The following is a 54,678-nucleotide window of genomic DNA, read 5'->3' on the forward strand; positions in this document are numbered from 1 at the left end:
ACCGTGGAAGCTCACGAGCACGTATCCGATCTTCCAGCGGGAGTCGAACACGAGTGGAAGCCTGGTTGCACCCGTCGACACGATTGAAGCTACCGGCACAACGGCGGTTCAGACACAGCGGATAACAGTTGGGGTCAACGCGACGATCAACGGCAGTCGCGTCGGTCCAGGATACCTCATCAACGTCTCAGATCCGAGTGATATCGCCGAACTCGAAGGCCAAACGGCTCTGACAGATCAGAATGGCACTGCGACGTTCACGTTCGCCGAACCGAACGTCGGGACATTCAAACCAGAGTTCGAAGCGGTGAGCGAGCCGAGTGTTACGGTGACCGCGACGGTGGAGGTAAAAGACGGAGCAGCACGGACCTATACCCGCGAAGACGGCACCGAGTTGACCGCGGTGTATCGCGGAAACGGGACGACCGACAGTCCCTACGAGGTTGACTCGCTGGCTGATCTCCAGGCGATTGACAACAGCACCGCGGCACACGGTGATCACTACGCGTTGATCACGAATATCGACGCGTCTAGCACCAGTGAGTCGTCGTGGAATGGTGGCAGCGGGTTTGAGTCGATTGCGGCTGACACTAACGAGGCATTCACTGGCACACTCGACGGCAACGGGCACACGATATCGAATCTCTCGGTTGACCGAAGCGGAGCGAACAGAGCAGGCCTCGTCGGCAATCTCGGTTCGGACGGATCGATTCAGAACCTGACGATTCAGAACGCCTCGATCACCGGGAACAACGGCGCCGGAGCCGCAGTCGGGACCAGCGCCGGTACTGTCGAGAACGTCACCACCTCGGGAACGGTCAACGGAAACGATCGGGTTGGTGGCCTCATCGGCGAAACTATTGCTGATGGTGTTATTACTGGCTCGACTGCATCCGTGAATACATCCGGAAACCAGGCTATCGGCGGACTGGTCGGACAGAGTAGCGGCGCGGTGAACAACGCCAGCGCGAGCGGGGAAGTCACTGCGACCAGCAAGTATGCTGGCGGACTCATCGGTGATCACCAGAGTACGACGCCGGTGACCGACGTGAACGCGTCCGGAACCGTTAGTGGCACTGGAAGTGTAGGTGGTCTAATTGGTCGGACAAACATATCTCTCAGGAACGCCACTGCCAGCGGCGACGTCAACGGTACTACCGCTGAAAATAAAGGTCAGATTGGTGGGCTAATAGGAGAGCTCCGTGTAGACCAGCCGACGACGATATCAGACACGACTGCCACCGGAGCGGTCTCTGCGGATAATAAGTATGTGGGCGGTCTGATTGGGAACGCAGTAGGCGGGGATACCGCCCCCATCAACATCTCGGGTGCCCGGGCGCGTGGGACAGTAACACAGACGGATTCGACGATTGGGAGTGTACGAGCTGGAGGCCTCGTTGGACGGCTCAGGTACGGTGGGAATGTCACCAATGTCTCTGCAACCGGCGATGTCACAAGCGAGGGCGGAAACCGTGTCGGTGGGCTGTTCGGTGAACTCAATCACAAATCTGCCTCGAGCACCGTAGCGAACGCCTCCGCAACCGGCGATGTCGACGCCACTACCGGGTCAAATGTCGGTGGACTGATTGGTGCATATATCGATGGAGGTACAATAAAAACCTCGTACGCACGAGGCAACGTCTCCACCTCCGGAGACAATGTCGGTGGCCTCGTCGGCGAAGCGAACGGAAATATAAAGCGCGTGTACGCCACCGGACGCGTCGAGGGCGATGGTACTGATATCGGCGGACTCGTCGGGATCAGTACCGGACAGCTCTCCGAGGCCTACTGGGACAAAGGCGCGACCGCCCAGACGGACGCGACCGGAAGCGGCACACCGGCTACAGTGACCGGCTACGGATTGGTCGGCGACACCACGCCGGCACCGCGGATGCAAGGCAGAGCAGCGACTGAGTTTATGTCCGGGCTGGACTACACGACCACTTGGAACACCACGCGAGGCTATCCAGTCTTGCAGGCACAAACGACCGGAACCAAACAGCTACCTCGCACGGTTGACAGGGTCGAGGCCACAAACGCGAGTGGGGTTCAGTCAGAGCAGTTCTCGATCGCTGTCACGGTAACGACGACTGGCACCAGCACGGCTGAGGGGCTCATCGTGGGCGTTCGGGACGCCGCCGGTCTCACCAGCCTCGATAACGCCACGGCCGTGACGAACGAGACGGGGACCGCGACGTTCACCATCACCGAATCGTCGCCGGACACGTACAGTCCGACATTTAGCGTAGTCGGCAATTCGACTGCAACGACAAACGCGACGATCACCGTGGACAATGGAGCGGTGCGAACCTACACCCGCGAAGACAACACGGAGTTGACGGCGGTGTACCGCGGGAACGGGACGCCCGACAGTCCGTACCTGATCGACACACTCGCCGATCTCCAGTCGATCAACATCGACTCCACAACGCGGGGCGAGCACTACCAACTGGCGGCCGACATTAACGCGTCCGCCACCAACGAGTCGTCGTGGAACGGTGGTCGTGGGTTCGAGCCGATTACAGACTTCACGGGCTCACTCGCCGGTGACAGGCACGTAATCTCAAACCTGTCGATCGATCGCGGAGATGAACCGAACGTCGGCCTGTTCGGCGACACCGACCCGGCCAGTAGCATTACCAACGTAACCCTTGCTAATCCTGCTGTCACAGGTCAAATGGGAACCGGACCGCTCGTCGGCACACATGGAGGGTCGATCAGCCGGACTGTGGTGATCGGTGGAATGGCGACAACGGGAGCGAGCGGTGAGGCACACCTCGGCGGACTGGCTGGCGTGCTCGTCGCCGGTTCGGAGATCACCCAGTCACAGACGTCTGCGATTGTCGATGCGAACGGACAAAACGAAGCGGGTGGCCTCGTTGGGGATATGGATTCTGACGCTCGTGTCGAGCAAGTGTCCGCGACTGGTGGCGTCAAGAATGGGGGGAGCGAGATCGGTGGGCTGGCTGGTGATGCAAACGACGGCTCCGAAATCGTTGGAGCGTTTGCCGCCGGAAACGTCTCGGGAACGAGTAATGTTGGTGGCCTCCTCGGTCGGCAAGACGGTGGTGCCGTAACCGTCGAACTGGCATACTGGGACGAACAGTCGACCGGCCAGAGCAGCAGTGCAGGTGACACCGAAACTGCCCTGTCGACCGCCAAGATGCAGGGTCGGGCGGCGACCGAGTTCATGACCGGGCTGGACTACGCGACCACGTGGAACACTACGCGGGGCTATCCCGTCTTGCAGGCCCAGCCAGTCGGAACCGAACAGCCACCTCGCACGGTCGACACGGTCACAGCTGTCAACGTGAGCGCGGTTCAGTCCGAGCAGGTCTCGATCCCGGTCACCGTGACGACGGCCGGCACCGAAACCGGCGAGGGATTCGTCATCGGTGTCCGAGACCACGACAAGCTCGGCGAGCTTGACGGCGCTACGGCCGTGACCGCCGAGAACGGGACCGCGACGTTCAGCTTTGCCGAATCGGTGAACGACAGTTACAATCTGACATTCGTCGTGTCCGGCGATCCGTCGGCCACGGCAAACGCGACGATACTCATCAAACAGGGAACGGTACGCACGTACACCCGCGAAGACGACACAGACTTGACCGCAGTGTATGCGGGGGCTGGGACACCCGAGAGCCCATATCTTATTGACTCGCTCGCAGACCTCCAGGCGATCGATAACAGCAGCGCGGCCCGTAACGACCACTATCGGCTGGACGCAAATATCGACGCATCGGCGACGAACGATTCCTCATGGAACGGTGGCAGCGGGTTCGAGCCGATCGCGAGCGCTTCCGGGGAGACGTTCGACGGCTCCATCGACGGCGACGGGCACACGGTCTCGGGCCTGTCGGTCGACCGGACGGATGCGAACGCGGTCGGACTGGTCGGCGAACTCGGCACGACCGGTGTGATGTCGAACCTGACCGTCGCGAACGCCTCGGTCGCCGGAAACGACGACGTCGGCGTGGCAGTCGGAACAAGCGCCGGCACGGTCCGGAACGTCATCGCTTCGGGAACGGTCAGCGGGAACGATCGGATCGGTGGCCTCGTTGGTAACGTCGACACCGACGGTGTCGTCACCGACGCGACCGCGGCGGCGACTGCGAACGGAAGCCAAGCCATCGGCGGACTGGTCGGGAAGAGCAGCGGATCAGTGAACAACGCCAGTGCGAGTGGGACCGTCACCGCGAGCGCGGCGTACGCTGGCGGGCTCATCGGGCGTCACGCGACTACGACTCCGGTGGCTGACGTAAGCGCGTCCGGATCTGTTAACGGGACGAACTACGCTGGCGGGCTCGTCGGGTTCACGACCGGCGATGTGGCTCGGGCGTACGCCAGCGGTCTGGTCGAAGGCGGCAACAATGTCGGCGGACTCGTTGGCTCCGGTGGCACACTCGCGGACGCCTACTGGGACAAGGGTGCGACTAACCAGACGGATGCCACCGGAAGCGGCACACCGGCTGGAGCCACCGGCTATGGGTCTGTTGGAGACACCACGCCGGCACCGAGAATGCGGGGGCAAGCGGCGACCGAGTTCATGTCCGGGCTGGACTACGCGACCACGTGGAACACTACGCGGGGCTATCCCGTCTTGCAGGCCCAGCCAGTCGGAACCGAACAACCGCCTCGAACGATTCAGACGGTTGCGGCGGCCAACGTGAGCGCGGTTCAATCCGAGCAAGTCCCGATCTCGGTCACCGTGACGACGGCCAGCGCCGAGACCGCCGAGGGACTCATCGTAGGCGTTCGAGACACAGACGGCCTCGGCGAACTCGATACCGCAACAGCCGTGACCGGCGCGAACGGCATCGCGACGTTCACCGTCACCAAATCGAACGCTGGAACATTCACACCGACGTTTGACGTGGCTGGGTACCCCTCGGTCGTGGCAAACACGACGCTCACCGTAGAAACCGGCGTAGTGCGAACCTTCACCCGCGAGGACGGTGAAAAACTGACGGCGGCCGCCCCCGGCAACGGCACCGCCGACAGTCCGTACTTGATCGACTCACTCGCGGATCTTCAGGCAATCGACAACAGCACCAAAGCGCGTGAAGACCACTACCGGCTGGTAGCCGACATCGACGCATCTGTGACGAACAACACCTCGTGGAACGGTGGTAGCGGCTTCGAGCCGATTGGCGGTGCCACCGGGACGTTCACCGGCACGCTTGACGGCAATGGCTACGCGATCTCAGGCCTGTCGGTCAACCGGAGTGACGCGAGCACGGCCGGGCTCGTCGGCGAACTCGGCACGGACGGTGTGGTGACGAATCTGACCCTGCAAAACAGCTCGGTCACCGGGAGCGACAACGTCGGATCGGTGGTCGGGACGAGTGCCGGCAGCGTTCAAAACACGACCGCCTCCGGAACAGTCAACGGAAACGGCCGAGTCGGCGGACTCGTCGGAAATGTCACGCCGGCTGGCGCTATCACCGATTCTTCGGCGGCGGTGACTACCTCCGGGACACAACGCGTTGGCGGGCTGGCGGGAGAGAGCAGCGGCAGGGTTACCAACGCTACCGCCAGCGGGGCGGTCACCGCAGCCGACGGATACGCTGGTGGCCTCGTCGGAGCCCTCAACGCTCAGTCGAACGAATCCATCACGAACGTCTCCGCGATAGGGACCGTCTCCGCGGGCGGGCAGTACGTGGGTGGTCTGATCGGAGCGGCCAACGCAAGCACTGATAATCATCTCACGATGTCTAACGCACGAGCCACCGGGGACGTCGACACCACGTTCAGTGGCGCCGAGGCGTACGTGGGTGGGCTCGTCGGCTCGCTCGTCGACGGCCGAGCCCTCACCGACGTGTCTGCGGCCGGCAACGTCACGAGTGCGAGCGGCAACAATGTCGGCGGACTAGCCGGCCGGGTGCGCCTCCAGAACGCTGCCAGTGTCGTGACCAACGCCTCGGCGACCGGCGATGTCACCACCACCGGGTCGAGGGTCGGCGGGCTGATCGGCTCCCAAGAGAATGGGAGGACGGTCACCGCTTCCGCACGAGGAAACGTTTCAACGGACGGTGACTCCGTGGGAGGGCTCGTTGGCAACGCGGCCATCAGTCAAATCAGCGACTCGTACGCCCGCGGAGACGTGACTACCTCGGGAACGGATGTCGGTGGCGTCGTTGGCACGCTAACTGGTAACGTCACACGCGCGTACGCCACCGGGAAGATTGAGGCAAGCGGTACCGCTGGTGGACTCGTTGGCTCCGGCGGACAGCTCTCTGAGGCCTACTGGGACAAAGGAGCGACCACACAGACCTCGGCAATCGGGAGCGGGGTCGACACCTCCGAGACGGTGCGCGGCTACGGGTCAGTCGGAGACACCGTGTCGGCGCCGGAAATGCAGGGACGCGCGCCAACTGGGTTCATGACAGCGTTGAACTACACATCAACGTGGGCACTCGTCGAGGGGTACCCCCGGCTTCGGTCTGAGACTGCCCCTACTCTCGCAGACGACACGACGCCACCAACGATCACGTCGGTGCGTCTTACAGATGCCACGACAATCGAGATGACACTCGACGGCGGCCCAAGTAGTATCGACACGTCATCGATAGTCGCAGACGACTTCACGGTACGTGGCAATTCGGTTCTGTCAGCCGAGCCCGTCGAGACCGGTGAGAGCGATACCAGGACCCACACAGTCCGCCTCACCCTCGACTCTACGGTCGGCGACGATGCTGTGACTGTGAACCTTACATCGCAAGCCGGTGGCATTCTAGACGGAGCCGGCAACCGCTTGACCGATGCAACGACGACGCTGCCGAAGCTCGACACGGTGTCGGTCACAGACGAAACGAACGACGACAACATCGTCTCAACGGGCGATCCTGTCCGCGTCACGGCGGCGACCACCAGCGACGTCCCGATATCGTCGGTGATTGTCAACGCCTCTGCATACGATGCTGAGCGGGTCACACTGAGCCCGGACGGCACCAACCCGGACACCGGCGCTCGCATACATACCGGCGTTATCAACATCGGAGCGAACGCGACAGACGGAACAGGCCAGTCTCTCACCCTGAATGTGACAGATATGGCCGGAAATGCGGCTATCCGATCGGTTGACGTGACCGCTGTCAGTGTCGACACGACAGCACCGGAGATCACCGCCGTCTCACGTGTGGGTAATGACAAGCTTGACGTTGCGATCAAGAGCGGGCCGAGCGGTATCGATAAGTCGTCGATTAGCGCGGCTGATTTTATCGTCGAGAACGGACAGATCGAAAACATCGATACGTCGGCCGTCACAGACGGGTCGAACGAGACGCAGTTCGTCCGGCTTCAGCTCGCCGGCCCCGTCACGAGCGCCACACCGAACGTAACGGTCAACCCATCGAGCGACGGCATCCTTGACAAGGTCGGGAACGGCCAGTACGACGACGGATCGTTAGACGACCCCACGACGGTCGAGGCGGTGTACAACGTGACCGTCGAGAACGGCGTCTTCGTCGTCGATGGCGTCCAGCAGGGCAATCTGACGCTCGAGCGCGGGTCGACGTACCGCTTCGTTGTCGATGCGACCGAACACCCGTTCCACATCGCGACGACGCCGGGCGGCGGGAACTTCGACAGCATCTACGCGAACGACGTCACCGTCACATCTCCCTCGACGTCGAACGCGAACGCCGTCGAGAAGGGGAACCTCACGTTTAGCGTTCCACTCGACGCGCCCGACGTGCTCTACTACGCCTGTGGGATTCACGGGGGAATGGGCGGGCGCATCGATATCGTCGACGCGAACACGACCGGAGAAGACGGCGATACAGGCACTCCGGGCGGGGAGGACTCGCCAGAAGAAGACGGCGACGACGGGGAACGTATCGATACGGGAACCGCTCCGGCGGTCGCAGTAACAACGAGCGACCTCGATTCCAGCACGCTGTCGACAATTGATGTGACCTACAACGCGACGGGCGAGGTCGGGTCGGTCGATGACCTCGAGATTCGACTGTACAACGACAGCGACTCGAGGAGAGAGCCGATCGCGACCCGTGCTGTCGGAAGTCTGGAAGGGCTCACGAGCCTCACCGTGCCGTCGTCGGCGATCGGCGGCGGGACGTTCACCGGCCGGGCGACACTAGTGAACGCCAGCGACGGCGGCGCGGAACTGGCTAACGAGAGCACACGAATTGTCGCATACGAGAACGTCTCAACCAGTGTCACAGCCGGGTCACTCGATGACGGGACGATCACTGTCGCGTACGACCTCGGCAGTCTTGACCCGACGAACGCGACGATCCGAGTCTCACCAATAACGATCGGGAGTACGTTTACAACAGAGACGGCGAGTCCAGGGCAAAAACGGGGGACGGTAACGATCGACGTGCCGAAACAGACCAACAGCCGGTTCAACGTCCAAACCGAGATTGAAGATACGTCGAGGTCCCGTCAGATTCAGTCATCGGTGGGGTACGGCTGTGTCGGCTCACAGAAGGACCCATGTCCAACAGTGAGCGAGAGTGGAACCACGGTCGTCGACGCGACGACTGAGGAGGCGGTTGGGATAGAGGTGAACGCCACAGTCGATCATAACCGCGGCGCAGTCGAGTGGTATCTTCACCCGACCGGCTCGCCGGAGCAGAAAGACATCAGCGTCGTCGACGGTGTCGACGCGAGCACGGAGCTCGAAGTGACGCTCTCGGTAAACGACTTCGACCCAGTGTTCGTGCTCGGAACCGGGAACGCCGACGGGTGGGAGAAGATGAGAGTCGACAAGGACACCAAAGAGATCAGCATCACGGTAACGCCTGCGGAGGCGTACGTTGAGCCTGACATCCAGAACCCCGATCCGAGAGAGTGGCCGTTAAGCGACCACACGGCCTCGAAACGATATGGTGCCATCGTCGATATGATGGCCGTCTCGATGGAGGGTCAAGTGAATCCGGGCTACCGAAACCGGCTTGATGGGGCGTTCATCGGTACCGACGCACAGGCGTTCAGCGTCCCGACGTCCAGCACCGGCGGGAGGAACTCCGCAGGATCGCTGTCGATCACCGTCGCGGCCCCACACTACGAGACCGACGGAGAAACCGTCAACGAGGGCTTTTACAGCGCCCGGATCCCGAAAAGCGTCCTCAAGGCGTGGGGGATCGCTCCCGGACAGGTGACGGCGACATATAAAGGCCAGTCCGTCTCGGAGTCTAGCCTGTCGATCGATGACAACGGGGGGTCCATACTCGTCTCGATGCCGGTTACGTACTCGGCGGGGACGGTCACCGTGGGCGGGACACAGGACTCCACAGACACGACGGCACCAACGCTTTCGAACGTGGCTCTTGGCTCTGACGGGGCCGGCAACCTCTCGTTTAGCTTCGACTCGGACGAACAGCTCGGGGCAGCGACGCCCGACCTGTCAGTGACGGTCGACGGGCCATTCAGGACCGACGTGTACACCTTCGACAGAGACGACATCGTCCAGAGTGGGTCGGGGCCGTACACGTACACGCTTGAGACCACACAAGCCTACGATAACGGTGAAGGGACGTACACGGCGACGGTTGACACCGCAATCGATGGCTCCGGCAACGACGGCGGGAGCGCCGACCTGACCGACTCACACGAACACGCTGTGGCCGGGTCGGGCCTTACCTTTGTGTCCTCTGAGACCGTCTCCATCCCTGAGAATACCCTAGGACCCAGCCTCGATGTCGATGCGACAGACGGCGCGGGGTCCCCGGCTGACGCCGGCGTGACGTACACGATCACCGGCGGCGCAGACAATAGCTCATTCACCATCGACAGCGATACCGGGGAGGTGTCGTTCGTCGACTCCGCGGACTTCGAGGAACCTGCCGACGCCGACGGTGACAACGCGTATGAGGTCAACGTAACCGCGGCACTCGACGGATCCATCGCCACGCAGTCGCTCATCGTCGCGGTAACTAATGTCGACGAACCCCCGACCGGGTCGATCGACCTGACCGGGGCAAGCGCCGGTGACCGGACAGCGTACATCGTCGGAACCACGAACAGTTACACGTTCGATGCCAGCGGCATCGGTGACCCCGAGGGCGCCGACGTCTCGTACACGTGGGACTTCGGCATCGGTGACACCGCCACGGGTGCGACGGTGACCCGATCCTACGACTCGATCGTGAGCGGGTACAGCGAGCAGGCCACCGTCTCACCGACGCTCATCGTCGACGACGGAACCCACGAGACCATCGTTGACGACATCAGCGTCACCTTCTACAGCGACACCGACGGCGATGGACTGGCCGATCTCGATGACGCAGTCGGTGTGCCAACAGACGATGACAACGACGGCGACGGGATTCCAAACGCCGAGGATCCGGAGCCAGCGGTCGCACAGATGAACTCACTCACCGGTACCATTACCCACGAAAACGGGTCACCGGCGACGAGCGGTACCGTGACCGTTATCAGCTCAGACGGCAGCCATCAGCAGTCGGTGTCGCTCGACGCGAACGGCGCTTACACCGCGATGGTGCCCGCCGGAAACTACCGGCTCGTCGTCGAGAACACCTCGGCACCGGTTCGATCACACGAGGACATCGACGTCGGACCGGAAACGTCGACGTCACAGGACCTCACACTCGACGACTCGGGAACGATCACCGGGACATTCAATAACCCAGACGGCAGTCCAGCCAGCAACATCCCCGTTCATATCTCTCGCCGCGACGGGACCGAAACCTACTACACGGCGACGAACAGCACCGGAGAGTACAACGCCACGGTGGCACCCGGCGAATACATTATCGCGCCACTCGGAACCGACGCCGGGAGCGGCTCTCAGGAAGTGAGCGTGGCGTCCGACGAGACAGTCAATCTGTCGGCGACCTTGGACCCACAGCCGGTCGAAACCTCCGCCTCACTCAGCATCGTCGACGGTCCGGGAAGCGTGACGGCTGGCGGTCACCGGATGGTGGTGATCCCTGAAGTCACCGACGGACTGTTGCAGATTCAAATCGCGAATGCGAGTGACTCGAACCGCGACACATCCGTCGTGCAAGACCCCTCGGAGTTGGAGGAATTCGGCGTGACGAACGAGACCACCTTCGAGATTCGGGTGACTGTCACGAACTACACGCCACACACGTTGTTCTGGGCGCTTCGCGACGCCGAATTCAGTGCGCAACCGAACGCAACGAACCCGGCAGCGACAGATATTATCATCACGGGTAGTCCGGTGTCGCTCGCGACGACGTCGAGTCAGAAAAAGCGGGTCGGACCGCTCGTCAGCGAGAATCCGTCGACGGTATCGTGGCCGAGTGGTGCAGCAGATACCGCCGACGCTCGGTACAACCAGACGGTGTACTTCTCGATTTTCGACCTCTCTACGAGGCCGGACTCGCTCCGGGAGCGCCTGACTGGGCTGGTCCTCTCGACGAACGCGCAGCGAATCTCACTGCCTGCGGTGTCGAACGACCGACTACGAACGTGGATCGCCGGGCCGCGGTACGCGACGGCCGACGGTACGGTATATGAGGGATTTTACCAGGCACAAATCCCGCAATCGCAGCTCGAAGAGTGGGGGGTTGCGGACCGTCCCGAGCACAAACTCTTTGGTGAGTACAAATCCAGCGACCGAGAACTGACGGTCGAATCCACGGACGACGGGATAAGCGTCGACGTCTCGAATATCTCGTACTCAGCATCATACGTGGATATCAAAGCCGACGCTGACGCACCGGTTCCGGATGAGCCTCAGGGAGGTGGCGAAGAGAGCGTCGAAGAAGAGTCACCGAGCGCCGAAGACGACACCGACTCTGCCGATGCCAGCGATGACGGAAGTGGTGACGAAGAGTCACCGAGCGTCGAAGACGACACCGAGTCTGCCGGTGCCAGCGATGACGGAAGTGGTGACGAAGAGTCACCGAGCGTCGAAGACGACACCGAGTCTGCTGATGCCAGCGGTGACGGAAGTGGTGACGAAGAGTCACAGTCAACCACTGGCGAAAGCGGCAGCAGTGCCGGTACAAGTAGCGGCGCTGGAGGCGCTGGTGGCGGTGCTGGCGGGAGCGGTGGTGGCGGCGGAGGCGGCGGTAGTAGTGGTGGCGGCGGAGGCGGCAGTGGCGGCGGAGGCGGCGCAGGTGGAGCCGTCGGCGTCCTGCTCGCTTCGATTACCGCTCCGGTACGGTGGTTCGGTTCGCTGTCTACCGCCGGAAAGGCAGCGGTTACCGTCACAGGCAGTGCTGGTGCGGCTGGAGCCGCCTACAGCTTCGGTGGCGACCGGATCCAAACGCCGATGAATATGGCCCGCCGCCGCCTCCAATCGTGGCTGCGACGGCGACTGCGCGGTTCGGCGCGCCAGCAGCTCACACGGCTCGTCACGAGCCTGCGAAAGCGGCTGGCGTGGTCGAACATCCGTGCGCGTCTGGCGGCGCTTCGCAAGTACTTCACCCGCTCGTACTGGCGTGAGTGGTTCGAGAGCCGCCGGGAACTGGCGACTCGTGAGGGACTGCAGACGTTCCTCGTCGAGACGTACCGGTCGTACCGGAAGCGCCAGTGGCGCGGCTGGCTGCGGAGCCGCCTTCGCGGTGGCGTCGATGCCACCTCTGGCGGGCTCGTTACCACGTTCACACCCAGCTGGCTCGCGCCCGTCTCTGGGCCTGTTGGAGCCGCACTGAGCGTCGTGGTCGCCGAGATACAGCGGTGGATCGAAGACATCGTAATGGGCAAATTCGACGCCCTCGGCAAGCGCTACTCGACGCTCATGCTCCGGTCGAGTGCACTGCTCACGGACACGACCGATCGGTTGTGGTACGCTGTCACCGGCGAGAACCCTCCGGCGAGTAATCTGTCGGTGTCGTCGATTGCAGGCGAGCACGCTGCGGCATTACGCGAGGTCGGCATCGAGTCGGTCGACCAGCTCGCAACGGCGGATCCCGATCACCTCGCGAACGCGGTTGCGGTTGGGCCCGCGGTTATCGACGAGTGGATCGAGCACGCGGACCGCCGGGGAACGAAGTCCGACCGTCCACCGATCGCGGAGACGGTGAACGGGAGGCGGGTCCGCCAGCGGGTTGGGCGGGTCGCCGAGCGAGTGGCCACGGGGGGGACGACCGTGGTAACGCGTCTTGCAAAGACGGCGGAACGGAGTGTACGGTCGCTTCGCACGCGGACGGCTGTCGCGCGGACGTGGCTGCACGAGGACGCACTTCCCCGCATTATCGCGCCGGCACGGCGAGCACGCACGGCGGGACGCCAGAAAACATCTGAGCGAGCAGTGCGGGTGCGATCAACTGTCTGTCAGCTCGCTGCTCGCATAAACGACGAGTTGGGGACGGCAGACAGCGGTCTACAATCGATAGACGGGATCGGCCCGGCGTACAGCGAGCGACTCAGCGAGGCGGGGCTCACGACCGTCGACGAGGTGGCACGTTCCGACCCCGAACGAGTGGCGGTGAGTATCGGCGTGTCGCCGAAACGCGTCTACCGATGGACTGCCCGAGCAAGGTCCGCAGAGTGGATCGGGCAGCGTCTCCGACGAGGGGTCGCGGTCCGGCTCGTGAAAACGGAGGTATCGGTCGCCGCGCTCCGCGACTCGAACCCCGTACCGCTTGACGATGCCGTCACAACCCGAGCGTGGGGGTTGTTAGACGCGCCGTCGGAAGCCGCAATGCGACGCCTGTCAGCGGTCGGTATCGAGTCCGTCTTCCAACTTGCCGCGGCAGACCCTGACCGTCTCGCGGCCGCAACGAACTTTGACACTGAGCGCACAGCGATGTGGATCAGGGCGGCCCGCATCTATCAAAAGCACATCATCGCACACTGAGTGATCATGAACTACACACAATTCCGATCGTTCACGTACGAGATATTTGCGCCACGATTAGGAGGAAGACTCGGGGCGGCGTTTGATTGGAGTATCATGGGGCTGATCGTGATCAATATCATCGCAGTGTTGCTCGAAACTGTGGACCCCGTCGTGACCGCGTACGGGCGTGAACTGTATCTGATCGAACTCATTTCGGTTACCGTCTTCACGATCGAGTACGTGGCTCACGTCTGGTCGATCACCGAGACGCGGTCGTACGCGAAACCGATCCGGGGACGCATCCGTTTTATTTGTTCACCGCTGATGATCGTTGACCTCCTTGCGATCCTTCCGTTCTACCTGGCAAGCATATTCGCCGTAGATACACGCTTTCTCCGGGCGGTGCGGCTTGTGCGGGTGATCCGACTGCTCAAGATCGCTCGCTACTCCGAATCGATCAGGTCATTAGGGACCGTCCTTCGGAATCAAAAAGAGAAACTGGTCGTTTCGGCGGCGATGAATATCATTCTGCTCGTCTTGGCTTCATCAGTTATGTACCAACTTGAACATGAAGCACAGCCCGAACTGTTCAGTTCAATCCCGGCGACGCTGTGGTGGGGAGCGATGACACTCACGACGGTCGGATACGGAGACATGTACCCGGTGACCAGAGGAGGACAGATTTTCGGTTCTCTTATCGCCGTGTTCGGGATTGGCTTGTTCGCTCTCCCAGCATCAATACTGGCTGCAGGCTTCATTGAGGATTCCCAATCAAACTCGGGAGATAACTGCCCACACTGTGGAGAGTCATTAGACGACCACTAATCACACCAGCAGGGACCTAGTATGTGTAGTGATACGTGAACCGCTCCGGGATTATCGTCTGAGGCAGTCGGATTATTTCGCTAGTAGGTGTCCCTACAAAATCCTCCAAGAATATCCATACATGTAGGGATTAAATCTGGCAATCCGATATTAGAGGGTAGAAGAGCTTTGACTATAGAATAAATGTATTCTGCATGGCCGAAAGCGCTCCGCACCGAGAGTCAGAACCTACGAGATGGAGTACAGATTCCCAAATGGTGCGTGAATTTGACAGACCTGTCCGTGTTTCGGAGGCGGTCATTGAGACACTTATGAAAGCAGTCGAAGACTGGCCGGAACTCAGTAGATCACCTCCGGTGTTCGAATTCGTTGATGCAGACAAATTAGATGGCTTGTTCAAAACGCGTACAGTCGAGGAGACCAGCTATATGCCCTCTGTGGAGTTTCTCTTTCAGGACGCACTTGTGACGGTTCTGTATGGATCGACAGTGCGTGTCATCGTCGAACGAGATGCGTGAGTGAGAACAGATGACCCATTCCAGTACCGTTCTGATCGTCGAAGACGAAGAGAATCTCGCTGACTTGTTTGGCATTTGGCTACAGGAGCAGTTTGAGGTTCATGTGGCCTATTCTGGGGAAGATGCACTAGAAATCTTCGCTGAGGAATCGATTGATATTGTCCTTTTAGATCGGCGAATGCCGGGCCTCTCTGGCACGGAGGTGCTACAATCAATTCGTGAAAGCGGCGATGCCCAGCAGGTGATTATGCTAACAGCTGTTCAGCCAACGGAAGATCTAGCGTCCATCGATGTGGATGACTATCTTCTCAAACCAATCGACCGGACAAAGCTTCTTCGAGCTGTGGAAGCTGCGGAGCTGGTTCTAACATACGAAGATTCACTCACAGGACTTCTCTCACTCACCGCGAGGAAAGCCACGTTAGGAGCGAACCTTGACAAAACAGAGCTGGAACAGGACGAGCGATACGGCGCCCTCATTCAGAGAATACGGGAGTTGAAAGAGGAAGCTGATACGACACTTCAGCGTCTCGAAACAGATTATCAGATCGATATGCTGGTCAGAGACCAGCGTATCGGGTCCGAACCTGTAGAGCAGTTCTGATATGGTGCGAGGAGCCGTGGCATTCACTAATTGTGCTACCAGCAGCAATATCGAAGTACTCGCAGAAAGTAAATATCCGCTGTTCATCGGATTGGTCTTCGTACGAGCTATAGATGCGAGTCTCACGTACTATGGGCTGAGCATCGGACTGCGAGAAGCCAATCCGATTGTCGTACTTATTATTGAAACTCTTGGAATCATCCCCGGCCTATTCTTTCTCTCGTCGGTGTCACTGGTGTTATTATTCTTTCTTGGTGAATACCTGCTTCCCGGAGTCGCACAATCGAGACATAATATCGATCTTTGGAGCAACGTGGCATACCTTTCAGTTTTGATCGTATGGAGCGCTGTGTCGCTTCATAATATGGTGCTCATTTGGATATGAGATTAATCGAGTTTGTCGGACGTGAACGGTGCTGAGAACATTCGGCAGAAAGTATCTCCGAGTTCACCGAATCTCTCGGTGAATAGGAGTAACGGCTGGTTGGCACAGCCATCGACGTACCTGTTCGATTCAGAGAGCGGATGCTTCGCACCGCGAGAACAGGCCACCTCGTAAACCACAATATCCTAACTGCGGTCGGGAATCCTCGCCCTTCAGGGCGGGGAGGATGTCAATCGTTCCCACCGGTCGCCGTCCCCCGACAGCTACAAACCGCCGGCGGCGAACAGTGAGCCAATGAGCGAGGAGCCACCCTTCGGTGAGGGTGAGGTGCGACTAGTCGGAACCGCCCACGTCTCTGCCGACAGCGTCGACGAGGTCGAACGCGTCGTCGGGACGGAGCGACCCGACGTGGTCGCCGTCGAACTCGACGACGGCCGCTACCGCCAGATGAAAGGCGGGACGCCCGAGGACCTCGACGCCTCGGACCTCCTCCGTGGCAACACCATCTTCCAGTTTCTCGCCTACTGGCTCCTCTCGTACGTCCAGGCACAGCTCGGCGACGAGTTCGACATCACGCCCGGTGCGGACATGCTCGCCGGCGTCGAGACCGCAGAACGGCTCGGTATCGACGTGGCGCTCGTCGACCGCGACATCCAGATGACCGTCCAGCGGTTCTGGGCGCGGCTGTCGAGCATCGAGAAGCTGAAGCTCGTCGGCTCGCTCGCGCTCGGGGCCGGCGACCCCGTCGCCGTCGGTCTCGGTCTCGGTGCGGCCATCGGCGGGGTGCTCGCGCTCCCAATCGTCGCCTTCGTCGGTCCGGTGGTCGTCCCGGCGGGAATCGCCGTCCCGACCATCTTCCTGCTCGTCGCCGACTTCCTGCTCGTCGCCGCCGTCGTCGGCGGCGCGGTCGGGCTATCGCTCGTCGCGCTGTTCGTCCTCACGGCTCCCGACGAGGACCAACTCGAGGAGTTCGACATGTCAGAGCTCACCGATACGGACGTGGTGTCGGCGATGATGGAGGAGTTCCGGCAGTTCTCTCCCGGTGGGGCCGAGGCGCTCATCGACGAGCGGGACGCCTACATCGCCCACCGGCTCGTCGCGCTCCGCGAGTCGGGCAAACGCGTCGTCGCCGTCGTCGGTGCCGGCCACCGCGCGGGCATCCAGTCGTATCTCGACGACCCCGAGACGCTCCCGCCACACGACTCGCTGGTCGGGACGCAGAAATCCGGCTTCTCCGTCTACAAGCTGTTCGGCTACCTGTTCACTCTCGGCTTTCTCGTCTTCTTCGCCCTGCTCGCGATTGCGACGATTACGGGCGTCGAAGGGGCGTCGGGGGCGTTTCTGCTCCGCGTCTTCGGCGCGTGGTTCCTCGTCAACGGAATCTTCGCCGCCGGGCTCGCGAAGCTTGCGGGCGCACACTGGAGTTCCGCGGCCACCGGCGGTGCGGTCGCGTGGCTCACCTCGATTAACCCCCTGCTCGCGCCCGGGTGGTTCGCCGGCTACGTCGAACTCCGGTATCTGGACGTAAACGTCGGAGACATCTCGACGCTGAACGAGTTGGCGAGCAACGAGGAGCTGCCGATTCGGACGCTGCTCGCCGAGATGCGACAGGTGCCGCTGTTCCGGCTCATCGCCGTCGTCGCCCTGACGAACGTCGGCTCCTTCGTCGGGACCATCGTGTTCGGCACCGTCTTCATCCGGTATCTGTTCGCCGATATCGGCGGTCCCGAGGAAGTGATACGGCTGATGGGACAGGCGGTCCAGAACAGCATCGACATCATCATCAATCTGGTATGAACGTCCAGTTTTACCCCGGCGAACGCCGAGATATCGTCGCCGCGTGGGGACTGTTGTCGATCGCGTTCACCTTCTTCATCATCCGCGCGAGCCCCTACACGCTCATCCCGCGGCCGACGGTGCCGCTGTCGTATCTGGCGACCGTGTTCGGCTCGACGCTGGCGACCGTCGGCGTCGGCTTCCTCGCCCACGAGCTCGCGCACAAGCTCACTGCGGTCCGATTCGGACAGGACGCCATCTTCCGCGCCGACTACACGATGCTCGGTCTCGCCGTCGTCGGCGGCCTGGCAGGCTTCCTGTTTGCCGCGCCCGGTGCCGTCCACCACCGCGGTTACATCACTCCCCGCGAGCACGGGCTCATCGCGGTGGCTGGCCCGGTGGTCAATCTCGCGCTCGTCGTGGGCTTTTTTCCCCTGCTGTTCGCTGGCGGGGTTCTCGGCGCGACGGGACAGTTGGGCGTCACGATCAACGGACTGCTCGCCGGCTTCAACATGATTCCGTTCGGTCCCCTCGACGGGGCGACCGTGCGCCGTCAGTGGGGGACGGCCGGCTTCGCGGCCGTTTTCATCGTTTGTGCCGGCACCGCGGTCGCGAGTCTGCTGTTCGTCGGCTTCCCCTTCTGACCGCGACCGCAACCACTTTGCGGTGGTCGTGACGACTGCCAGTATGACCGACGAGGAGGAACTCACGTACGCGGAGTCGGGGGTCGACATCGAGGCGAGCGAGGCGGCGACGGCCGCCTTGGTCGGCGCTGTCGGCGAGTTCGAAGGAGACTACGCGGGGATGGTCCCCATCGGCGAGGACCGGTATCTCGCGCTCGCGACCGACGGCGTCGGAACGAAGCTCCTCGTCGCCGAGGCGCTTGACGACTACTCGACGGTCGGTATCGACTGTATCGCGATGAACGTGAACGACCTCGCCGCCGCCGGGGTCACGCCCGTCGCGTTCGTCGATTATCTCGCCGTCTACGAACCCGATGAGCGGTTCGCCGAGCAGGTGGGCGAGGGACTCAGCGAGGGCGCACGCCGAGCCGACATGGCTCTCGTCGGCGGCGAGACGGCCGTCATGCCCGAGGTCGTGAAGGGACTCGACCTCGCCGGGACCTGTGCCGGGCTGGCGACCGAATCCGAGGTGTTCGACGGCGAGGCGCGGGCCGGAGACGCGCTCGTCGGCTGGGAGTCCTCGGGCATCCACTCCAACGGGCTGACGCTCGCGCGCGAAGCCGCGACCCGCGACGGCGGGAGCTACGACGACCCGTTTCCGTACGACGGCTACGACACCGTCGGCGAGGCGCTGCTCGAACCGACGCGCATCTACACCGACCTCCTGTCTGCGCTTCACGACGCCGAGACGCACGCCTGTGCCCACGTCACCGGAGGCGGCTGGAGTAACCTCTCGCGGATGGGCGAGTTCACCTACGACGTGACCGACGCGTTCGAGCCACAGCCCGTCTTCGAGTTCGTGCAAGCGCGGGGGAACGTGAGCGACGAGGAGATGCACCGCACGTTCAACATGGGGACGGGCTTCGTCGCGGCCCTGCCCGAGGCTGACGCCGAACGCGTCGCGGACGCGACCGACGGCCGCGTCATCGGCACCGTGCGCGGGGGTGACGGCGTCGAGGTTCGCGGGCTGTCGTTGTAGGGGAAATTTTGTGACGGGGGGCCGAACGGACGGTATGGCCATCGCCGACACGGCAGAGACAGAACACGAGCAGAATCTCTTCATCACGGTCTCGGGGACGCCGGGGTCGGGCGTGACCACGCTGTGTCGAGGACTCGCCGACGCCCTCGGCTGTGGCTACGTCTCCGGCGGAGAACTGTTCCGTGAGATCGCCGAGGAGCGCGGACTGAGCCTCTCACAGCTCACCGCACGCGCCGGGGAGTCGGAGGAGCTCGACCGCGCGCTCGACCGGCGACTCCGTACGATTGCGGAGACGTGGGGAACCGCGAACAAAGGGTTCATCCTCGAATCCCGGCTCGCGGGCTGGCTGGCCGGCAACCGCGCGGACCTGCGCATCTGGCTCGACGCGCCCGAGGAGGTGCGGCTCGAACGCACCGAGGACCGCGACGAGATGGCCGCCGAGATGCAGGTGCGTGAGGCAGTCGACGCCGCGCGCTACGAGTCGTACTACGACATCGACATCGAAGACCGGTCCATCTACGACCTCGCGTTAAACAGCGCGCGCTGGGGGGAGTCGGCGCTGTTGAGTCTCGTGCTCAATGCCGTGCGCGAGTACGACCCCGTGAGCGACGAAGGCGAGTTCGTCGTGCCGGAGTTCGAACCCTAAGAGAGCCGCGAGGCCACGTCCGCCTCGGTGATGATTCCGACCGCCTCGCCGTTTTCCGTCACCATCACTGCCTTGTAATACTCCAGCAGGTGCCGTACCTCGTCGATGCTGGCTTCGGCCGCGACCGTCGGGAACGACTCGCTCATGTGCTCGGAGACGGGCTGTTCGCGGGCGTCCTCTCCGAGACCGACGAGTTCGGACTCCGAAATCGAGCCGACGGGTCGTTCGTGTTCGAGGACCGGGAGCTGTGAGTAGGCGTCGGCGTCCATCACGCGGGCGGCCTCGCGAACCGAGTCGTCCGGCGAGACGCTGATAATCTCCTCGTGCATCAGGTCACGCGCCTTCAACACGTTTCCTTCTGCCTCTTCGAGTGCGGTGACGATACGCCGGAGCGTCGAGAGCCGCGGGTCCACGTCGCCGCCCTCGATGCGCGCGATGAGCGGCTGTGACACCTCTGCGCGGTCTGCCAGCTCGCTTTGGGTCAGCTCCAGCGACTTCCGCTTTTGACGGAGATCTGCGGGCGTCGGTAGCTCCATATCGCTAATGAGCGATAGTTATCCCTAAAACTACTGGTAATGCCGTTTCTTACTCGTCTTGCGGCTCCATCTCCATCGTGTCGATGATCTTCAGAGGGACATCACGGAGTGCGCCACCGACCTCCTTCTTGGCGACGCGCTGGCCGTGTTGTTCGGACTCGACATTGAACACCTTCATCTCCATCTGGATGCCGACGAGCGCGGTGTCTGCGGCGACGAAGACGGAGTCGAACGGCTCCCCACAGGCGGGACACGGGGTCGCACCGATACCGACCTCGACGTAGTCCATGTCCGCCTGATTGAGCCGCTTGCCGGCCTCGCTGACCGCGACGCCGATTGCATCGTCGACCTCCTGCACGTCCCGCACCAACCACGCGGCTTCCATCGCGACCAGATAATCTGTCATACCATCTCTCTCTCGCCGGCGAACTTGACAGTACGGAATCCGTCGCCGCGCACGTTCCCTCTTAGATTCTCATAAGTTATGGAAATCTCCCCACCAACGGCTGGTGAACCCACCGCCAGGCCGGCGCGCTCATTGCCCAGCCAACCGAACGCGTCTCGAATCTGGTAACCACACGACTGCGGCGCATTCGAGGCGTCTCTCGCGACGGTCGTCGGAAGAAGATTTATATACGATAATCACATCGCCATCGAGTATCCCACATGGGACGACTCACTCGCCTCCCGATGCTGTTCGCCTACCAACTGACCGTCGTCGCCGGGCTGGCGTTCATGCCCGTCGCACTGCTCGCCAAGCGACTCGGCCTGCCGACGCCGTCCGGTCGACTGTTCGAACGAATGAGCAAACGGCTCTCGTGAGCGACCGAAGGGTGGCGTTTATCAGTCCGCCCGCCAAATAGCAGGTAATGCGTAGCGAGGATTCTCTCGACGAACTCGACGAGCTCGATAGCCCGCGACACCTCGACACCGGCTTCGACCTCGACCCGGACTTCGACCCCTACGAGCCGGAAGTCGGTGAACTGCCCGAAAGCGACGTGACCGAGGCCGACCTCGACAACGTCAACAAGACCGGAACGACCACAATCGGCCTGACGACGCCCGACGGCGTCGTGATGGCGACGGACATGCGCGCCTCTCTCGGCGGCCGCTTCGTCTCCAACAAGGACGTCCAGAAGGTCGAGGAGGTCCATCCGACGGCGGCGCTCACGATGGCCGGCTCCGTCGGTGGTGCCCAGTCTTTCATCGACACCATCCGCGCGGAGGCGAGTCTCTACGAGACCCGCCGCGGCTCCGAGATGAGCATGCAGGCGCTCTCGACCCTCTGTGGTAACTTCCTGCGCGGGGGGCCGTTCTTCATGGTGTCGCCCATCCTCGGTGGCGTCGACTCCGAGGGGAGTCACGTCTTCTCGCTCGACCCCGCCGGCGGCGTCATGCGCGATGACTACACCGTCACCGGCTCCGGGATGCAACTCGCCTACGGTGTGCTCGAAGGCGAGTATGCGGACGACCTCACGCTCGATGAGGCCCGCACGGTCGCCGCCCGCGGTATCAAGTCGGCCGTCGAGCGCGACACTGGGTCGGGCAACGGAATCTACCTCGCCGAGATCACCGACGACGGCGTGGCCATCGAGGGCCACAAGCAGTTCGACGACCTCGTCTGAATGGTCCACCACGACGGCACGACGGTCCGCTGGCTCGGCTACGCCACGCTCCGGTTCGCGGGCGACGGTGTCGTCGTCTACTGTGACCCCGGCCGCTACGGCGTCCTCGACGGTATCGAACCACGGGACGGCGACGTAATCTGTATCACTCACGCCCACCACTACGACAGCGACGCAATCCGGCAGGTCGCAAGCGACGACGCCACGCTCGTCACCTTCGAGGGTATCGACACGAGCCGTATCGACCGCGACGTGGAACGGCCCGCCGACCTCCCCTGCGAGGTCCGATGGGTCGACAGCGAGACCGATATCGCCGTCGGTCCCGCGACCGGTAATCGACGGGACGGCCCTCGACCGGGCGAGGTGTTCGTCCGGACCGTGCCCGCGTACAACGATCGCGACGGCGACGTACCCCACCCGAAAGGCCGGGGCTGTGGGTATCATCTCACCCTCCCGAGCGTGTGGGACCGCGACGTGACCGCCTTCTGGCCGGGCGATACGGACGTACTCGACGGCCACGCCGCGCTCGACGTGTCGCTGTTTTGTCCACCGATCGGCGGCGGGCCGACGATGGACCGCCACGAGGCAGCGGCGCTCGCCGAGCGTCTCGACCCGAATCTCGTCCTTCCCATCCACTACGACACGTTGGACATGCTCGAAACGGACGCCGACGCCTTCGCTGCCGACGTAGCTGGGCGCGGAATACCAGTTGCTCTCGACGACCCGACGCGCTAATTACTCGACCTGTTCGCGTCGCAGTAGTTCCAGTTTCATCGCTGCGACTGCTAACTCCGCGACCCGTCCTCCCGTCGAGTCGAGGGCTCGCTGTGCACACCGCACCTCCCCCTGTGCTCGGAGAATCTGTGCGTTGAGGAGTGTCCCGCTCGCTTGTTTACCCGACTGTTCACGCTGGGGAGACACAGCTGGCCATAGCGTGAACAGTGGTATAAATTGGCGTTCGCGTTCTCGCCGGCTGAAACCGCCTGTCAGCGACGGGCCGGGTGGTCGTTTGGCAGTCGTGGGCCACCGTCGGTGACGCGCTCTCGGAGCGTGTCGCCTTCCGACGCGTCGAGCAGGCCGCGCTCGCGGAGTTCGGGGACGACGAAAGAGACGAAATCTTCGATCGAATCGGGGCGTGCGACCTCCTTCACGTTGAATCCAGCAATCGGCAACTCGCGATACCACGCTCCCAGTTCGTCGGCCACCTGCTCGGGCGTGCCGACGACGACCGGAGAGGTGGAGCCGAGCCCGGCAAAGCGGGCCATCTCCGCGACGGTCCAGTCGCGGTCGGGGTCGGCCTTCGTGAAGGCGTTGACGGCTCCCTGCATCGCCTCCGTCTCGATGTGTTCGACCCGCTGGTCGGGGTCGAGCGCCGACAGGTCCATGTCCATGAACCCGGATAGTAGGGCTAACACTGCTTCCACGTCGATTATGTCGCGGTAGTGGTCGTATTTCGCCTCGGCCAGTTCCTCGGTCTCGCCGACGATGGTGACCATGCCCGGATAGAACCCGACCGCGTCGGGGTCGCGACCGTGGCTCTCGGCGCGCTCGCGCATATCCTCGACGTAGTCGCGGACGCCTGCTCTCGTCGGGTACGAGCAGAAGACGGCTTCGGCGTTGCCGGCGGCGAACTCGCGCCCGCGGTCGGACGCGCCGGCCTGATAGAGGAACGGGGTGCGCTGTGGCGACGGCTCACAGCCGTGTGGTCCCTCGACGGTGAACCATTCGCCGTCGTGGTCGATGGTGTGGACGCCCTCTGGATTGGTGTAGGTGTCCGTGTCGGGGTCGCGTACGACCGCGTCGTCGTCCCACGACTCCTCCCAGAGCGCGTAACACACGTCCATGAACTCGTCTGCCCGGTCGTAGCGATCGTCGTGGTCGAGCCGTTGGCCGACGCCGAGGTTGCGCGCCGCGGAGTCGAGATACGAGGTGACGATGTTGAACGCGACGCGGCCGTCGGTGAGATGGTCGAGCGTGGAGAACTCCCGCGCGAGTTCGTACGGCTGATTGTACGTCGTCGAGCGAGTGACTGCGAAGCCGAGGTCGTCGGTGGCCTCGGCCATCGCCGGAATCAGGAATCGCGGGTCGTTCGAGGGGGTCTGGACGGCCCGCCGGATCGCCGGCTCGCGTGCGCCGTCGAACACGTCGTAGATGCCGCGCACGTCGGCGAAGAAGACGGCGTCGAAGCCACCGCGTTCGGCGGTGCGGGCCACGTCGGTCCAGTAGTCGCGGTCGGTGTAGTCGGCCGCGCGGTCGCCGGGCCGCCGCCACAGCCCCGGCGATACGTGCGTCACCGCGTTCATGGTGAAGAGATTCAGCTGCATAGCCCGACTTTGCCCGCCGCCGGCTAATGGCCCACGGTCACGACAATCAGCAGGCGCAGTAGTACTCGCGCTCGGCGAACTCCGTTTCGAGTAATGCGTACGCCGGCCCGGGGTCCGAGGGAAGATACACGCCAGTCGTCAATCCCTGTCCGGAGCGGAACTCGCCCGACAGCAGCGTCTCCCACTCGCTGGGCGCGAGCACGTCATCGAAGCTCGGGTCCTCGAAGTTGAGCCGGAGGTAGTCGGCCAGATACACCCACCGCGTGTCGAGCGGGCCGATGTGAACCGTCTCCGTGCCGACGGCGTCCGCGTAGGCTGCCATCGGGAGATTCGCCCCCGCTGCCACCGGCATCCCGATCCACTTCCACGGCCGGGTGTTGATATCGAGGAGGACGTACTCCTCGCGGTCTGTGTCGTAGACGAACTCCGATTCGGAGATACCGTAGTAGTCGGCATCCTCGAGCATGGTCGTCGCGCGCTCCTCGATGACCGGCTCGTCCACCCGGTCGACGACACACGACGTCCCGTAGCCGGTCGGATACCGGACTCGCGCGTTGCCGACGACGCCGAGCGTGTCGCCGTCGTCCGGGCGCACGTAGGACGCGAACGAGTGGTCCTCGCCCGCCGCCTTGGTCACCTTCTCCTGTGCCATGATGCGCATCCCCTCCTCGGCGGCGAGTTCGACGATGTCCATGAACTCGGCCTCGTCGGCCACTTCGAGCACGTTCGTCCCGACGGCTTCCTCGAACTCCCGCTTTCGAGCGGGCTTCACGACGAACGGGAACGAAAGCGCGTCGGCCGCGTCGGCCGGGGCCGTCTCGTCGAGGAAGTGCGTCTCCGGGTACGGCACGCCCAGCCGTTCGGCGCGCTCGTACAGCGCGTACTTGTCGAGCACACCGTCGATAATCTCGTAGTCGGCGAAAGGGAGCCTGACGCCCGCCGGCTCCTCCTCTGCAAACGCGAGCGCCCACTCATCCATGCAGCCGAAGGCGACCGGCTCGTGGTCGAGGGCGTCGGCCAATCGCTCCACATCCTCGCGGAAGCCGTCGCTGTCGTCGAGCGGGTACGTTACCTCGCCGGCGAGGGTGACCGCATCGGAGCGCGGGGCGACGCCGTCGCCGGAGCGGTCGAGCGCGATGACGGGAACATCGTGGGCTGCGAGCGCGCGCGCGACACCGAGCCCGGTGACGTGCGCGTTCGCGACGACGGCGGGCGGGCGGTCGAATCGGCGCTGCTCGACCGTTTCGAGCAGTTCGTCGAACGGCAGGAAAGCGTCTGTCATTCGCCCGTCGTTCGGCGTGTGCGGGTGAAAAACCACGGGATTGTCTCGCTTGATGAATTTGGTCTCGAGTAGTTCAGTGATCGCTCTGGTGCTGACAGCCCGAAAGCCCGCCCGACCGCACCGCCCACACGCCTCCCCAGCCGACTCGTTCGTTTCACTCACTCGTCCACTGTCAGAGCAAGACCTGACAAACCATCGCTCGGTGCCCTCGCGACGACCTCGCGCTGACTCTCGCGCACGGGGCGCGCTCGGACCACGCCACCGCACTGCGTTGCTTGATTATGCAACCGAGGCGGTGGCCTACCGCACCGCGCGCCAGCGCGTGTGTGGTCCGGGGGAGGGTTGGGGGAGCGGCCGGAGGCCGCGGGCCAGCGAGCGGGAGCGAAGCGACACGCGAGCGCGCAGTGCGGGTGCGGTGCTGGTCCCTAGGCCAAGCAACGAGAGCGGTCACGGTGCTGTCGAACGCACACGAGAAACGGCCACATTAGCAACCCAATCCCGAGCAGGAAAAACGAGACCCCCAGTTACAGAATGCCCATCTCGTCCAGTCGCGTGGGCAGATACTCGTCGGTCACGAAGTCCAAGCCCCGCGCCGCAAGCGCCTGCTGTTCGGACTTCTTCCCGATGTCGAGTTGGTGTTGGATCTGTTCTTCCCAGAAATCCGTCTGGAAACGCGGGTCCTCAAGCTCGGATTCGAGGGCGTTCGTATCCGAGTCCGCGAGCGGGTCAGAGGGCAGGTCGTACTCGGTGATATCCTGCGGGCGGATGCCGACGAACTGCGCCTCCGGGGTGGCGAGATACTCCGAGAGATGTGCCGACTTAATCGAACCGTAGGCGACGGAGCCGTAGATGCGGTACGACCACGGGTCGCCGTCAGTGAACACGGCCACCGGCAGACCGAGTTCGTCGTGGAGACGCTTGGTCAGCCGGCGAGTCGCGCGGGCCGGCTGGCCGCCGAGGTGGACGACAAGACAGTCGTAGTCGTCGTCGAAGCCGTTCTCGACGAGGCGGTCGCGCATCCCGCCCGTCTCGACACAGAGGATGAACTCCGCGTCGCAGTCGAGGAACTCGATGGTGTCGGGGTTGTTCGGAATCTGATAGCCGCCCTGTCCCACGTCGTCCTGACAGTGGATGTCGCGGTCGCCGCGGTTCGTCTGCTCGCGGATGTGGAGCGGCCCCATCACCTTCGCGCCCGACTCCTCCGGGCGCATGTGGAAGTCCTCACGCGTCACGCCGGAGACGAGTTCGAGGTCCTCGATGAGCTGATTCGACTCGTCTTGGTTGTCGAACTGGGCGTGTTCGTTGTCCCACGACTCGCTCAGGTAGTAGAGTTCACGCAGCGTCGACGAGCGGTTCTCCTCCAACTGCCGTTCGAGGAACTCGGTCGTGTAGATGGACTTGAGGAGCTTCTTCGCGCCTCGAACCGAGTTCGCCGAGCGAGTGGAGGTGCGGTCGCCGAGCACCCACACGCCTGACTCCTCGTCGAAGACGATGTTCGTCTTCGTCCGCGTCGGAATCTCCATCGACGGCACGTCGCCGCCCTCGAACTGGTCGTAGAACTTTTCGGCGAGTTCGATGAGTCGTTCCCGTGCTTTCTCGTCTTGGATGTCGTGGTCTGTCTGGCTCATGTTATGCGTTCACCGTGACTTTCTCCGTCTCAACGCCCTCAATCGAGATATCGAAGGCGGCGTCGTGGCTTACCTGATACGTGATACTCGTCTCCTCGCCGCCGGCCACGTCGACGGACCACTTCACGAACCACTCGCCGTCCATCTCCACGACCGTCGCGTCGTCCACGTCGCCGGGGTCCTCGCTCACGATGTCCGTCAGCTCGAAGGCCGCACTCGAACTGCCGTGATTCTGGACCGTCAACTCGACCGCCTCCTCCGTCACGGTGCGCTCGACGAGCACGTTGTTCATGATACGCGCCAGCGAGTCGTCGATGTTCAGCGGCTCGCGACCCGTCACCTCCGAGAGCTTCCGGGCCATCTCCGGGAGGATGTCGACGAGCACGTTCTGTTTGCGTCGGCGCTTTTCGAGGCTGCGCTGTTCGTTCAGATGGGATTTCAGCTCCCGTGCTGCCTCCCGGAGCGCGAGTTCGATCTCGTCTTCGATCTCGGGGACGTTCGCGACGGCGTCCTTCGACTCGCTCGTGAACGGGACGTTCGTCGAGGCGACGTGAATCATGATGACGGCCGGGCCGTTCGGCATCCCGGAGCCGCCGGGCTGGTCTAACCCGTAGTTGCGCCAGTTGATGCGTTTTACCACGCCCGTCGTGGAACACGCGCCCAGTCGGTAGACGAGGGGAACGCGGTTCGCGAACCGGAGCACCTCGGCGTTCCCCTCGGCGGGGACGTCACCGCCGTAGGCGATGCCGGCCTCGACGACGAACGGGTCGCCGCGGTGCACCTCGGCGTCGCGCGTCGCCGCGGCGTAGAAGTCGGCGTCGTACTCCTTGCGCAGCCCCTTCTCGACCAGCTCCGCCGTGATGGGGGCCAGACAGTCGGTCGGCGGCGAGAGGATGTCCGTCTCGCGCATCGCTTCGAGGAACTGCGCTGCGGCGTCGCGGTCCTCGACGACGGCGGACACCTTCGGCGGGTCGTCGGGGACGGTCACCATCGTCTCCCAGACAGCGTCGACGACGTTCTCGCGGGCCGTCTCGCCGAACGTCTCGTCGTCGTGTTCCTCGGTCATGTCGGCGGCGCGACCGACGTACTCCTCTAAGACGGCGTAGCTCGCCCGGTCGCGCGTGTCGTCCGCGTCGGCGAACTTCTCTGCGAGCCGGCGGGCCAACCCCTCGACTGCGGCGTCGTCCTTCCGCTTCGTCGTCGCCCCGTCGACGATGGGGTAGAGATTCGCCGTGCGCTCGCGGGTGCAGGCGTACCACGCGGCTGCGACGGCGTTCTCCCGGACGGCCTCGCCGAACGTCTTGCTGAACGTCTCGCCGGCCTCGTCGGCGGCGTCGGCGACGACGGAGACGATTTCGTGGTAAGCGATGCGATCGCGCTCGCGTATCGTCTCCGCGATGGTTGTCGCGAACGCCTCGGTCGCCTCGGCCCCCTTGTTCGAGGTGGCTTCCCGAACCTCGGCGGCGACGTCGGCCTCCTCGGTCGCGCTGGGCGGTCGCCACGTCATCTCCCGGCCGAAGTGCCGGTCGCGGAACGCGTCCAGCACCGAGGTGGCCGTCTTCGTCCCGACGCGGGTGAACTCCTCTTGCATGAACCCCGACAGCGAGTAGGATTCGGTCGCGGCGAGCATCTTCAGGAGCGTGCCGAGTTCGACCCCGTGGGGGTGGGGGCGAATCTCCTTCGTCTTGGCCGGCAGCTGGTCGGTCGCGCGCTCGTACTTCTCGTGGGCTTTCGGCTCCGTGAACTCCAGCCGGGCGTGGGGGTTGACGACCGCGGTGTACTTGATGTAGTCGTGGAGCTGGGTGCGAGCGCGCATGTTCGCCTCCATCTCTAACTCGATGCGGGTGCCGTGGGGCCGTTCCCAGGTCGTCTCCTCTGCAAGCTCCACGTCCGGTTCGTTCGAGTCGGTGTCGATGGTCAACTCGAACTGCTGGGCCGTCTGTCCCGAGCCGGTCTTGGAGGTGATACGCGCCGGCTTCCCCGAGGTGAGCTGCGAGTACAGCACCGCGGCGGAAATCCCGATACCCTGCTGGCCGCGGCTGTTTTTCACCGCAAGCGGCCCCTCGTTGACGACGACGAAGTTTTCGTCCGTCCCGTTCGGCCCAGGAACGGAGATGTCGTACACGTACTCCGGTGGTGTCGTCTCCTCGACAGCCGTGACTTCGAGCAGACACATGTCTGTTTCTGTCAGTCCCTGTAGCTCCTGTATCGTCTCCCACAGCCGTCTGAGCGTCGCTGTCGGCTGGTGGTTGTCGTCAAGTAGCTCCCACTCGATGAGATTGTGCACGTATCGGGGCTTCTCGACGTACTCGCCGTCGAGTGCATCCTCGATGAGTGACTGATACACTGCCGCGTGGCCGAGTCCCGACCCGACACCAGCGGCCAGTAACAGCCCCGGAATCGTATCCGGTACACGATTTGTCGGTGACTCTCCGACGCGAACCTCGTCCAACAGCGACGTAGGAATCCGCTTGTACTGCTGTGAGTTGGTCTCCGTGTCCGTCTCGAACACGTCGGCCAAGCGAACGTCTTCACCGTACACCTTCGTCCGGTACGCCGTTTTCCCACGCTCACCTGCGTATCCGTCCGGATTTTCGACTGCATCGCTACTCGCCACCACGCCCTGCATACTCCACAGAGTTGATAGCTGCCGTGCGAGAGTCTGGCTCGTCGTCGTATGCGACAGTTCGTTCCCCGGATATGCATCCGAGCCGTCCCCCTCGTACAGCGCGGCGATGAACTGCTGTTGTCGCGTCTCGTCCATCTCGAAGACGAAGCCCGGAACCCGTTTGGTGGCCGCACTGTCGCCACAGACGTTCTGCAAGAACAATGCAAGCGGCGAGCCGAACCCTTTGACCCGTGTCGAATTTCGCTCATGGGCGACGGTCGTCGCAGAGCCGGAGACTGTCTCGATGGTGTGTTCCGTTCGTTGGATCAGCTCTGTTTCGTGTGAGCCGAATGTAAGCCCAATCTGTCTCGCTCCGGCGTGACCTTCTGAGATGTAGTATCCAAGTAGCTGTAGGAACTGCTCGTTGAGTGGAACAGTGACCGGTACTGTCGTCGCTTCACCGCCAATGCGATACGTTTTTAGCTCGCAGTCGGACGCTTTCGCCTCCCAACCGAGTTCACGTACCGTCTCTGCCGGCAGATACCCCTTCTGGATGTAGTTCTGCTCGAAGCTATCGCGCAGAATTTCGACGCCGTCGTGGACGTAGTACGTCCGCCGTCTATCGCTTTCTGGAGATGGCTTTCGACGAACGGTCTCCTCGCTCCGTAGCTGTGAGAGTGTCTCCGTCTCGAACCCGTAGACGTAGATACGCCGCTCGTCGAGCTGTTCTGGGTGAATGTGTTCGAGGAGATTCACCGAATCGACTGTCTCTGCTGGTCGTGGAAGCTGCCGTGGCGTCAGTACCGCGTCTCCCGGTGTAAGTTCACCGGCTTTCAGTTCCGTCGTCTCCCCCGTCGGACTCACGCCGAACAGACTGTGGTTACCTGTCACCTCGACGCTCCTGCCTCGCTCGGTCGTCACCTCATACGTCTGTTCGTCGGTTCTGTGACGAATCGCATGTGTGACTGGCTCCCACGTTAGCTCGTGGCTCTCACGGTCGAAACACGGTGCCTCGATGTCGTCGGGAATCGGTGCTGTCCCACCGCCGTCGGCAGTGAGATACGCATCACACAACACACCAATCGGAATGAACTCGACACTCCCGTCACGTCTAACCAGGATTCGCTGGTCCGGCGTGAGTGACTGCTCACGGGCGTGGAACCGGCTCCCGTACAGTAGCTTTCCGAACACCTTCGGAACCTGCTCTTTCGTGATGCCGGGACCGTTGTCCTCGACGACGAGCCGGTAGTAGTCGCCGGCTTCCTCGATGGAGACGTAGATGTCCGGGAGGATGCCGGCCTCTTCCGTGGCGTCGAGCGCGTTGTCGACCGCCTCCTTGACGGCGGTGACGAGCGCCTTCCCGCCCGAGTCGAAGCCGAGCATCTGCTTGTTCTTCTCGAAGAACTCGGCGATAGAGATGGACCGCTGTGACTCCGCCAGCTCGTCGGCGACGGTCTCGCCGCCGCCGGTATCGAGCGTGGATTGCTTTGCAGTCATTGTCCGACCTTGCCCGCCGGGGGTAAAAACAGTCGCGGTAGCTTGGTGAAAGTGAAGCGATTGGCAGGAGCCAACGATACGCTCAGATGGGTTGGGCCGTTCACGCGCGAGCGGCGCGCGCGCACGAGTGGACTTATACGATGGGCGCACGTACATGTGACAACTACGTGTATGTCTAAGGAAGCAAACTACGGAGCCGACCAGATTCAGGTCCTCGAAGGTCTCGAGGCGGTCCAGAAACGACCCGCGATGTACATCGGGTCGACGGACGACCGCGGGCTCCACCATCTCGTCTACGAAGTCGTCGACAACTCCATCGACGAGGCGCTGGCCGGCCACTGTGACACCATCGAGGTGACCCTCCACGAGGACGGCTCCGTCTCCGTCACCGACGACGGCCGGGGAATTCCAATCGACACCCACAGCGAGTACGACCGGCCCGCCCTCGAAGTGATTATGACCGTCCTCCACGCGGGTGGGAAGTTCGACAACAAGTCGTATCAGGTCTCCGGTGGACTCCACGGCGTCGGCGTCAGCGTCGTGAACGCGCTCTCGAAGTGGCTCGAAGTCGAGGTGAAACGCGACGGCTACGTGTACCGACACGACTTCGACCACGGCGAGCCTCAAGAGGACCTCGAAGAGGTCCGCCCCATGGACGACGGCGAGGAGACGGGCACGACCATCCGATTTTGGCCCGACGACGACATCTTCGAGACGACGACCTACGACTTTTCGACGCTGGAGACGCGACTCCGCGAACTCGCCTTCCTGAATCCCGGCGTCGGAATCGCCCTCGTCGACGAGCGCGACGACACCGACGTGCGCTTCCAGTACGACGGCGGCATCCGCGAGTTCGTCGAGTACCTCAACGAGACGCGCACGCCGCTGCACGACGACATCGTGTACCTCGACGGCGAGGAAGAGGGAATCCGCGTCGAAATCGCCATGCAGGCGACCGACGGCGTGCAGGGGTCGATTCACGCGTTCGCCAACAACATCAACACCCGCGAGGGCGGCACCCACATGACCGGGTTCAAGACCGCCCTCACCCGCGTCGTCAACGACTACGCCGACGAACACGGGATGGGGAGTGACCTGGACGGGAACCTCAAGGGCGAGGACATCCGCGAGGGGCTGACCGGCGTGCTCTCCATCAAGCACCCGGACCCGCAGTTCGAGGGCCAGACGAAGACGAAACTCGGTAACTCCGAAGTCCGGGGTATCGTCGAGGGTCTGGTGCACGAGCAGTTCACGGCGTATCTCGAAGAACACCCCGACACCGCCGAGACCATCGTCGGCAAGGCAGTCGAGGCCGCGAAGGCCCGACTCGCCGCCAAGAAGGCCGAAGAGCTCACGCGCCGGAAGTCCGCCCTCGGCTCCAGTTCGCTCCCCGGCAAGCTCGCGGACTGTCAGACCCGCGACCCCGAGGAAGCGGAACTGTTCATCGTCGAGGGTGACTCAGCGGGCGGGAGTGCGAAACAGGCCCGCAATCCGGAGTTTCAGGCCATTCTCCCGCTGTTCGGGAAGATTCTCAACGCCGAGAAACACCGGCTCGACCGCGTGCTCGAAAACGAGAAGATTCGGGACCTCATCACCGCGCTCGGCACGGGAGTCGGCGACGAGTTCGACGTGGACGAGGCCCGCTATCAGAAGATCATCCTGATGACCGACGCCGACGTGGACGGTGCCCACATCCGGACGCTGTATCTCACCTTCCTCTACCGACAGATGCCGGAGATCATCGAGAACGGCTACGTCTACGCGGCCCAGCCGCCGCTGTACCGCATCCGTTACAAGGGTGAGACGTACGACGCCATGACCGAACAGGAACGCGAAGAGATCGTCGAGGAGGTGTGTGACGGCTCCCCCGACCAGGTCCAGCGGTTCAAGGGGCTCGGCGAGATGAACCCCGAGCAGCTGTGGGAGACGACGATGAATCCGGAGACGCGGATTCTCAAGCGCATCACCGTCGAGGACGCCGCCGCCGCGGACAAGATGTTCTCCGTGTTGATGGGTGATGCCGTCGCCCCACGGAAACAGTTCATCAAAGAGCACGCCGACGACGCGGAGTGGGTGGATATATGAGCACCGACGACAGCGACCCGACCCTCGACGCGAACATCGCGCGTGAGGTACGGAACGTCCGAATCGACGACGAGATGGAACAGAGCTACATCGACTACGCGATGTCCGTCATCGTCGGGCGCGCGCTCCCGGACGCCCGAGACGGGCTCAAGCCCGTCCAGCGGCGTATCCTCTACTCCATGCACGACATGGGCGTCACCTCCAACAGCGGCCACCGGAAGTCCTCCAACGTGGTCGGCGAGGTGATGGGGAACTACCATCCACACGGCGACCAGTCCATCTATGACGCACTCGCCCGGATGGCACAGGACTTCTCCCTGCGCTATCCGCTCGTCGACGGGCAGGGGAACTTCGGCTCCGTCGACGGCGACCCGCCGGCCGCGATGCGGTACACGGAGGCGCGCATGGATTCGTTGGCCGAGGAACTCCTCGCGGACATCGGAGAGGACACCGTCGACTTCACGGCCAACTACGACGACCGGCTCACCGAGCCCGACGTGCTGCCGGCGAAGGTGCCGAATCTCCTCCTGAACGGGGCCTCCGGCATCGCGGTCGGGATGTCGACGAACATCCCGCCGCACAATCTGCGCGAAATCGTGGACGCGACCATCCACCTCATCGACAACCCCGACTGCTCGGTATCGGACCTCATCGTCGGTCCCGACGGCGAGGGGTACGTCAAGGGACCGGACTTCCCGACCGGCGCGAACATCGTCGGCAGACAGGGAATCCACGAGGCGTACGAGTCCGGCCGCGGCAAACTCCGGGTTCGTGCCGAAATCGACACTGAGGACCGCGAGCGCGGCGGCGACCGCATCGTCGTCACCGAACTCCCGTATCAGGAGAACAAGGCGCGGCGCATCGAGCGTATCGCCGACGACGTGAACGAGGGCAAAATCGAGGGAATCGCGGACATCCGCGACGAGTCCGACCGCAACGGCGTCCGGGTCGTCATCGACCTCAAGCGGGGTGCGAACACCGAGGTCGTCAAGAATCAGCTCCTCGAATCACACCTCGAACGCACCTTCTCGGTGCTCTCGCTCGCGCTCGTCGACGACCAGCCGCGCGTCCTGAACTTGAAACAGCTGCTCGAACAGTACGTCGACCACCGGCGAGAAGTCGTGCGCCGCCGCTCGCAGTACCGGCTCGACGAGGCACAAGACCGCGCGCACATCCTCGAAGGCCGACTGCAGGCGCTCGAAAACGCCGAGGCCGTGGTCGACCTCATCCGGAACAGCGACGACCGCGACGACGCGAAGGCCGGTCTGCGCGAGGAGTTCGGGCTCTCGACGGAGCAGGCGGCCCACATCGTCCGGATGCAGCTCGGCTCGCTCACCTCGATGGAAGTCGGCGAGGTCGAAAGCGAGTACGCGGACGTACAGGCGACCATCGAGCGTCTGGAGACGATTCTGGGCGACGAGAGCGAACTGCTCAGCGTCATCAAAGACGAACTCCGTGAGATGCGCGAGACGTACGGCGACGACCGCCGCACGTCCATCATCGAAGACACCGGCTCCGTCACCCGCGAGGACCTCATCCCCGAGGAGGACACCGTCGTCGTCCTCACGGAGGAGGATTACATCAAGCGAATGCCGATTTCGGAGTTCAGCCCGCAAAACCGCGGCGGCAAGGGCATCATCGGCGTCCGCCCGAAGGAAGGCGACCGCGTCTCCGCCGTCTTCCAGGCGAACACCCACGACTACCTGCTCGTGTTCACGAACCGCGGACAGGTGTACCGGCTCAAGACCTACGAGATACCCGAGATGTCCCGCACGGCCCGCGGGACGAACGTCGTGAACGTCATCGATCTCGACTCCGACGAGGAGGTCACCGCGGTCGTCGACGTGGACGACGTGGAAGACGAGGAGGGGTATCTCGCGATGGCCACCGAAGACGGCTACGTCAAGCGGACCGAGCTTTCCGCGTTCGAGAACGTCCACTCCGGCGGGATTCGCGCTACCAGACTCGAAGAGGGTGACCGACTCGTCGACGTGGAAGTGACCGACGGCGAGATGGACATCGTCATCGGGACGCGTCGGGGGATGACCATCCGCTTCGACGAGACGGAAGCCCGGTCGATGGGCCGGTCCGCCCGCGGCGTCAACGGAATCAAGCTCGACGACGACGACCGCGTCGCCGGACTCGTCACCGCACGCAAGGACGACGACCGCGATCTGTTGACCGTGACGCGCAACGGCTACGGGAAGCGCACCTCGCTGACCGAGTATCGCAGTCAGTCCCGATACGGAAAGGGACTCGTCGACATCAAGACGAACGAGCGCAACGGCGAGGCCTGCTCGCTGTCGGCCGTCGGGGAGACGGACGGACTCGTCATCATGAGCGAATCCGGCCAGATTATGCGCACCAGCGTCGACGAACTCTCCCGGCAGGGAAGAAACACAATGGGCGTCACCGTGATGCGACTCGACGAGGGTGACTGGGTCGCAAGCGTCGACGTGACCGACACCGACGACTGATTACTTCTCTTCTGTCAGTTCTCGGTACTCCTCGCTCGTCATGTCGAGGGCGTCGCCGAGTTGCTCGTCGACGAGTGCGGGTTCGTCGGCCTGCGAGGCGACTTCTCTGGCGAGATACGCGAGTCCGGCGGCGATGACGAACAGCGGCGCGCCGATGATGGCGGCCACGACACCGCCCGACAGCGAGACGTTGAGCGCCGACGCAGCGAGCAGGGCGACGGGCGGGAGCGCGAACGCGCCGACCACACCCACCACCAGTTCGCGTCGCCCGAGTGAGAGCATACTCTCTTTGAGGGTGCGACCGGCAAAACTGTTGGGCGCAGATTCAAGCCTCGCGACCGACTATGCTCGTGTATGACGGAGACACTCACCATCGACGGGATGAGCTGTGACCACTGCGAGCAGACGGTCGAGGACGCCGTCGCCGAACTCGACGGCGTGACCGACGCACGCGCAGACGAGACCACGGACACGCTCGAAATCGAGGGCGACCCGGACCTCGCTGCCGTCCATGCGGCAGTCGAGGACGCAGGTTACGAGCCGCGTTAGAGAATGCGTTTGCCGAGCGCTGAGGCGAGAAGTTCGACGGCCAACTCCGCCGTCTTGTTGTGTGAATCTAAAATTGGGTTCACCTCGACCACCTCCATCGAGCGCACGCTGTCGAGCCGGTCTGCGACGGCCTCCATCGCGGCGTGGGCCTCGCGGTAGGTGACGCCACCCCGGACGGGGGTCCCGACGCCCGGTGCTTCTGTAGGCGCGAGGAAGTCCATGTCGAGGGAGATGTGCATCCCGTCCGCCTTCCCGGCGACGGCGAGTGCCTCCTCCGTGACGGTCGGTAGCCCGCGCTCGTCGATGTCCGACATGGTGAACACCGTCACTTCGCTGTCGCGCAGTGCCGCGCGTTCGGCGTCGTCCAGCGAGCGAATCCCGACCATCGCGACGCTCGACGGCTCGATGTTCGGCGCGTGCGCCCAGTCGCTGTCGGCGAACTCACCTTTGCCGAGCAGGGCGGCGACTGACATCCCGTGGACGTTGGCGGAGGGTGTCGTCTCGGGCGTGTTGAAATCGCCGTGAGCGTCGAACCAGACGAGCCCCGTGTCGCCCTGTGTCGCCGCGCCGCCGGCGGTGCCGATTGCGATCGAGTGGTCGCCACCGAGCACGAGCGGGAACTCGCCGGCGTCGATGGTCGCCTCGACCTGTGTTGCGAGGCCCCGACACACCGTCTCGATCTCGCCGAGATACTTCGCCCGGCTCTCAGACGCGTCGAGGTTCTCCGGGCGGGGGACGCTCACGTCGCCGAGTTCGACGCACTCGTGGCCGGCGTCGGCGAGTGTGCCCGACAGGCCGGCGTAGCGAATCGCCGACGGTCCCATGTCGACGCCACGGCGGTCGGCTCCAAGGTCCATCGGTACGCCGATGATACGAACGTTCATACACCGACTCGGCGAGCGAGTGAGAAAAGTCGTGGCTATTCGTCGTCGAGATACGGCGCACAGACGCGGCGAAGCCCCTCCTCGAAGTCGATCTGTGGCTCCCAGCCGGTCGCCTCCTTCATCTTCGATACGTCCGCGAGCGTGTCGTGGACGTAGTTCGTCATGGTGTTCTCGGAGTGAATCGGCTCGACGTCCGTCCCGAGCACGTCGTTGAGCCGGTCGACCAACTCGTTCAGCGAATGGGAGTCGCCGGTCCCGAGGTTGTAGACGCCGTCGAGTTCGTGGTCGGCCGCGAGTTCGAGACCGCGGGCGATGTCGTCGACGTGGGTGAAGTCACGCGTCTGCGTGCCGTCGCCCCAGATGTCCGGACGCTCCCCGTTGGCGACCCGGTGGGCGAACTGCGTGATGAGGTTCGCGAACTCGCCTTTGTGCTCTTCCGCGCCGGAAAACCCCTCGTAGACAGCGAAAAAGCGCATCCCGGCCATGCTCATGTTGTGGAAGTTGGAGTAGTACTCGCCGTAGCGTTCGCGCGCGAGCTTCGAGGCCTCGTAGCCAGTGCGCGCCTCCACGTCCATCGACTCGTGTGACGGCTCCGTCTGGTCGCCGTAGATGGAGGAGGTGGAGGCGTAGACGACCGTCTCACAGCCGTGTTCGCGGACCTTCTCGACCGTGTTGATGAACCCCTCGACGTTGACGCGCGCGCCGCGGGCGGGGTCGTCCTCGTGCATCGGGCGCGAGGAGAGCGCCGCGAGATGAAAGAGCACGTCCACGTCGGCGGGCAGGTCGTCGTCGAGGACCGAGGCGTCGCGGAACTCAACGTCGTCGTCCAGGTTGTCTGGCGTCCCGAGATACAGGTCATCGACCGCGATAACGTCGTTCTCGCCGGCGAGGTGGTTCGCGAGATTCGAGCCGATGAAGCCCGCACCGCCGGTCACGAGTACGCGTTGTCCCTTCATACTCTCTGGGGCGTTCGCGGCCACCAAGTGCGTGCCGGTCCTCGCTGGTCGCTCTTCCCCCGCACCGCCGGCTTTATACTGAGCCTTACCCAAGCCGAACGTAATGTCATCAATCGAACTCACGCCCTCTCAAAAGAAGATTCTGGAGGCGCTCATCAACCTCCACCGCGAGACCGAAAGCGCGGTAAAAGGCGAAGCCATCGCCAAGGAGGTCGACCGGAACCCCGGGACGATCCGCAACCAGATGCAGAGTCTGAAGGCGCTCCAACTGGTCGAGGGGGTTCCCGGCCCGAAGGGTGGCTACAAGCCGACCGGAACCGCGTTCGACGCGCTCGAACTCCAAGAGATGGACCAAGCTGCCGACGTGCCGTTCCAGCACAACGGTGAGGCCATCGAGGGAGCGAACGTCCAGGAGATCGACCTGACGAGCGTCCACCACCCCGAACTGTGTCGCGCCGAGATTCGGATGCAGGGGTCGATTAGCGACTTCCACGAGGGGGACTCCATCGTCGTCGGCCCGACGCCGCTCTCGAAGCTCCGTATCGACGGTACCCTCGACGGCAAAGACGACACGAACAACAGTCTCATTCTGACAATCGACGAGATGCGCGCGCCCGCAGACGGCGAGACGCCGGCGAAATAGTCGCCGTATTCCGCAGACTTTGTATCTGGTGGCCACCTATTGGTGGTATGACCGACGATATCGTCGTACTCGGTTCTGGTTACGCCGGCACTGGTGCCGTGAAACGACTCGAAGACGAACTCGACGGTGAGGCCGACCTCACCTGGATTTCTGACGTCGACCATCACCTCGTCCTCCACGAGTCACACCGCGTCATCCGCGACCCGTCCGTGCGAGACAAGGTCACCTTCGACTGTGAGTCGCTGAAGGCTCCCTCGACGCGGTTCATCAACGAGCGCGTCGACGCGCTCGACACCGACGAGCGGACCATCGAGCTCGCAGACGGCTCGACGGTCGATTACGATTACGTGCTCGTCGCCTTTGGCTCCCAGACCGCCTTCTTCGGTATCGACGGCCTGCGCGAGCACTCGCTCACCCTGAAGAGTCTCGACGACGCCCTCGAGATTCACGACGCCGTCAAGGACGCCGCCGCCGAGGCGACGACCGACGACCCGGCACACGTCGTCGTCGGCGGAGCGGGCTTGTCGGGCATCCAGTCGGCCGGCGAAATCGCACAGTTCCGCGACCGCCACCGCGCTCCCATCGACATCTCGCTCGTCGAGGGGCTCGACAACGTCTTCCCGAACAACGACCCGGTCGTGCAAGCGAAGTTGACGAAGCTGCTGGAAGCAGCCGATATCGACGTCCTTACCGGCGAGTTCATCGGCGAGGTGGACGAGGAAACCGTCTACGTCGGCGACGACACCGAACTCGACTACGACGTGCTCCTGTGGACCGGCGGTATCACCGGCCAAGACGCCGCCCAGACCGTCGACGTGGAACAAGACGAGCGCAGCCACCGCATCAACTCGGAACACGACTTCACGACGAGCGACGAGCGCGTCTTCGCCATCGGCGACGCCGCGCTCATCGACCAGCCGGGCGACGAGAATCCGGCCCCGCCGACCGCACAGGCGGCGTGGCAGGCCGCAGAGGTCGCCGGGCTCAACCTCGCGCGCACCGTCCGCGGCCAGCCGCTCGAAACCTGGCAACACGAGGACAAGGGGACGCTCATCTCCGTCGGCGACGACGCCGTCGCTCACAACGTCGTTGGCGTCAACGAGGTCGTCGAGACGTTCGGCGGTCTGCCGGCCGAACTCCTGAAGAAGACCGTCGCCGCTCGCTGGATCAACGACGTTGCCGGACTCGGGGCCGCCGCGCGCGCGTTCCCCGACATGTAACGCCGGTCGCGTCTCCGTCACTCGACGGTCGCCGTCAACCGGTCTGGCTCCGTCTGCCGTTCGTCTCCCGGTCGCTCGCCGGTCTCGACGCCACCGTCTGTCGCGTCCGGAACTGGAAGCGTCACGGTCGCCGTCGTGCCTGAATCGTCCGTCTCGAGGTCGTGTTCTTCGGTCTCGGGGTCTTCCATCTCTTCGAGAAGCTTCGCGTAGCCGGTGATGACGTTCGTCCCGTTGAGCACCTCGTGTCTGAGGAGACTGTTCAGATAGGTGAGTACGTCACGCTGAGACTCGAGCATATCCGCCCGGACCGCGTTGCGCTCGGCCTCCACGGCGCTCTGGATGGCTCGCGCCCGCGACAGGCCGACGACGAACCCCGCTCCGCTCCCGACGACGGTAGCCCACCGAAGCCCCCCGAACAGCTCCGCCGTGGTGACGCCCGGCTCGGTGAGCAGGAACACCACGTTCAGCGTGAAAAAGAGCCAGCCGCCCGCGGCGATACGGCGTGAAATCGGTCCGCCGTATCGGTCGAGAAGCTGCCGGTCGGTGAGACGGACGTCCGCGACGACGAAGCCGACGGCCACCCCCACGGTGGTCGCGACGCCGACGAGGAACTGGCTAGTCCGGGGGATTCGTTCAGCGCCACTGACGACACCCGCCCGGTACGCGAGCAGTTCGAGTGCCAGCGCCCCGAGGAAGCCGACGCCGATAGCAGCGACCCACCGGCGCGACCACATGTCAGTGGTGCTATCTTGCATATGTGCTGTCAGTACGTTCCGACCTACAAGCAACTACTCCCCAATTACGTAGGTATACTGGCATTAAACGACGGTCGTTCGGCCGAATAGAAGTCGCCTACCGGTCCAGCGTCAGCCCGGCGTGCCAGTGGTCTGCGCCCGCTTCCGTCTTTGCGCGGTCCATCGCAGCGAGAATCGCCGCCGCCGTGGAGGCGACTTCGCCGGCCCGCCGTTCGCCCTCCGTCCGGAACTCTCCGGTGACGCGGTTCGCGTAGACGGTACACACCACACCGGCCCGCAGGCCATAGATGTTGGCGATGGTGAGCAGCGCGGCCGCCTCCATCTCGAAGTTGAGGACCCCGGCATTCTGGAGTTCCTCAACGAGTCCGTCGGCTTCGGCGGCCTCGAAGCCGCCGAACCCGGGGCGACCCTGCCCGGCGTAGAAGGAGTCCGTCGAACAGGTGACGCCACAGTGGTAGTCGTAGCCGAGTTCCTCACACGCCGCGACGAGCGCCGTGGTGACTTCCGGGTGGGCGGTCGCCGGGTACTCCTCGCGGACGTACTCCTTCGAGGTGCCTTCCTGTCTGACTGCGCCCGTCGTGATGACGAGATCGCCGACGGACATCTCCGGCTGGATAGCACCACACGAGCCGACGCGGATGAACGTCCCCGTGCCGAGGTTGGCGTGTTCCTCGACGGCGATAGCCGCACCGGGCGAGCCGATGCCGGTCGAAGTGACCGTGAGGGGTTCACCCTCGTAGCGGCCCGTCATGGTACGGTACTCGCGGTGGTGGCCCGTCTCCTCGACGCTTTCCCACGCCTCCGCGATCTTCGGAACGCGTTCGGGGTCGCCGGGGAGTAAGACCGGGCCGGCGGTGTCGTCCGGACCGATACCGAGGTGGTACTGAACCTCGTCGTTGGGATTCTCGCTGTCGTCCATACCCGAGTCTGGGCGAGCGGCCACGTAGGTCCATCCCTTCGACGCGGGCTACTCCAACATTCCGCGGTTGATACTGTTCGGGAGCAGTTCGCCGAGCGTGTACTCGGCGTACGCCTCGCCCTCGCCACAGTAGACGGGTAGCGACTCCGCGGCGAACTCGGCGAGCGTCTGGCGACACATCCCGCAGGGCGTGACGCCGTCTCCCCTCGCGGAGACGACGGCCAACTGCGCGAATTCGGTGTGGCCCTGCTTGATTGCCTCGGCGACGGCGACCTCCTCCGCGTGGAGCGCGTTCGAGTAGTTGGCGTTCTCGATGTTACAGCCGACGAAGACGCTCCCGTCTGCCGTCTCCAGTGCGGCCCCGACCGGATACTCCGAGTAGGGGACGTAGGCGTCATCGAGCGTGTCGCGAGCGCGGTCCAACAGCGTTTCCGGGTCCATACGCTCCCTGTCGGGGGAGACGAAAAGAGAGTGACTATCGGCTATCGGTCCTCGCCGGAGTCGTAGTAGTCGCCCGCAGCCTCGGGAATCCGAGTCCGGCCGACCAACGCGAGCACGACGATGACCATCACGAACGGAATCACCCGGACGAGCGAACTCGGGATGCCCGTCCCCGCGGTCTGGAGACCGACCTGCATCGCGTCCAGCCCCGCGAACAACAGCGAAGAGAGGAACGCGCCGACCGGATTGTAGTTGCCGAACAGGTAGGTGACGATGGCGATGAACCCCTTGCCGTTCACCATCGTCGGGCCGTTACCGGTGAACTGACCGATGCTGAGCGCGAGCGCGGCCCCGCCCATCCCGGCGAGGACGCCCGACAGCAGGACGGCCTGGTACCGGACGCGAGAGACGTTCACACCGGCGGTGTCGAGCGCCTTCGGATTCTCGCCGCTGGCTCTGACCCATCGGCCGAAGCTGGTCCGGTAGAGCAACCCCCACGAGACGGCGACCATCAGGAACATCAGATACACCGACAGCGAGGCGTCGAGTAGTACGTCCACGAGATACAGTGGCGGCCGGGTAACCACGCTCGCGAGGACACCGAGGAGGAAATCGACCGGGCCGATGCCGACCGTCGGCGCGGCGAGTCGCTGTGGCAGGGTGCCCGCGGTCGGCAGGAAGCCGAACAGCTCCGTCAGAGTCGGCACGGTGCCGACGCTCTCGGTGTTCGGCCCACCGTAGATGACCTGTGACATGAACGGCGCGAGCCCGAGCGCGATGAGCCAGACGGCGAGTCCGGCGATGATCTGGTCGGCGCGGAACTCGATACAGACGACTGCGAACAACAGCGCCAACAGGGTCGAGGCGACGACGCCGAGTCCGAAGCCGGCGACCAGATTGCCGGTCACGTCGGTCATCCAGACGGCGACGAACGCCGAGATGATGAGCAGTCCCTCCAACCCGATGTTGATGACGCCGCTCTTTTCAGCGAAGATTCCGCCGAGACCGGCGAGCGTAATCGGGACGGCGAGCCGCAGGGCCGACTCCGCAGTCGGCTCCTCTACGAGCGTGCTCAAAACGACGCCGAGAATCGTCCCCGGGAACAGTACGCCACCGACGACGACGAGCACGAAGGCGGCCACGCCACCGACGAGCGCCGCCGTCTGTGTCCGTGTTCGCGGCGTGAGTCGTCGCCCCGCGGCGGCGAGTGTCTCACGCATCCGTCTCACCTCCGTCGCTCTCGCGACCGAGACGGCGTTGGACGCCCTTCATCCGGCCGCCGAGCAGCCGGAAGAACTCCGGCATCGCGACGAAGAGAATGATGAGTCCGCGGAGGGTGGCGACCAACTGCGGTGGCACCTCCGTCGCGAAGTTGACGACCCCGGCCCCGGATTTCAGGATACCGAAGAGGAAGGCGGCAAAGCCGACGCCGAGTGGGTTGTTTCCGGCGAGAATTGAGACGGTGATGCCGTCGAAGCCGTACGACGGCACGCCCGTCTGGAACTTGCCGAGGATCATCAGCGCGTACAACGCGCCACCGATACCGGCGAGCGCACCGGAGAGACCGAAGCTCGCGACGATGGTCCGCTTGGCGTCCACGCCGCCGTACTCGGCGGCCTCTGGCTGGAGCCCGCTCGTCCGCACGTCGTAGCCGAAGGCCGTGTGCGCGAGCAGATAGTAGATGACGCCGACGAGGACGACACCGACCGCGAGCGCGATGACGGAGAAGTTCGCCGTCGGCTCGAAGAGAATCGTCGGGAAGTTCGCGTGGTCGGGAATCGTCCGCGTCTGGGTCGCGAAGCTATCGGGGTCTTTCACGTGATTCAGTACGAGATAGCCGACGACGCCAGTCGCGATGAAGTTCAGCATGATGGTCGTGATGACCTCGTTGGCGTCGGCGTACGCCTTCAGGAGTCCGGGAATCGCGGCGTACAGCCCACCACCGAGTGCACCGACCGCCAGCCCCACGGTCAGACTCACGGCGGTGCCCGGAGCTCCGCCGACGAGTGGCGCGACCTGTAAGACGGCCAGCGCGCTCGCCAGGCTGCCGACGACCAGCTGCCCCTGTGCGCCGATGTTGAAGATGCCGGCCCGGAACGCGACGGCAACACCAAGCCCGGTGAACAACAGGACCGTGGTCTCACGCAGCGTGAGAGCCATCTGCCGGCCGAACGGGTCCCACTCGGCAGACAGCGGGTCACCGAGCGCTCCGAGGAAGAGCCGGTCGTAGACGGTGACGGGATTGTAACAAAAGCCCAGCTCGAAGAGCCGCGGCAGCCCGAACGGCGTCGGGTGCGTGAGCACGAACGTCGCCGTCGCACACTCCGTGATGCGGCCGGCTCCGAGAATGAGCACGGTGCCGACGAGAATCGACGCGAACAGCGCCGCGAGACTGATTGCTAACCGCTCCGTCGCGGAGGCGGTGACAAGCCGGGTGAGCGCGCGCTCGATACGGTCGCGCGCGCTCACGGCTCACCTCCGTCGACGCGCTGTGATTCGAGCTGTCGAGCTGGCCGCTCGCCGGCCATCAACAGTCCGAGCTCCTCTTCGGTCACGTCGTCTGGGTCGACGACAGCCATCAGGGTTCCATCGTGTATCACCGCGAGTCTGTCTGCGAGCAGCTGTACCTCGTCGAGCTTCGAGGAGACGACGAGCACGCCGTCGCCGTCGTCCCGGAGGGCGAACAGGCGTTCGTGGATGAACTCCGTCGACCCGATGTCCACGCCGCGAGTCGGGTGTGCGGCCACGAACAGCGACGGGTCGCGCTCGAACTCCCGGCCGACGATGAACTTCTGTTGATTTCCGCCCGAGAGCGCGGCCGACTTCGCACCGATGTCCGGCGGTCGAACGTCGTACGTCTCGACGATGTTGGACGCGTGGTCGCGGGCGACGTCCCAGTCGATGCGGCCGTTCGAGGTGAACGGCTCGCCGTGTTGGCTACCGAGAATGCCACTCTCCGTGAGGTCGAATTCCATCACCAGCCCGCGTTCGTGTCGGTCCTCCGGGACGTACGCCATCCCGGCGTCGATGCGGTCGCGCCGGGACCACGACCCGATGTCTTCGCCCTCGAAGTCGATGCGACCACTGCTCGGGTCCCGCAGGCCGGTAATCGCCTCAATGAGCTCGGCCTGTCCGTTGCCGTCGACGCCCGCGATACCGAAGATTTCGCCCTCTCGGACGCTGAAGCTCACGTCGTCCACGGCCGGCACCCCCCGGTCGTCGGTAACGCTAACGCCCTCAACGCGGAGCGTCTCCGCGCCGGGGTCGTGCGGTCGGTCGCTGGTGTCCATGAGCACCTCGCGACCGACCATCATCTCCGCGAGCGACTCGCGTGTCGTCTCCGCCGCGGGGACCGTCGCGACGCCCTTGCCGTCGCGCAACACGGTGATGTCGTCGGCCGCGGTCATCGCCTCGCCCAGCTTGTGGGTGATGAAGATAATCGTCTTGCCGGCGTCGGTCAGCTCCTCGAACACCGCAAACAGCTCGTCGACCTCCTGTGGCGTGAGGACGGCGGTCGGCTCGTCGAGGATGAGCGTGTCCGCGCCACGATACAACGCCTTCAGAATCTCGACGCGCTGTTGGACGCCGACGCTCACGTCGGCGATAGTCGCGTCGGGATCGACCGCGAACCCGTAGCGGTCGCTGAGCTCCTGTACCTCCTCGCGTGCGGTCGCACGGTCGACCGCCAGTCCGCCCCACTTGCGGGGTTCGTTGCCGAGCGTGATGTTTTCCGTCACCGTCATCGGGTCCACGAGCATGAAGTGCTGGTGGATCATCCCGATGCCGGCGTCGATTGCGTCGGCTGGCGCGTCGAACTCGCGTTCGGTGCCGTCGACGACGACGCGGCCCTCGGTCGGCTCGTACAGCCCGTAGAGCACGTTCATCAGCGTCGTCTTTCCGGCTCCGTTCTCGCCCAGCAGGGCGTGGACGCCTCCCCGTTCGACTTCGAGCGTCACGTTGTCGTTAGCGACGACGCCGGGGAACCGCTTCGTGATTCCGTCGAGATGGACGGCTCTGTCCATCGACCGATCAGACGTTACTCGGGTCGGACGGAACGTCGATTTCGCCGTCGATAATCGACTGTCGGGTCGACTCGACTTCGGTCACGATGCTGTCGGGAAGTTCGCCACCGAGCTGCTGGCCCAAGACGAGTTCGACACCGTTGTCGTCCAGCCCGAGCGTTGTCGTCGAGCCGGTTTCGAAGCTGTCGTTCACCTTCGCCTCGACCGCGCTGTAGACGGCCGTGTCGACGCGCTTGACCATCGACGCGAGAATCACGTCGGCGTACGACTCCCGGGTGACCGACTGGTCGCGGTCGACGCCGATGGCGAACTTGCCGGCTTCCTGTGCGGCCTGGAAGACGCCCGTGCCGGTGTTGCCCGCGGCGTGGAAGACGATGTCGCTCCCGCTGGAGTACATCGAGGATGCCGCCTCCCGACCCGCGCTCGGGTCGTTGAACGAGCCGGTGTAGTTGGTCTGTACGTCGATGTCCGTGTTGACGGCGTTCGCGCCAGCCATGAAGCCGGCTTCGAACTTCTGGATGAGCGACGACTCGACGCCGCCGACGAAGCCGAGATTCGTCGAGTCAGACCCAGTCTCGCCCGCGCCCGCCGAGAAGGAGTCGAGCGTCAACAGCCCCGCCATGGTGCCGGCGAGATACGAGCCTTCGTGCTCGCGGAACGTGTAGGACGCGACGTTGTCGTACTGTTCGTCGTCGTCGTTCGTCGGCACGCTGTCGACGATCTGGAAGTCCTGATCGGGGTACTGGGTCGCAGTCCCGCCCAGCGCGTCTGCCTGCAGGAAGCCGATACAGGAGATCAGGTCGTAGCTCGGGTCGGTCGAACTCGCGAACTGCTGTTGGAGGCTCGCAAACTCGGAGACCTCCTGTGGCTGGAGCGAGTTCGTCTGGAGGTCGAACGCCGACTCCGCCTGCTGGAGGCCCTGCTGGGCCTGGTCGTTGAACGACCCGTCGCCGAGCCCGCCGGTCGCGTAGACGATGCCGACGTTCGTCGCCGCGTTCGCCCCACCGTCAGTCTCCGTCCCTCCGCCGTCGGAGTCGTCGCCGGAGTCCCCGTCGGTGTCTGTCGGTGTTGCGTCACTCGATGGTCCGCCGGAACAGCCAGCCAGTCCAGCGATGCCAGTTACCCCCGCCGCCGTGATGAACTGCCGCCTACCCAGTTTCATGTTGGTTAGACACTACCGGCTTCGAGGATAAACGCTACGGTAGACCGGCTGGAGAGCAGTGAGAACGGCTATCAACGCACGATACTGTTATACGCTCTCGATGACATCACGCACTGACGCGACGAGCGCGTCTACGTCGTCTGATTCTGCGTACAGTCGGATGTACGGCTCGGTGCCAGAGGGCCGGACGAGCGCCCACGATGCGTCCTCGCGCTCGATGCGGACGCCGTACTCGGTGTCGACGCTCGCCTCGGGGAACGCCTCCGGCAGCGCCGTCTCGACGGCCGCCATCACGCGCTCCTTCTCCTCGTCGGGACACGGAATCGACACCTTCCGATAGGGGCGATTCGTAATCGGCTCGCGGAGCGCGTCGAGCCCGGCCTCCGCGACGAGCCGGGCCAACACGGCCGCGCTCGCCACGCCGTCGATCCACGACCCGAACCGGGTGTGGACGTGTTTCCACGGCTCGGCCGCGAAGACCACCTCGGTGCCGTCTGCGCCGGTTTCGTAGGCGGTCGCGACGCCTTCGTGGAGCGCACCGAGCCGAACGCGCTCGATGCGGCCGCCGCTGTCCCGGACGTGTTCGTCGATGCGGGCCGAGGCGTTCGGCGTCGTCACGACAACCGGGTCACTCGCCGCGCTCTCGCGGACGTATCGGCCCGCGACGACCGCGAGCACGGTGTCTTCGTGGACGACCTCGCCGTCGCTGTCGACGATGACGATGCGGTCTGCGTCGCCGTCGTGGCCGATTCCGAAGTCGAACTCGCCGTCGCGCACGAACGCCCGGAGGTCAGTCAGCGTCTCGGCCGTCGGCTTCGACTCGCGAGCGGGGAAGTGACCGTCCACCTGTGCGTTCAACGCCACCACGTCCGCGCCGAGCGCTCGCAACACCTGCGGGGCCGCGACGCTGGCCATCCCGGTCCCGCAGTCGACCGCGACCCGAACGCCGGCGGGGTCAGCGCCGAACTGCCCGGCGTACGCCGTGACGGCCTCGCGGTACTCGGAGAGCACACTCGCCTGCTCGCTCTCGCCGAACCGGTCCCACGGGACGGACGACTCCTCGCTCACCAACAGTTCCTCGATGGTCTCTTCCAGCTCGCGGTCGTACTCCTCCCCGTCGACGAACAGCTTCAGCCCGTTGTCGGTCGGGGGGTTGTGACTCGCGGTCACCATCACGCCGCGTCGTCCCCGTGAGGCGAACGCGAGCGCCGGCGTCGGAACCTGTCCGAGCCGAATCACGTCGGCCCCACCGGACTGCAGTCCGGCGGCGAGCGCGTCGGCGAGTGCCGACCCGGTCGTTCGGCCGTCCCGTCCGACGACGACCGTCGGTCGGTCGGTCGTCTCACGCGCCTGTGTCGCGGTCGCCCGGCCGACGCCGAGCGCGAGGCCGGGGGTGACCTCGGTGTGTACGCTCCCGCGGATGCCAGCCGTTCCGAACCGTGTCATACGGTCTGTTCTCGGCGCGACGTATCAAGCGTGACGGCTTCGACTACAGCTCGACGCCGCTGGGAATCAGCGAGTGGTGACGCAAGAGGTCGCCGTTGGCGTCGTACACGAGGAAGGTTCCCTTCTCCTGTTCGAGCAGCTGGTCGCCGTCGATACTCACGCGAATCCGGTAGCGGTGAGACTCGCCTGCCTCCTTGCCGTACTCGCGGGCCGCTTCGATGAAGTTGAGCACGTCCTCGCTGTCGGCGTTGAGTTCGAGCACGAACTCGCCGGTGACGCGGTTCGTCACCGCGACGACGCCCTCCGGGTCGTCCTTGACCGGCCCCTGGAGGCGGAAGGCAACGTCCACCTCGTCGCTCGCGAGCGGTTCGCCGTCAGTGCGGGTGAGTCGCTCAACCAGCTGCTCGGTCGGTCCCTCGAAGTCGATGACGACCGTCGGCACCCCCGGCGTGTCGAGATTGCTTGCGTCGATTGTGAAGTAGTCGCGCCGCATCTGTACTAACTTCGTGGCGCGCGCGGAAGAACGTAACGGGGCCGGCAGGCGACTGTCGGTACATTTTACCGACGACGCGTCCCCCTCGGAGTATGTCATGGGTCGAATCGGAACACGCGGGCGAGCTCGCCGTCGTCTCTGCGTGGCTCGCCACGCTGCTCCCGTGGTCCGTCTCGTTCGCGACCGACGAGGGCGTCTCGCTCATCACCGTCCGGTTTCCCGTCGCGATGTTCCAGTTCCTCTTTGGTGCGGACCTGAACGTCGACCTGTTCGTCCCCGTCTGGGCCGCGTCCGGACTCGAACAGTCGAACGCGGCGCTCCAGACCGCCTACTACGTCTGGCTCGCCGGGGCAATCGTCGTCGGCGTCGCGTTCCTCTTCTCGCTGGCCTACTACGGCCGCGAGGAGACCGTCGAACGACGATTCCCGGCGTCGCCCGTCCGCGTGATGGGCGGGCTGTTGACCGTCGCCGGTGGCTGTCTCGCCGTCTCGGCGGTCCGTATCTTCCAGACGGCACCCGGCGTCACCGTTCCCGTCGGTGCGGTGTTGGTCCCGCTGTTGGGCGTCACCTTACTCGGCACGCACACCCGCCCGAGCGAACAGGGGTGACGGCCGCGTGTATTTAAGTGTTCGGAGCGGCGATACACGACAACAACGCTGAGGCTTAACCTAATGTCAGAATCCACGCCGGACCTGAGCGATCAGATGCGCGTCGACGCCAGCGACGAGGAGGGGTTCAAGGCGATATTCGAGCGCGTGCTCTCGGTCATTCGCGGTTCCCAACTCACCGACGAGAACTACTCGCCGCGTCGCCACAGCCGACTCGTCCCCGACGACCCCGTCGACGCCGTCGGCTACGAAGTCGAACGCTACTGGCTCAACGCTCCGTTCTCGTACGCCTCCATTCGCTATGACGACGACGAGAACGAACACCGGTATCACGTCGTCGAGCCGACGCTCACCGACGACCAGACCGCGCTGCTTGATTCGCTGTACGACGACGTTCGCAACCCACTGCTCTACCGCGAGAGCCAGGAGGACGACGACCCCGAGACGCTGTTGCGCGAGGAACTCCGCGACCGCATCGAGGACTACGGCGTCGTGCTCTCGCCGGGCGGCTTCCACGCGCTCGTCTACTACCTGTGGCGGCGGTTCCGCGGCTTCGGTCGACTCGACCCGCTTATGCACGACAGCAAAATCGAGGACATCTCGTGTGACGGCTACGAGATTCCGCTGTACGCCTACCACGACGACTACCAGGACATCGCGACGACGGTCTCGTTCGGCGAGGAGTCTCTCGACTCCTTCGTCATCCGGATGGCCCAACAGGCCGGCCAACACATCTCCGTCGGGAACCCCATCGTCGGGACGACACTGCAGGACGGCTCGCGTGCAGAACTCACGCTCGGCGAGGAAGTCACCCCACACGGGTCGGCGTTCACCATCCGAAAGTACAGCGAGGAGCCGTTCACGCCGGTCGATTTGCTCCAGTTCGGCACCTTCTCGCTCCAGCAGATGGCCTACCTGTGGATCGCCATCGAGAACAACAAGAACATCATCTTCGCCGGCGGTACGGCGTCGGGGAAGACCACCTCGATGAACGCCATCTCGATGTTCATTCCCCCTCGTTCGAAGCTCATCACCATCGAGGACACCCGCGAGCTATCCTTGTATCACGACAACTGGCTCTCCTCGGTCACCCGCGACCGACTCGACGAGGAGTCGGACGTGACGATGTACGACCTCCTGCGCTCTGCGCTCCGACACCGACCGGAGTACATCCTCGTGGGGGAGGTGCGTGGCGAGGAAGCTATCACCCTCTTCCAGGCGATGAACACGGGCCACACGACCCTGTCGACGATGCACGCCGACTCGGTGCAAACTGTCATCAACCGTCTCGAAAACGAACCCATCAACGTCCCGCGACCGATGGTGCAGTCGCTCGACGTGCTCTGCGTGCAGGTGCTCGCGCGGCTCGACGGCGAGCGGGTGCGCCGGTCGAAGACAATCTCCGAAATCGACGGTATCGACCAGCGGACGGGCGAACTCGACTACTCCAACGCCTTCGAGTGGTCGACGACCGACGATTCCTTTTCGGTCGGTAATCGGAACCTGCTCGACGAGATTCGCCGAGAACGCGGCTGGTCGCAGGGCGAACTGTTAGAAGAGATGCGTCGTCGCCGTCGGTTCCTCTCGCATCTCCGGGACGAGAACATCACGAACTACCAGCAGTTCACGGCGCTGGTCAACGAGTACTACGTCGACGCCGAGGCGACGATGGACGCACTCGGAATCGGGACCGACGGCGACACCGACCAGCCGCCGGTAACCGCAGAGGCCGGCGACGACTGATGGTCTCGCCGCTCGTCTTCGTCCCCCTGTTGTTCGCCCTGGCGCTGTTCGTACTGCTTGCCGTCGCGCCGACGGTCCGGTCGCTGGAACGGCTGTTCAGCCGCATCGGGTGGATCGCCTTCGACGGACCGAACATCCCGCCGGACACCGAGCGAGAGCGAACGCTCCGTGCGGCCGGTATCGGTGAGCCGTACCGCATCTACCAGGCGAAGACGCTGACGTACACGAGCGTCGCCGCGCTCGCCGGCGTCGTCGTCGGCGGCTACGCCACCGGTGGCATCATCCGCGTGGTCGGCATCGAGCGACTCGGTGGCGCTCCCGTCGTCGACACCCTGCCGCCTGTCCTGCAGGGATTTGGCGTCCTCCACTTCGTGTTGCTGCTCGTCGGTGGCACCGTCTTCGGCGGGGGAGCGGCCGGGCTGTCGTATGTGCTCCGCTGGCAGGTTCCCGCGGTCAGAGCCGACTCCCGTGCCCGCGAGATCGACGCCGGGATGCCCCGGACGGTCGCGTTCGTCTACGCGCTCTCGCGCGGCGGAATGTCGTTTCCGAAGGTGATGGAGACCATCGCCGACAACAAGGACGTGTTCGGCACCGGAGCAGAGGAGTTCGAGGTCGCCTCTCGGAACATCAACCTCTTTGGCGCGGACGTTGTCTCCTCGATTCGCGACATCTCCGACCGGACTCCCTCCGAGCAGTTCGAGAGCTTCACGGAGAATCTCACCAGCGTCCTCCAGTCGGGCCAGGACCTCTCGGAGTTCCTGCACGACGAGTACGAGCGCTACCGCGAGGAGGCCGCCGAACGACAACAGAAGATTCTCGACGTGTTGGCGACGGCCGCAGAGATTTACGTCACGATTGTCGTCGCCGGGATGTTGTTCCTGGTGACGATTTTGCTCATCATGGGGTTGACCACCGGTGGGACGCTTGTCCCGATTCGCGTCATCACGTATCTCGTCTTGCCGGCGTTGAACGTGGCGTTCATCGCGTACCTCTCGGACATCACGCAGCCGCTTCGCGGGGCCGCAGCCAATCAGTCGCGTGAACGCCCCAGCGTCGGCGTCGACGCGATACCGGACGGTGGAGTCCGGACGCCGGCGGTGCGCGAGAACATCATTCGGCTTCGAATCCACCGCCGTGTGGGGCGGTTCCGACGGTTCTTCTCGAACCCCGTCGAGAACATCATCGACCGTCCCGAACTGCTGTTGTACGTGACCGTCCCCCTCGCGGGACTGTTCGTGCTGGTACAGGCGCCGAGCTATTTCGACTCGACCGCTCCGCTCACCGGTGGCCCGCTTGACGTGCGCACCTTCGACGACGCCGTGATTCAGGCAACCCTGTTCGTCGTGGTCACCTTCGGTATCGTCTACGAGATTGGGAACCGCCGCGTCCAGAACATCGCGTCCTCGCTGCCGGACATGCTCGACAGGCTAGCGAGTCTCAACGAAGCGGGGCTGTCAGTCGTCACGTCGTTCGAGCGTATCAACCGCAGCGACATGGGATCTCTCGACGACGAAGCAAAGCGCATCTGGCGGGATATCCAGTGGGGAGCGACAGTCGAGGAGGCGCTCGACCGGTTCGAGACGCGCGTGAAGACGCCTTCGACGACACGGGTGACGACGCTGTTAACCAACTCGATGCGCGCGTCAAACGAGATCGGGCCGGTGTTGCGCATCGCGGCCGAGCAGGCGCGTTCGGACCAGCAGCTGAAGCGCCGCCGCCAGCAAGAGACCATGACGTATCTCGTCGTTATCTACATCTCGTTCATAGTGTTCCTGCTCGTCGTGGGCATTATCGTGCTGGTATTGATTCCGAACCTACCGACGGCCGGTGAGTTCTCCGCCGGTGGAGCCGGAGCCGCACCGATTCAGGGTATCACCGAGGAGCAAAAAGACGCCTACGCGCTCGTCTTCATCCACGCGGGCATCGTTCAGAGCGCGATGTCGGGTATCGTCGGCGGGCAGATGTCGGAGGGGACGCTGCGTGACGGACTCAAGCACGCGAGCGTCATGCTGCTCATCTCGTATCTCGTCTTCCTCGCCATCCAGTGGGTGAGCGCGAACGGCGGCATCGCGCGGTTCACGTCCGCGTTCGGCGGCAGCGGTATCGGCATGTGAACTACCACTGCCTACTCGCCGCCTTCGGCGGCTCCTTGAGGCAGGGGCTTCCTGCTTCGACGACGCGCTTTGCAGACACCGAATTGGTGTCCGTAGGGAGCGCAGTCTCCACAGGCATTGATTCGGAGTGTCCCACTCCTACATCTTCGAGACCACGAGAACGGATGTTCAACGCCGCGTTCGCGTCCCTGTCCGCCTCAAACCCGCAGGCTGGACAGGAGTGGTCACGCACCCACAACGGCTTGTCGGTCGAAACACCACACGATGCGCACTCCTTGGTCGTTCCTCTCGGGTTGACTGCCACGAAGTGCGTTCCTTCACGCTCGCACTTGTATTCGAGCAACGAGAGGAACGCTCGCCACGCGGCAGACGCGGTGTTGCGGCTGTTCGACGGCGACTCCATCATCCCCTTCACGTTCAGGTCTTCGACCGCCACGAGGTCGTACTCGGTGGCGTAGTAGTTCGAGAGCTTGTGCAAGAAGTCACGGCGCTTCCGTCGAA

40 protein-coding genes and 1 pseudogene (1 of these 41 cut by a window edge) are annotated in these 54,678 nt (G+C 63.9%); 21 read left to right on the top strand and 20 right to left on the bottom strand.

Annotated features, from left to right (window positions below; genetic code table 11):
* From DMP03_RS12885 to cmk, 10 genes and pseudogenes are all read left to right on the top strand, one after another.
* Positions 1–13,762 carry the final stretch of a GLUG motif-containing protein gene (locus DMP03_RS12885; RefSeq protein WP_152120954.1) on the top strand. The gene continues 14,009 nt to the left of window position 1, outside the view, so 13,762 of the gene's 27,771 nt are visible here — the last part of the coding sequence; the start codon falls outside the window, past its left edge; its stop codon occupies positions 13,760–13,762.
* A gap of 6 nt (positions 13,763–13,768) precedes the next feature.
* Positions 13,769–14,569 (top strand): ion transporter, encoded by an 801-nt coding sequence (locus DMP03_RS12890; protein ID WP_152120955.1) that lies wholly within the window; start codon positions 13,769–13,771, stop codon positions 14,567–14,569.
* A gap of 254 nt (positions 14,570–14,823) precedes the next feature.
* A complete protein-coding gene (locus tag DMP03_RS14975) occupies positions 14,824–15,087 on the top strand; it encodes a HalOD1 output domain-containing protein (protein WP_225870821.1) in 264 nt (87 codons plus the stop codon).
* Positions 15,088–15,097: 10 nt separating this feature from the next.
* Positions 15,098–15,691, top strand: a complete 594-nt coding sequence (locus DMP03_RS12895; RefSeq protein WP_152120956.1) for a response regulator — start codon at positions 15,098–15,100, stop codon at positions 15,689–15,691.
* 1 nt (position 15,692) lies between these two features.
* Positions 15,693–16,076 (top strand): DUF5658 family protein, encoded by a 384-nt coding sequence (locus DMP03_RS14980; protein ID WP_225870820.1) that lies wholly within the window; start codon positions 15,693–15,695, stop codon positions 16,074–16,076.
* Positions 16,077–16,091: 15 nt separating this feature from the next.
* Positions 16,092–16,250: pseudogene (locus DMP03_RS14720) on the top strand (RNA-guided endonuclease TnpB family protein); the annotation flags it as partial.
* A gap of 120 nt (positions 16,251–16,370) precedes the next feature.
* Positions 16,371–17,873, top strand: a complete 1,503-nt coding sequence (locus DMP03_RS12905; RefSeq protein WP_152120957.1) for a TraB/GumN family protein — start codon at positions 16,371–16,373, stop codon at positions 17,871–17,873.
* The gene (locus tag DMP03_RS12910; protein ID WP_152120958.1) at positions 17,870–18,496 is read left to right on the top strand and encodes a metalloprotease; all 627 of its coding nucleotides are present in this window, start codon (positions 17,870–17,872) and stop codon (positions 18,494–18,496) included. The genes DMP03_RS12905 and DMP03_RS12910 overlap by 4 nt, the downstream gene beginning before the upstream one ends.
* A 43-nt stretch (positions 18,497–18,539) precedes the next feature.
* Positions 18,540–19,514, top strand: a complete 975-nt coding sequence (gene purM, locus DMP03_RS12915) for a phosphoribosylformylglycinamidine cyclo-ligase (protein WP_152120959.1) — start codon at positions 18,540–18,542, stop codon at positions 19,512–19,514.
* 34 nt (positions 19,515–19,548) lie between these two features.
* Positions 19,549–20,160, top strand: a complete 612-nt coding sequence (gene cmk, locus DMP03_RS12920) for a (d)CMP kinase (protein ID WP_152120960.1) — start codon at positions 19,549–19,551, stop codon at positions 20,158–20,160.
* On the opposite strand, the gene DMP03_RS12925 is transcribed toward cmk, so the two are convergent.
* Positions 20,157–20,696: a CBS domain-containing protein gene (locus DMP03_RS12925; protein ID WP_152120961.1), complete on the bottom strand. Its 540-nt coding sequence runs from the start codon at positions 20,694–20,696 to the stop codon at positions 20,157–20,159. The genes cmk and DMP03_RS12925 overlap by 4 nt on opposite strands.
* A gap of 49 nt (positions 20,697–20,745) precedes the next feature.
* Positions 20,746–21,102, bottom strand: coding sequence for a DUF555 domain-containing protein (locus DMP03_RS12930; protein WP_152120962.1), 357 nt, complete (start codon positions 21,100–21,102; stop codon positions 20,746–20,748).
* Between the two features lie 260 nt (positions 21,103–21,362).
* Between DMP03_RS12930 and DMP03_RS14420 the strand changes: the two genes are divergently transcribed.
* From DMP03_RS14420 to DMP03_RS12940, 3 genes are read left to right on the top strand one after another with little or no spacing between them, the layout of a single operon-like run.
* The gene (locus tag DMP03_RS14420; RefSeq protein WP_172967160.1) at positions 21,363–21,518 is read left to right on the top strand and encodes a hypothetical protein; all 156 of its coding nucleotides are present in this window, start codon (positions 21,363–21,365) and stop codon (positions 21,516–21,518) included.
* A 47-nt stretch (positions 21,519–21,565) separates the two neighbouring features.
* Positions 21,566–22,321 carry an archaeal proteasome endopeptidase complex subunit beta gene (gene psmB / locus DMP03_RS12935; RefSeq protein ID WP_152120963.1) on the top strand — a complete coding sequence of 252 codons (756 nt, stop codon included), beginning with the start codon at positions 21,566–21,568 and terminating at the stop codon, positions 22,319–22,321.
* Complete coding sequence (locus tag DMP03_RS12940; protein ID WP_152120964.1) at positions 22,322–23,056, top strand: MBL fold metallo-hydrolase; 735 nt, start codon at positions 22,322–22,324, stop codon at positions 23,054–23,056.
* Here DMP03_RS12940 and DMP03_RS12945 read toward each other — a convergent pair whose 3' ends face one another.
* The 5 genes from DMP03_RS12945 to DMP03_RS12965 form a co-directional block, all read right to left on the bottom strand.
* Complete coding sequence (locus DMP03_RS12945; protein ID WP_152120965.1) at positions 23,057–23,242, bottom strand: hypothetical protein; 186 nt, start codon at positions 23,240–23,242, stop codon at positions 23,057–23,059.
* 65 nt (positions 23,243–23,307) lie between these two features.
* Positions 23,308–24,645, bottom strand: a complete 1,338-nt coding sequence (locus DMP03_RS12950) for an LLM class flavin-dependent oxidoreductase (RefSeq protein ID WP_197739336.1) — start codon at positions 24,643–24,645, stop codon at positions 23,308–23,310.
* A 46-nt stretch (positions 24,646–24,691) separates the two neighbouring features.
* Entirely contained in the window at positions 24,692–25,927 is a 1,236-nt protein-coding gene (locus DMP03_RS12955; protein ID WP_152120966.1) for a carboxylate--amine ligase, read from the bottom strand.
* 524 nt (positions 25,928–26,451) lie between these two features.
* Positions 26,452–27,555, bottom strand: a complete 1,104-nt coding sequence (locus DMP03_RS12960) for a DNA topoisomerase IV subunit A (RefSeq protein WP_152120967.1) — start codon at positions 27,553–27,555, stop codon at positions 26,452–26,454.
* A 1-nt stretch (position 27,556) separates the two neighbouring features.
* Positions 27,557–31,660 (bottom strand): ATP-binding protein, encoded by a 4,104-nt coding sequence (locus DMP03_RS12965; RefSeq protein WP_152120968.1) that lies wholly within the window; start codon positions 31,658–31,660, stop codon positions 27,557–27,559.
* A gap of 171 nt (positions 31,661–31,831) precedes the next feature.
* Here DMP03_RS12965 and gyrB point away from each other — a divergent pair, with 171 nt between their 5' ends.
* Together gyrB and gyrA are read left to right on the top strand one after the other, a co-directional pair.
* The gene (gene gyrB, locus DMP03_RS12970; RefSeq protein ID WP_152120969.1) at positions 31,832–33,745 is read left to right on the top strand and encodes a DNA topoisomerase (ATP-hydrolyzing) subunit B; all 1,914 of its coding nucleotides are present in this window, start codon (positions 31,832–31,834) and stop codon (positions 33,743–33,745) included.
* A complete protein-coding gene (gene gyrA, locus DMP03_RS12975) occupies positions 33,742–36,222 on the top strand; it encodes a DNA gyrase subunit A (protein ID WP_152120970.1) in 2,481 nt (826 codons plus the stop codon). The genes gyrB and gyrA overlap by 4 nt, the downstream gene beginning before the upstream one ends.
* Here gyrA and DMP03_RS12980 read toward each other — a convergent pair whose 3' ends face one another.
* Complete coding sequence (locus tag DMP03_RS12980) at positions 36,223–36,504, bottom strand: hypothetical protein (protein WP_152120971.1); 282 nt, start codon at positions 36,502–36,504, stop codon at positions 36,223–36,225.
* Positions 36,505–36,576: 72 nt separating this feature from the next.
* Here DMP03_RS12980 and DMP03_RS12985 point away from each other — a divergent pair, with 72 nt between their 5' ends.
* Complete coding sequence (locus DMP03_RS12985; protein ID WP_152120972.1) at positions 36,577–36,771, top strand: heavy-metal-associated domain-containing protein; 195 nt, start codon at positions 36,577–36,579, stop codon at positions 36,769–36,771.
* Here DMP03_RS12985 and rocF read toward each other — a convergent pair.
* Both rocF and DMP03_RS12995 read right to left on the bottom strand, forming a co-directional pair.
* Entirely contained in the window at positions 36,768–37,655 is an 888-nt protein-coding gene (rocF, locus tag DMP03_RS12990) for an arginase (protein WP_152120973.1), read from the bottom strand. The genes DMP03_RS12985 and rocF overlap by 4 nt on opposite strands.
* A 35-nt stretch (positions 37,656–37,690) precedes the next feature.
* Positions 37,691–38,611: an NAD-dependent epimerase/dehydratase family protein gene (locus tag DMP03_RS12995; RefSeq protein WP_152120974.1), complete on the bottom strand. Its 921-nt coding sequence runs from the start codon at positions 38,609–38,611 to the stop codon at positions 37,691–37,693.
* 103 nt (positions 38,612–38,714) lie between these two features.
* Between DMP03_RS12995 and DMP03_RS13000 the strand changes: the two genes are divergently transcribed.
* Together DMP03_RS13000 and DMP03_RS13005 are read left to right on the top strand one after the other, a co-directional pair.
* On the top strand, positions 38,715–39,254 hold the full coding sequence (locus tag DMP03_RS13000) for an Rrf2 family transcriptional regulator (protein WP_152120975.1): 540 nt from the start codon (positions 38,715–38,717) through the stop codon (positions 39,252–39,254).
* Between the two features lie 47 nt (positions 39,255–39,301).
* Positions 39,302–40,474, top strand: coding sequence for an NAD(P)/FAD-dependent oxidoreductase (locus DMP03_RS13005; RefSeq protein WP_152120976.1), 1,173 nt, complete (start codon positions 39,302–39,304; stop codon positions 40,472–40,474).
* A gap of 17 nt (positions 40,475–40,491) precedes the next feature.
* On the opposite strand, the gene DMP03_RS13010 is transcribed toward DMP03_RS13005, so the two are convergent.
* From DMP03_RS13010 to DMP03_RS13050, 9 genes are all read right to left on the bottom strand, one after another.
* Positions 40,492–41,229 carry a hypothetical protein gene (locus DMP03_RS13010; protein WP_152120977.1) on the bottom strand — a complete coding sequence of 246 codons (738 nt, stop codon included), beginning with the start codon at positions 41,227–41,229 and terminating at the stop codon, positions 40,492–40,494.
* A gap of 97 nt (positions 41,230–41,326) precedes the next feature.
* Positions 41,327–42,148 (bottom strand): nucleoside phosphorylase, encoded by an 822-nt coding sequence (locus DMP03_RS13015; RefSeq protein WP_152120978.1) that lies wholly within the window; start codon positions 42,146–42,148, stop codon positions 41,327–41,329.
* Between the two features lie 48 nt (positions 42,149–42,196).
* The gene (gene cdd, locus DMP03_RS13020; RefSeq protein WP_152120979.1) at positions 42,197–42,589 is read right to left on the bottom strand and encodes a cytidine deaminase; all 393 of its coding nucleotides are present in this window, start codon (positions 42,587–42,589) and stop codon (positions 42,197–42,199) included.
* Between the two features lie 41 nt (positions 42,590–42,630).
* Positions 42,631–43,809, bottom strand: coding sequence for an ABC transporter permease (locus DMP03_RS13025; RefSeq protein ID WP_152120980.1), 1,179 nt, complete (start codon positions 43,807–43,809; stop codon positions 42,631–42,633).
* Positions 43,802–45,058 (bottom strand): ABC transporter permease, encoded by a 1,257-nt coding sequence (locus DMP03_RS13030; protein WP_152120981.1) that lies wholly within the window; start codon positions 45,056–45,058, stop codon positions 43,802–43,804. The genes DMP03_RS13025 and DMP03_RS13030 overlap by 8 nt, the downstream gene beginning before the upstream one ends.
* On the bottom strand, positions 45,055–46,611 hold the full coding sequence (locus DMP03_RS13035; RefSeq protein WP_152120982.1) for an ABC transporter ATP-binding protein: 1,557 nt from the start codon (positions 46,609–46,611) through the stop codon (positions 45,055–45,057). Before DMP03_RS13035 ends, DMP03_RS13030 begins: the two co-directional genes overlap by 4 nt.
* 7 nt (positions 46,612–46,618) lie before the next feature.
* Positions 46,619–47,773: a BMP family lipoprotein gene (locus DMP03_RS13040; RefSeq protein ID WP_172967161.1), complete on the bottom strand. Its 1,155-nt coding sequence runs from the start codon at positions 47,771–47,773 to the stop codon at positions 46,619–46,621.
* An 87-nt stretch (positions 47,774–47,860) separates the two neighbouring features.
* On the bottom strand, positions 47,861–49,219 hold the full coding sequence (locus tag DMP03_RS13045; RefSeq protein ID WP_152120983.1) for a phosphomannomutase: 1,359 nt from the start codon (positions 49,217–49,219) through the stop codon (positions 47,861–47,863).
* Between the two features lie 43 nt (positions 49,220–49,262).
* Positions 49,263–49,712 carry a DUF5793 family protein gene (locus DMP03_RS13050; RefSeq protein ID WP_152120984.1) on the bottom strand — a complete coding sequence of 150 codons (450 nt, stop codon included), beginning with the start codon at positions 49,710–49,712 and terminating at the stop codon, positions 49,263–49,265.
* 92 nt (positions 49,713–49,804) lie between these two features.
* Between DMP03_RS13050 and DMP03_RS13055 the strand changes: the two genes are divergently transcribed.
* The 3 genes from DMP03_RS13055 to DMP03_RS13065 all read left to right on the top strand — a co-directional run bounded on the left by DMP03_RS13055 (position 49,805) and on the right by DMP03_RS13065 (position 54,177).
* Positions 49,805–50,320 carry a DUF7549 family protein gene (locus DMP03_RS13055; RefSeq protein ID WP_152120985.1) on the top strand — a complete coding sequence of 172 codons (516 nt, stop codon included), beginning with the start codon at positions 49,805–49,807 and terminating at the stop codon, positions 50,318–50,320.
* Between the two features lie 96 nt (positions 50,321–50,416).
* Positions 50,417–52,063: a type II/IV secretion system ATPase subunit gene (locus DMP03_RS13060; protein ID WP_152120991.1), complete on the top strand. Its 1,647-nt coding sequence runs from the start codon at positions 50,417–50,419 to the stop codon at positions 52,061–52,063.
* Positions 52,063–54,177, top strand: a complete 2,115-nt coding sequence (locus DMP03_RS13065; protein WP_152120986.1) for a type II secretion system F family protein — start codon at positions 52,063–52,065, stop codon at positions 54,175–54,177. The genes DMP03_RS13060 and DMP03_RS13065 overlap by 1 nt, the downstream gene beginning before the upstream one ends.
* Before the next feature lies 1 nt (position 54,178).
* On the opposite strand, the gene DMP03_RS13070 is transcribed toward DMP03_RS13065, so the two are convergent.
* On the bottom strand, positions 54,179–54,678 hold a 500-nt coding region (locus DMP03_RS13070), incomplete at its 5' end, for an RNA-guided endonuclease InsQ/TnpB family protein (protein WP_152120987.1).

This window comes from Halosegnis rubeus, assembly GCF_009184545.1.
GTDB lineage: Archaea > Halobacteriota > Halobacteria > Halobacteriales > Haloarculaceae > Halosegnis > Halosegnis rubeus.

Bases quoted from the DNA above. Each gene is read 5' to 3' on its own strand.
- DMP03_RS14420 (WP_172967160.1), top strand. From the start codon at position 21,363: ATGGGACGACTCACTCGCCTCCCGATGCTGTTCGCCTACCAACTGACC.
- DMP03_RS12950 (WP_197739336.1), bottom strand. From the start codon at position 24,645: ATGCAGCTGAATCTCTTCACCATGAACGCGGTGACGCACGTATCGCCG.
- DMP03_RS12910 (WP_152120958.1), top strand. From the start codon at position 17,870: ATGAACGTCCAGTTTTACCCCGGCGAACGCCGAGATATCGTCGCCGCG.
- DMP03_RS12925 (WP_152120961.1), bottom strand. From the start codon at position 20,696: ATGGAGCTACCGACGCCCGCAGATCTCCGTCAAAAGCGGAAGTCGCTG.
- DMP03_RS12965 (WP_152120968.1), bottom strand. From the start codon at position 31,660: ATGACTGCAAAGCAATCCACGCTCGATACCGGCGGCGGCGAGACCGTC.
- cdd (WP_152120979.1), bottom strand. From the start codon at position 42,589: ATGGACCCGGAAACGCTGTTGGACCGCGCTCGCGACACGCTCGATGAC.
- DMP03_RS13065 (WP_152120986.1), top strand. From the start codon at position 52,063: ATGGTCTCGCCGCTCGTCTTCGTCCCCCTGTTGTTCGCCCTGGCGCTG.
- DMP03_RS13010 (WP_152120977.1), bottom strand. From the start codon at position 41,229: ATGCAAGATAGCACCACTGACATGTGGTCGCGCCGGTGGGTCGCTGCT.
- rocF (WP_152120973.1), bottom strand. From the start codon at position 37,655: ATGAACGTTCGTATCATCGGCGTACCGATGGACCTTGGAGCCGACCGC.
- DMP03_RS13050 (WP_152120984.1), bottom strand. From the start codon at position 49,712: ATGCGGCGCGACTACTTCACAATCGACGCAAGCAATCTCGACACGCCG.
- gyrB (WP_152120969.1), top strand. From the start codon at position 31,832: ATGTCTAAGGAAGCAAACTACGGAGCCGACCAGATTCAGGTCCTCGAA.
- DMP03_RS12940 (WP_152120964.1), top strand. From the start codon at position 22,322: ATGGTCCACCACGACGGCACGACGGTCCGCTGGCTCGGCTACGCCACG.
- DMP03_RS13025 (WP_152120980.1), bottom strand. From the start codon at position 43,809: ATGCGTGAGACACTCGCCGCCGCGGGGCGACGACTCACGCCGCGAACA.
- DMP03_RS13005 (WP_152120976.1), top strand. From the start codon at position 39,302: ATGACCGACGATATCGTCGTACTCGGTTCTGGTTACGCCGGCACTGGT.
- DMP03_RS12895 (WP_152120956.1), top strand. From the start codon at position 15,098: ATGACCCATTCCAGTACCGTTCTGATCGTCGAAGACGAAGAGAATCTC.
- DMP03_RS13035 (WP_152120982.1), bottom strand. From the start codon at position 46,611: ATGGACAGAGCCGTCCATCTCGACGGAATCACGAAGCGGTTCCCCGGC.
- DMP03_RS12995 (WP_152120974.1), bottom strand. From the start codon at position 38,611: ATGAAGGGACAACGCGTACTCGTGACCGGCGGTGCGGGCTTCATCGGC.
- DMP03_RS12890 (WP_152120955.1), top strand. From the start codon at position 13,769: ATGAACTACACACAATTCCGATCGTTCACGTACGAGATATTTGCGCCA.
- DMP03_RS12980 (WP_152120971.1), bottom strand. From the start codon at position 36,504: ATGCTCTCACTCGGGCGACGCGAACTGGTGGTGGGTGTGGTCGGCGCG.
- DMP03_RS13000 (WP_152120975.1), top strand. From the start codon at position 38,715: ATGTCATCAATCGAACTCACGCCCTCTCAAAAGAAGATTCTGGAGGCG.
- DMP03_RS12955 (WP_152120966.1), bottom strand. From the start codon at position 25,927: ATGACAGACGCTTTCCTGCCGTTCGACGAACTGCTCGAAACGGTCGAG.
- DMP03_RS12930 (WP_152120962.1), bottom strand. From the start codon at position 21,102: ATGACAGATTATCTGGTCGCGATGGAAGCCGCGTGGTTGGTGCGGGAC.
- DMP03_RS13060 (WP_152120991.1), top strand. From the start codon at position 50,417: ATGCGCGTCGACGCCAGCGACGAGGAGGGGTTCAAGGCGATATTCGAG.
- DMP03_RS13015 (WP_152120978.1), bottom strand. From the start codon at position 42,148: ATGGACGACAGCGAGAATCCCAACGACGAGGTTCAGTACCACCTCGGT.
- DMP03_RS13055 (WP_152120985.1), top strand. From the start codon at position 49,805: ATGTCATGGGTCGAATCGGAACACGCGGGCGAGCTCGCCGTCGTCTCT.
- DMP03_RS12985 (WP_152120972.1), top strand. From the start codon at position 36,577: ATGACGGAGACACTCACCATCGACGGGATGAGCTGTGACCACTGCGAG.
- cmk (WP_152120960.1), top strand. From the start codon at position 19,549: ATGGCCATCGCCGACACGGCAGAGACAGAACACGAGCAGAATCTCTTC.
- purM (WP_152120959.1), top strand. From the start codon at position 18,540: ATGACCGACGAGGAGGAACTCACGTACGCGGAGTCGGGGGTCGACATC.
- DMP03_RS14975 (WP_225870821.1), top strand. From the start codon at position 14,824: ATGGTGCGTGAATTTGACAGACCTGTCCGTGTTTCGGAGGCGGTCATT.
- DMP03_RS14980 (WP_225870820.1), top strand. From the start codon at position 15,693: ATGGTGCGAGGAGCCGTGGCATTCACTAATTGTGCTACCAGCAGCAAT.
- DMP03_RS12960 (WP_152120967.1), bottom strand. From the start codon at position 27,555: ATGAGCCAGACAGACCACGACATCCAAGACGAGAAAGCACGGGAACGA.
- gyrA (WP_152120970.1), top strand. From the start codon at position 33,742: ATGAGCACCGACGACAGCGACCCGACCCTCGACGCGAACATCGCGCGT.
- DMP03_RS13045 (WP_152120983.1), bottom strand. From the start codon at position 49,219: ATGACACGGTTCGGAACGGCTGGCATCCGCGGGAGCGTACACACCGAG.
- DMP03_RS13040 (WP_172967161.1), bottom strand. From the start codon at position 47,773: ATGAAACTGGGTAGGCGGCAGTTCATCACGGCGGCGGGGGTAACTGGC.
- psmB (WP_152120963.1), top strand. From the start codon at position 21,566: ATGCGTAGCGAGGATTCTCTCGACGAACTCGACGAGCTCGATAGCCCG.
- DMP03_RS12905 (WP_152120957.1), top strand. From the start codon at position 16,371: ATGAGCGAGGAGCCACCCTTCGGTGAGGGTGAGGTGCGACTAGTCGGA.